Origin of the sequence: Microbacterium sp. 22296 (genome assembly GCF_052045385.1) — a bacterium.
Classification (GTDB): Bacteria; Actinomycetota; Actinomycetes; order Actinomycetales; family Microbacteriaceae; genus Microbacterium.
In genome coordinates, this window is record NZ_JBQEOS010000002.1 from 528,463 (window position 1) to 577,250 (window position 48,788).

Sequence of the window (48,788 nt, forward strand, 5' to 3'; positions counted from 1 at the left end):
ACCCGAGGGCGATGCCCCGGAGCCGGCCGACGACGTCAGCGCGGGAGCAGGCGTCACGCCTACTCCCACTCGATCGTCCCCGGCGGCTTCGACGTCACGTCGAGCACGACGCGGTTCACGTCGCGCACTTCGTTGGTGATGCGGTTGGAGATCTTCGACAGCACGTCGTAGGGCAGGCGCGTCCAGTCGGCGGTCATCGCGTCTTCACTCGAGACGGGGCGCAGCACGATGGGGTGCCCGTAGGTGCGACCGTCGCCTTGCACACCGACGGAGCGCACGTCGGCGAGCAGCACGACGGGGCATTGCCAGATCTCGTCGTCGAGACCGGCCTTGGTCAGCTCGGCGCGGGCGATGGCGTCGGCCTCACGCAGGATCTCGAGACGGTCAGCGGTGACCTCGCCCACGATGCGGATGCCGAGGCCGGGCCCCGGAAAGGGCTGGCGACCGACGATCGCCTCGGGCAGACCGAGTTCGCGGCCGATCGCGCGCACCTCGTCTTTGAAGAGGGTGCGCAGCGGCTCGACGAGCTCGAACTGCAGGTCTTCGGGGAGTCCGCCCACGTTGTGGTGGCTCTTGATGTTGGCGGTACCCGTGCCGCCGCCGGACTCGACGACGTCGGGGTAGAGCGTGCCCTGCACCAGGAAGCGCACCTGCTCGCCCTCGGCCTTGGCTTCGGCGACGAGGTCGGCCTGCACCTGCTCGAACGCGCGGATGAACTCGCGCCCGATGATCTTCCGCTTCTGCTCGGGGTCGCTGACACCGGCGAGGGCGTTCAGGAACGTCTCGCGCGCGTCGACGGTGATGAGCTTCACACCGGTGGAGGCGACGTAGTCGTTCTCGACCTGCTCGCGCTCGCCCTTGCGGAGGAGGCCGTGGTCGACGAAGACGGCGATGAGCTGGTCGCCGACGGCCTCGTGCACGAGCGCGGTCGAGACGGCGGAGTCGACGCCGCCCGACAGCGCAGAGATGACCCGGCTGGTGCCGACCTGCTGGCGGATGCGCTCGACCTGCTCGGCGATGACGTTGCCGCTGTTCCAGTCGGCGGGGAGCCCCGCGGCTTTGTGGAGGAAGTTCTCGATCACGTGCTGACCGTGGTCGGAGTGCTTCACTTCCGGATGCCACTGCACGCCGTACATGCGACGTGCGTCGCTCGCGAAGGCGGCGACGGGCGTGTGCGCGGTGCGGGCGAGGACCTCGAAGCCCTCGGGGGCGCGCGACACCTGGTCGCCGTGGCTCATCCATACGTTCTGGTCGACGGGCTGGCCCTGCAGCAGCGTGCCCTCGGTCACGATCGTGGCATCGGTGGCGCCGTATTCGCGCAGGCCCGTGTTGGCGACCTCGCCGCCGAGCGCCTTCGCCATGACCTGGAAGCCGTAGCAGATGCCCAGGGTCGGCACGTCGAGGTCGAAGACGCCGCTGTCGAGGCTGGGGGCGCCGTCTTCGTACACCGACGACGGGCCGCCTGAGAGGATGATGCCGACGGGGTTCTTCGCCGCGATCTCTTCGGCCGTCGCCGTGTGCGGCACGATCTCGCTGTAGACCCCCGCCTCGCGGACGCGGCGGGCGATGAGCTGCGCGTACTGGGCGCCGAAGTCGACGACGAGGACGGGACGCTGGGACGTTTCGGTCTGTTCGGTCACCGGTTGCCTTCCGGGGTGGGAACGGGAGCGTCGGCCTGGGCGGCTTCGCGCTCGGCGAGGTAGGCGCGCACGCTCCGGGCGGTGCGCACCTCGAGGATGAAGGAGAGGAAGGGCACCACGCCGCCGAGCGCGAGGAACACGAAACGGCGGAACGGCCACCGCATGAGACTCCACACGCGGAAGCACGAGAAGAGGTAGACCACGTAGAACCAGCCGTGGGCGACGAGGATCGCGAGCGAGACGTTGACGCCGTCGCCGGTCGACAGGATCTCGCAGCCGCTGCCGCCGGGGACGAACAGCGAGAACCACTGGCAGTCGGGGCCGGGCACGGCATCCGCGAACCACAGGAAGCCACCGGAACCGCCGAGGAACAGCTCCACGTGAATGGGCGTGTACTTCAGGATCATCTCGGCGACCAGCAGCAGCAGGCCGACACCGGTGATGATCGAGCAGATCTGGTAGAACTTCAGGGCTCCGCGGATCGCCGGGAACGAGGCGAGCTTGGGGGCGCGGGGCATGGATGCCAGTCTACTCGCGGGATGCCGCGGCCCCCGCCGCGAGGGCCTCCGCCTGCTCGTCCTCGAGGTCTTCGACCTCTTTCTCCCAGGCGTCGCGGGCGAGGCGGTACCAGAGATAGAGGGCGAACCCGGCGAAGACGGCCCACTCGGCGGCGTAGAAGATGTTCAGCCAGTTGACCCGCGAGCGCTCGTCGGGGGCCGGTGACGAGATGTCGACGAGCGGACCGATGGCGGTCTGCGACGCGATGTACTGCCGGTAGACGCTCACGTCGGTGATGTCGTGCCACCGGCCGAGCAGCATGGCGGGAGACATGCGCGTGAGCGTGGAGGGGTCGGCACCAGACGGCGGCACGGCTGGCCCCTCGTCGGAGATCAGGCGTCCGGTGACCTCGACCACGGCTGTCGGGTCGGCCGCGACCTGTTGCTCGAGCTCGGCGACCGCGGCGTTCGCCTGGTCGAGGCTCGGAGTCCACCCGGTCGCGACGGCGACCGAGGTGCGTTCTTCGACACCCGCGACGCGGAGCTGGCCCGTGACCCAGTACCCCTCGACGTCGTCGTTGAAGCGCGAGGAGACAACGATGAAGTCGGATGCCACCCACGTTCCCGTCACCGCGACCCGCTGACCCACGAGGGGTTCGGGCAGGTAGTCACCCGGCTTCACGACGTCGGCGAGAGGACGGACGACCTCGGTCATGCCCGGTTCGGGCGGCGACGTGTCGACCGCGCGACCCAGCTGCCACTGCCCCAGCCACGCGAGCACACCCGCCACGATGAGCGAGAACGCCAGCAGGGCGATCCAGCGGGGACGCAGCATCACTTCCCGCAGGGTGGGCGGGAAGATCTGCGGCGGCGCCGGTTCTGTCGCGGGGGCGGATGTCATGCGGTGCCGGTCAGTGACCGTAGGGGGCGACGACGACCTCGACGCGCTGGAACTCCTTGAGGTCGGAGTAGCCGGTGGTGGCCATCGACTTCTTCAGGGCCCCGATGAGGTTGGCGGTGCCGTCGGCGACGGGCGCCGGGCCGTAGAGGATCTGTTCGAGGGGACCGACGCGGTCCACGGCGACACGGCGGCCGCGCGGCAGCTTCGCATGGTGCGCTTCGGGGCCCCAGTGGAAGCCGCGTCCGGGCGCATCGGTCGCGCGAGCGAGCGCGACCCCGAGCATGACGGCATCCGCTCCCATGGCGAGGGCCTTCACGATGTCGCCCGAGGTGCCGACGCCGCCGTCGGCGATGACGTGCACGTACCGGCCGCCCGACTCGTCGAGGTAGTCGCGGCGGGCTCCGGCGACGTCGGCGACGGCGGTGGCCATCGGGGCGTGGAGGCCCAGGGTGGCGCGCGTGGTCGAGGCCGCTCCCCCGCCGAAGCCGACGAGCACGCCCGCGGCCCCGGTGCGCATGAGGTGCAGGGCCGCCGTGTAGGTGGCGGCGCCGCCGACGATGACGGGCACATCGAGGTCGTAGATGAACTTCTTGAGGTTCAACGGCTCGGCGACCTTCGACACGTGCTCCGCCGACACGGTGGTGCCCCGGATGACGAAGAGGTCGACGCCGGCGGCGACGACGGTCTCGTAGAGATCCTGCGTGCGCTGCGGGGTCAGGGCTCCCGCGACGGGGACACCCGCGTCGCGGACTTCGGCGAGGCGGTCACGGACGAGCTCGGGCTTGATGGGCTCGGAGTAGAGCTCCTGCATGCGACGCGTGGCATCGGCATCCGGCAGGGTCGCGATCTCGGCCAGCAGCGGCTCGGGGTCGTCGTAGCGCGTCCACAGGCCCTCGAGGTCGAGCACTCCGAGGCCACCGAGGCGGCCGAGCTCGATCGCGGTGCGGGGGCTGACGACGGAGTCCATCGGGGCACCCAGGACGGGGATCTCGAACGAGAACGCGTCGATGGTCCAGGCGGTCGAGACGTCTTCGGGGTTGCGCGTGCGCCGCGACGGCACGACGGCGATGTCGTCGAAGGTGTAAGCGCGGCGGGCGCGCTTGGCGCGGCCGAGGTCGATCTCCATGGTCACCCCTCCAGCCTACCCGCGCCCTCCGACATCACCGGCGGCGGGGGCGGACGGCGCCTCCGCCGGGTCGTTGCCACCGCGCAGCGCCCGCGTGACCAGACCGTCGAAGGCGAAGAGCAGGAACGCGATCGAGCCGAGGAGAGGGCTGAGGGCCAGGACCACCGCGCTGATGAGGACCGCACTCAGACCCGCGCGCCCCATCCGACGGGCGTCCGAGCGGGTCAGGTCGGGAATCGCTCCCGAGCGGACCGCCCACACCCACTGCACCCACCCGAGCAGGATCGCGAGGAAGAAGTTCACCGGCAGCAGCACCCTCCCGAGCAGCAGCTCGGAGAAGGTCGTGTTGAGCGACGAGGTGAACGGCACGAGCACGACGAAGAGCAGGCGGAAGCTGTTGATCCACATCCCGAGGCTGTCGACGCGGGCGATGTACTCGAACTGCCGCACGTGCGTGACCCACATGAGGCACAGGATGAGGAAGCTGATGACGAAGGAGAAGACGGGGTGCGCGAGCTTGACGAGCGCATCCGCCAGCTCACCGTTGTTCTCGGGCGATCCCAACGACTGGTCGGTCAGCCCCAGCACCAGCAGCGTCGCCGCGATCGCGAAGACACCGTCGGTGAACGCCTCGGTACGCCGCGCGGAGACCGAGGCCCCGGGGTGACTCCTCCGCCGGATCATGCGCCCAGCGTAGCCGCCGGATGACGACGACGAGGGGCCGGGCAGCACCCTGCCCGGCCCCTCGCGAAACGATGAGTTACTTCTTGTAGTTCGGCGCCTCGACGACGATCTGCACGTCGTGGGGGTGCGACTCCTTCAAGCCCGCCGAGGTGATGCGCACGAAGCGGCCCTTGGTCTTCAGCTCCTCGACGGTGCGAGCGCCCACATAGAACATCGACTGACGGAGGCCGCCGATGAGCTGGTAGGCCACCGCGGCGACGGGGCCGCGATAGGGCACCTGACCCTCGATGCCCTCGGGGATGAGCTTGTCGTCGCTGGGCACATCGGCCTGGAAGTAGCGGTCCTTCGAGTAGGAGGTCTTCTTGCCACGGGTCTGCAGCGCCCCGAGCGATCCCATGCCGCGGTACTGCTTGAACTGCTTGCCGCCTTGGAAGACGATCTCGCCCGGCGACTCATCGGTGCCGGCGAGGAGGGATCCGAGCATCACCGTGTCCGCACCGGCGACGAGGGCCTTGGCGATGTCGCCCGAGTACTGCAGTCCGCCATCGGCGATCACGGGCACGCCGGCGGGGATCGCGGCCTGCGCGGCCTCGTAGATCGCGGTGACCTGGGGCACACCGACACCGGCGACGACCCGGGTGGTGCAGATGGAGCCCGGACCGACGCCGACCTTCACGGCATCCACTCCCGCGTCGATGAGGGCCTGGGCGCCCTCGCGGGTGGCGACGTTGCCGCCGATGACGTCGATGTGCGCGAAGGACGCGTCGGCCTTGAGGCGTGTGACGATGTCGATCACGCCCGCCGACTGCCCGTTGGCGGTGTCGACGACGAGAACGTCGACGCCCGCGTCGCGCAGAGCCTCGGCGCGCTGCCACGCGTCACCGAAGAAGCCGATCGCCGCCCCCACACGCAGGCGACCCTGGTCGTCCTTGGTGGCGAGGGGGTACTTCTCGCTCTTGTCGAAGTCCTTGATCGTGATGAGACCGGCGAGCTTGCCCTCGTCATCGACGAGAGGCAGCTTCTCGACGCGATGCTTGGCGAACGTCGCGATGACGTCGTTGGCGTGGATGCCGACGTGCCCGGTGATCAGGCCGTCCTTCGTCATGACGTCTTTGACCTTCGTCGTCTGGCGCTCGAAGCCCGAGACGAAGCGCATGTCGCGGTTGGTGATGATGCCGACGAGCACGCCGTCGGGGTCGACCACGGGCAGACCCGAGATGCGGTACTGCGCGCACATGGCGTCGACCTCGGCCACCGTGGCATCCGGGTTCGTCGTGATGGGGTTCGAGACCATGCCCGACTCGCTGCGCTTGACCTGGTCGACGATGCCGGCCTGGTCCTCGATGGAGAGGTTGCGGTGCACGATCCCGATGCCGCCCTGACGGGCGATCGCGATGGCCATGCGCGCCTCGGTGACGGTGTCCATCGCACTGGAGAGCAGGGGGGTCGCCACCGTGATGCGGCGGGTCAGACGCGACGACGTGTCGGCCTCGCTCGGGATGACGTCGGTGTGGCCCGGCAGCAGCAACACGTCGTCGTAGGTCAGTCCGATGAAACCGAAGGGGTCGTGCTGCTCCATGGATCCTCCTGCGCGCGCGGCGCCTGTCTGAAAGGGGACGTCGTCGGCCGGAGCGCGGTTCGCGTGCTCCGCCTGCGATTCTAAGCGTCGGGAGGCTCCGAATCATTCCCGAGGACGCTGGCCGCCGCGCGCACCCGCCATGACACGGTTCGCTAACGACCCGGTCGGCGAAACACCCGCGACACATTACGCTCGTAGCGTCGACCGTCGAAGCTGACGGGACGACTTCGTCAGCGCTGCCGAACTGGAGATTCCGTGGGTCACCCCTCCCCCACCGCGATACGATCGCGAACTTTGTCCCGCATGGCCGTGATCGTCTCGCTCTTCGCGAGCGCGATGGCCGTCCTGAGTCTGTTCTTCGCGTCACCCGCGATCGCTCAGGCCACGCAGGCGCCCACCCCCGCCGCTTCGGCGGGCACCGGTGACGTGTCGACCCAATTCTCGATCGGCGGCATCATCCGCGCGGGCGAGGATCCGGTCGAGGGCGTCGAGGTGCTCGTCTCCGGTTCGGGCTTCTCCGAGACCGGGACGACGGGCGCCGATGGGCGCTGGTCGGTCGCCGTCCCCGGACCGGGCGCGTACACGGCCGAGCTGCAGGTGGACACGCTGCCCGAAGGCGTCGCCCCGCGCGATCCCGACAACGTCACCCGCGACGTCACGATCGGCACGACCAACACGGTGAACGTCCTGTTCCCGACGGGCGAGGGGACGGCGGCCAGCGGAACCATCTGGGACACGCTGTTCTCGCGCTTCTTCTACGGCCTCAACTTCGGTCTGCTGCTGGCGCTGGCGGCGATCGGCATCTCGCTGATCTTCGGAACGACCGGTGTGAACAACTTCGCCCACGGCGAGATGCTCACGTTCGGCGCGATCATCTTCTACATCTTCACGGCGATGGGCTGGAACCTGCTGCTGGCGATCCTGCTGACGGTCGTGCTGTCGGCCGCGCTCGGGTGGACCCAGGATGCCGTGCTGTTCAAACCCCTGCGCAGACGCGGGGTGGGCTTGGTCCAAGTGCTGATCGTCACGATCGGCCTGTCGATCGTGCTGCGCTACCTGTACCTGTACTTCTTCGACGGCGGGACGCGCAACATCGCGACCGGCATCACCGACAACGTCACCATCGGCCCCGTCACGGTGACGCTCACCTCGATCATCAGCATGGGCATCAGCATCGTGATGCTCGGCCTCGTCGGGTACTTCCTCACCCGCACGCGCATCGGCAAGGCGACGCGCGCGGTCAGCGACAACGCCTCGCTCGCCGCCGCGTCCGGCATCAACGTCGACCGGGTGATCCGTATCGTCTGGGTGCTCGCCGGTGCCCTCACGGGCCTCTCGGGCGTTCTGTACGGCCTCTACCGCGGCGTCACCTGGGACATGGGCTTCGCCATCCTTCTGCTGCTGTTCGCCGCGGTCACGCTGGGTGGACTCGGAAGCGCGTTCGGCGCACTCGTGGGTTCGCTCATCATCGGCATCATCACGGAGCTGTCGACCATCGTCATCCCACCCGACCTGCGGTACGCGGTGGCCCTGATCGTGCTCATCGGCGTGCTGCTGTTCCGGCCGCAAGGTGTGCTCGGTCGTAAAGAGCGGATCGGTTGAGGAAAGACGACATGGACTGGTTTTCGATCTTCAACAACGCCGCGGGCGAGCTCATCAGCCCGACCACCGCGGCCTACGCCCTCGCCGCCATCGGACTCAGCGTGCACTTCGGTTACGCCGGGCTGCTCAACTTCGGTCAGGCGGGCTTCATGGCCGTCGGCGCCTACGCCTTCGCCATCGCAACGCTCTCGCTCTCGGCACCGGTGTGGCTGGCCATCCTCATCGCCATCGGCGCGTCCATGCTCTTCGCCTTCCTGCTCGGCATCCCGACCCTGCGTCTGCGCGCCGACTACCTCGCGATCGTCACGATCGCGGCGGCCGAGATCGTGCGCTACGTCGTGTCGACGGTGGGCTTGACCGACATCACCGGCGGCTCGCAGGGCCTGAACGGCTACAACCGCGAGTTCCAGGCGCTCAACCCCCTGCCCGCCGGCACCTACGGCATCGGGCCGTGGACCTACTCGGCGAACGACTGGTGGGTCCGCGTGTTCGGCTGGGGCCTCGTCATCATCGCGACGATCCTCGTCTACCTGCTGATGCGCAGCCCCTGGGGCCGCGTGGTCAAGGGCATCCGCGAGGACGAGGACGCCGTGCGCAGCCTCGGCAAGAACGTCTACTCCTACAAGATGCAGGCCCTCGTGCTCGGCGGCGTCATGGGCGGCCTCGCGGGTGTGGTGTTCATCCTCCCCCGCGCGGTGCAGCCCGGTAACTACGGAACGGCGCTGACGTTCTTCATCTGGACGGCGCTCCTGCTCGGCGGCGCCGCGACCCTGCTCGGCCCCATCGTCGGATCGATGCTGTTCTGGGTGCTCCTGTCGCTGTCGAACGGCATCATCGTGGGGCTACGCGACGTCGGCATCCTGGGCTTCATGTCCAGCACGCAGACGGGCCAGGTGCGCTTCATCCTCGTCGGCATCGGACTCATGCTCCTGGTGATCTTCCGACCGCAGGGCATCTTCGGCAATAAGAAGGAGCTGTCGTTCAATGTCTGACACGACCCTCACCCACCCGCTCGTCAAGGGCGATGTCCGGCCCGGCTGCGCCAAGGTCGACCCGATCGTCGTCGCCGACGGCGTCACCCGGCAGTTCGGCGGACTCAAGGCCGTCGATGTCGAGCACCTCGAGATCCCGCGTGGACAGATCACCGCTCTGATCGGCCCGAACGGTGCCGGTAAGACGACGTTGTTCAATCTGCTGACCGGCTTCGACAAGCCGAACACGGGTCGCTGGAGCTTCGAGGGGTCGAACCTGGCCGGTGTGCCCGCCTTCAAGGTCTCGCGCAAGGGAATGGTGCGTACCTTCCAGCTCACCAAGTCGCTGGGGCGCCTTTCCGTGCTGCAGAACATGCTCCTCGGCGCCCGCGGGCAGAAGGGCGAGAACATCTTCCGCGCCCTGATCCCCTCGACCTGGCGATCGCAGGAGAAGGCGAACATCGATCGGGCCGACGACCTGCTGCGCCGGTTCAAACTGGATGCCAAGCGCGAGGACTTCGCCGCGTCGCTGTCGGGCGGCCAGCGCAAGCTCCTCGAGATGGCGCGCGCGCTCATGAGCGACCCGAAGCTCGTCATGCTCGACGAGCCCATGGCCGGTGTGAACCCCGCCCTGACGCAGAGCCTGCTCGGACACATCCTCGACCTGAAGAAGGAGGGGATGAGCGTGCTGTTCGTCGAGCACGACATGCACATGGTCCGCCACATCTCCGATTGGGTCGTCGTCATGGCCGAGGGGCGCGTCGTCGCCGAGGGCCCGCCCGACACCGTCATGAGCGACCAGGCCGTCATCGACGCGTACCTGGGCGCCCACCACGACACCGATCTCGGCGACATGACCACGTCGCAGGTCGAGACCATCCAGTCCGAGGCCGCCGCCGAGGCGGAAGCGGAGCTCATCGCCGACGAGAAGGACGGCAAGCTCTGATGGCCGACACCGCCACCACCACGCGCACCGCGGTACTGCGCACCGACGACCTCGTCGCCGGTTACCTGCCGGGCGTGAACATCCTCAACGGGTGCACCGTCGACGCCTATCAGGGTGATCTGATCGGCATCATCGGCCCCAACGGCGCGGGCAAGTCGACGCTGCTGAAGGCCATCTTCGGTCAGGTGAAGATCCGCAGCGGCGCCGTGCTGCTCAACGGCGAGGACATCACCTCGCTCAAGGCCGACAAGCTCGTCGGCAAGGGCGTCGGCATGGTTCCGCAGAACAACAACGTGTTCCCGAGCCTGTCGATCGAGGAGAACCTGCAGATGGGTCTCTTCCAGCGACCCAAGGTGTTCGCCGAGCGCTTCGAGTTCGTCAGCGGACTGTTCCCCGAGCTGGCCAAGCGGCGCCGCCAGCGCGCCGGGTCGCTCTCGGGCGGAGAGCGTCAGATGGTCGCCATGGGCCGTGCGCTCATGATGGACCCCTCGGTGCTGTTGCTCGACGAACCCTCGGCCGGACTCTCGCCCGTTCGACAGGACGAGACGTTCCTGCGCGTGGCCGAGATCAACCGCGCGGGCGTGACCATCATCATGGTCGAACAGAACGCACGGCGGTGCCTGCAGATCTGCCACCGCGCCTACGTGCTCGACCAGGGGAAGGACGCGTACACGGGAACCGGCCGGGAGCTTCTCACCGATCCGCGCGTCATCGAGCTGTACCTCGGCACACTGGCCGCCGACGAGGACGCCAAGCGCGACCACAAGGAGCCTGACGCCTGATCCGGCACCGGATGGTCGCGAGTGCGGCGCTCACGCTGTTGAGCGCCGCACTCGTGGCATGTTCAGCCACGACGTCACCCGCTCCGTCGCTCGACGTCGCTCTCGTGCGACAGCGCGGCGATATCGCCGTGGACAGGGTGCAACTGCGCGTGACCAACACCTCGACCTCCTCGGCGACCGTCACGGCGGCTTCCCTCTTCTCCCCCGTGCTCGAGGTTCCGGCGGACTGGGATGCCGAACGACCGACGACCCTCGCCCCGGGACGCACCGTCGATCTTCCGGTGTTGCTGCCCGCCGTTCGCTGCGTCGACGAAGCCGCCGCCGCCGGGACTGTCACCATCGACGGCACGCCGACCACGGTGTCCGTCGTCGATGCTCTCCACGTGCTCGCGCGCCTGAGCGCCACGGCGTGCGACCAGGACGACCTGGAATCCGTCGTCCGGGTGACGGCATCGGGCGCCGAGTCCGGCCCGGACGGATCGATCGTCTTGCACCTCGCCGTCGAGCCGGCTCGCACCGGTGAGGGGTCAGCGGAACTCGTCGCCCTGCGGGGAACCGTGCTGCTGCGGTTCGCGTCCGGGAGCGAGGCGCCGCTGAACGTGACGGTCGCCGCAGGCGACGCGCCGTCCCGCATCGACGTGACCGTGGTACCCCAGCGCTGCGACGCCCACGCCATCGCCGAAGACAAAGTGGGGACGCTCTTCGACCTCGTCGCCCGCGTGGACGAGCGCGAGGTGGTGATCCCGCTGGACAGGTCGAAGGACGTCGCCGATGCCCTGCTGGTGCTCACCGCTCGCGCCTGCGGATTGATCTCGGCGGGCTGAGCCCGGCGGGCTGACCTCCGGCGGATCCACCCCGGTGGTCCGACCCCGGCGCGCTGACCCCGGTGGTCTGACCCGGGGTCTGGACCCCGTGCTCGGCGCCGAAGGGCCGTCTCCACACGAAAGGGCCCGGATCCTGAGATCCGGGCCCTTCGCGTGGTGGTCAGGTCACTCGTTGAGCGAGCCGAACTCCGTGTTGAGCAGGGTGTACTTGTTGTCGGCACCGTACTGGTAGATGCCGATGTACGCCTCGGTCGGGTCACCGTTCTCGTCGAACGTGATCGGGCCGGAGACACCGTCGTAGTCGATGTCGGTGCCCGCGTTGATCAGCTCGAGGCAGTCGGCGAAGGTCGTGCACTTCTCGCCGCCCTCGGAGACGGACTGCAGGTTGTCGCGGATCGCGGTGCCCGAGTCGTCCTTGGCCTGCGCCGCGGCGAGAGCTGCGACGATGACGGCGTCGTAGGACTCCGGTGCGTAGCTGAAGTCGGTCAGCGCGGGGTCGACCTCTTTCAGACGCGACTGGAACGTCGTGTCGGCCGGGTTGCCGGGCAGCGTTCCCTTGGCGCCCTGGAGGGTACCGGCGGGGAACTCGTACGAGTTCGACAGGTTGCCGTCGACGAAGTAGACCTTCGACGCGGCGTAGCCCTGCGTGCTCACGAGCTGCGGGATGATCGACGACGTCTCTTCGAACGCGATGACCGCGACGGCGTCGGGCTGAGCCGCGAGCAGCTCATCGACCTGCGACGTGAAGACCGTGTCCCCCGGGTTGTAGGGGACCGCGACGGAGACCTCGCCACCGGCGGCCTCGATGGCCGTCGTCGCGTTGTCCTTCAGGCCGATGCCGTAGGGGTCGTTGATGTAGATGATGCCGATGTTGGCGGCACCGTCACCGGTCATGAGGTTGCCCAGCACGCGGCCCTGCAGCACGTCGGAGGGCGCGGTGCGCCAGTAGTACCCGTCGTCGGCGTAGGTCGTGAAGTCGGGCGAGGTGTTGGCGGGCGAGATCTGGACCACGCCCGCGTTGACCAGCTGGTCGATGAAGGTGAAGGACACACCCGACGAAGCGGCACCGATGACGACGTCGGCACCGGCGTCGACGAGCTCGGTCGCCGACTGCGTGGCGATGTCGGTGGTCGTGTCACCCGAGTCGCGCTCGGTGAGTTCGACCGAGAACGGGAACGCGTCGCCAGTGGCCTCGATGTCCTTCACGGCGAGCTTGACACCGGCGACCTCGGGCGGGCCGAGGAAGGCGAGGTTACCCGTGGCGGGAAGGATCGTGCCGACGTGGAAGGCACCGTCGGCCGTCGATACGGCACCGCCGCCACCGCCGGAGGACTCGCTGGGTGCGGCGGCGTCGCCGCCACCACCACCGGCACAACCGGCGAGGACGAGCGCGCTGGCGCCGACCAGGGCGAGACCGCCGAGGAGTCGGGCGCTGCGCGTGCGCGGGAAGACGTTCATAGTGCTCCTTGCTGTGGATGAACGCGGGGAAGACCCATGGGGTCACCTGATTCCCCCAACCTAATCGGATGCAGGTTTTCCGCATGTTGCCGTTCGTTAACGATGTGCGTCCCCGCGGTCACGGGCGCGTAACGGTCGCCGACTTCGCACCGGGAACGGACGGATTCAGCCGGTAAACGCAGAAATCGCGGGGCTCACACCGGTTCGGCGACATCGGCCAGGGCCGGGCGATGACGCCGCGAGGCCACGATCGAATCGGCGCTCAAGAGGATCAGGGCCAGCCAGACGAGCGCGAAGCCGATCCAGCGCTCGAGGGTCATCGGCTCGTGGAGCACCCACACCCCGATGACGAACTGGATGACGGGCGCCACGAACTGCAGGAGCCCGATCACCGTCAGCGGCACCCGCCGGGCGCCCGACGCGAACAGCAGCAGGGGAACGGCCGTCACGACACCGGCCGACAGCAGGAGCACCGTGTGAAGCGCCCCCACCGAGCCCAGCGTGATCCCCGAGATGTTCGCGACGAACACCAACTGGATCGCGGCGACGGGCAGGAGCCACAGCGACTCGAGGGTCAGACCGCTCACGGCATCGACCGACGGGCCGATCTGCTTCTTCACCAGACCGTAGAAGCCGAACGAGAACGCCAGCGTCAGGGCGATCCATGGGAAGGAGCCGTAGCCGACGACGATGACGAGGACCGCGACGACGGCGATGCCCACCGCGATCCACGGAAGGACGCGCAGGCGCTCGCGCAGCACGATCACCCCGAGCAGGACCGTGACGATCGGGTTCGTGAAGTAGCCGAGGCTCGTCTCGATGACATGGTCGGTCAGCGCTCCGATCAGATACGTCTGCCAGTTGACGTAGATGAGCACACCCGCGAGGGCGGTGAGCGCCATCAGTCGGGGCTGCCGCACGATCGCCAGGAAGGGGCGCCACGCGCGCAACACGGTGAGCAGCAGCAGGCAGAACGCGAACGCCAGGACGATGCGCCACGCCACGACCTCGAAGGGGTCTGTCGGCTTGAGCTGCAGGAAATAGATCGGTAGGACGCCCCACAACAGATAGGCGCTCAGCGCATACAGCGCGCCGCGGGTGCTCCCGCCGGCGGGTGCGAGAGGAGCGGGGGTCACTTCCTCAGCCTATGCGCGCCGCGGAGGCGGAGGCCGCCGAGTAGCCCCGCTTCCCTGCCGTCCCCGCAGGCGAGCGCCGCGCCGCGCAGGCCGACCGCACGACGAAAGCCCCGGATGCCGTGGCATCCGGGGCCTTCGTCAGAGTCACGCGATCAGCGGACGACGACCGCCAGGACGTCGCGAGCCGAGAGCACCAGGTACTCGTCGGCGCCGAACTTGACCTCGGTGCCGCCGTACTTGCTGTACAGCACGCGGTCGCCGACGGCGACGTCGAGGGGGACACGGTTGCCGTTGTCGTCGATGCGGCCGGGGCCGACGGCGACGACCTCGCCCTCCTGCGGCTTCTCTTTGGCGGTGTCGGGGATGACGAGACCACTCGCGGTGGTCTGCTCAGCCTCGACCTGCTTGATGACGATCCGGTCCTCGAGCGGCTTGATGGAAACCGACACGGTCTACCTCTTTCTCGTTACAGAAGACTTGTCAGCACTCACGCGGGGAGAGTGCTAACCAGAGTCTAGAGAAGGGTTGGCACTCGTGCAATGCGAGTGCCAACGTGTCTCCCATCGCGGCCGCCAGGACGCGAGACGACCGGCTCGGCCTCGACGCGCAGACGGCCGCCAACGTGCGTCGGAGCGGCGCGAAGTATTGCATCTTTACGCCCTGAGTCATACCCATCTCACCTGCCCTTTCATCCTGTTTACGGGTGTGCAACACTTCTGGCACAGCGCCGACGCATACAGGGGGTATTCGTCGGTGGAACACGAACGGGTTCGTTGTCGAACTCTAAGAGTCGGGGGATTCGGTGGTGCCACGCGGCACTGCCGTGCGCCCCCGGGGGGTCGAAACACATGGCTACGCCGTACTTCTTGGCGATCGATGTCGGGACGAGCAGGACTGCGGCTGCGACTGCGCGCTCCGCGCCCGATGGTGCACTGCTGGCGGCATCGCTGCCACTGGGGCGCAACGCCGACAGCACCTCGACGACCGTCTTCGTCTCGGACAGCGGACTGCTGTTCGGGGACGCGGCGGAGCGGCGAGGTACCGCCCAGCCGGAGCGCCTGGTCCGCGAGTTCAAACGTCGCATCGGCGACGACGTGCCCATCGTCGCCGGCGACCGCCGCTTCTCACCGCAGGACCTCTACGCCCTCGTCGTGGGCTGGGTGATCGGCACCGCGGTCGAGCGCGAGGGACAGCACCCCGCCGGCATCGCCGTCTCGGTTCCCGTCACCTGGGGCGATTACCGCACACAGCTCGTGCGCGATGCCATCGGCCGCCTCGGCTGGAGCGATGTGCAGGTCATCACGGAACCGGAGGCCGCGGCCCGCCACTACGAAGCGACCCACCCCCTCGACAGCGGCCGTGCGCTCGCGGTCTACGACTTCGGCGGCGGCACCTTCGACACCGTCATCCTCCAGAAGATGCCCGACGGCAACGTGGACTTCGTCGGCAGCCCCATCGGCATCCCCGACCTGGGCGGCGCCGACTTCGACGACATCGTGCTGCGCCACACCGTGCGCGCCGCCGGCATCCCGGCATCCGCTCTCGCGGGCGTCGAGTCCGACGCGGGACTGCGCATGGCGCTGGCATCGCTCCGACGCGAGTGCGTGGAGGCCAAGGAATCGCTGTCGTTCGACGGCGAGGCCGTCGTGCCGGTACTCATCGGTGACGGACACGGGGCCGTCCGGCTGACCCGCGCCGAGTTCGAGGACATGATCGAGCCCGAGATCGAGCGCACCGTCGAGGTGCTCGAGATCGCACTGGAGCAGTCCGGGCTGAGCGCAGACGACCTCGACGCGATCCTGCTCACGGGAGGAACCTCCCGCATCCCGCGCGTGGCGCAGCTGCTCTCGGAGCGCTTCGACCGTCCGATCGCCATCGACGCCGACCCCAAGGCGATCATCGCCCTCGGCGCCGCCCGCACCGCCGCGGGCGGTGGCCTGGATGCGCACCGCCTCCTCGCCCTCGACGACGCTCCGGTCGACGACGACGACGACCGCGACGACGACGACGCGAGCCCCGAGTCCGTCTTCACCGCTCAGCGGAGCGAGAAGCGCGCGCCGTGGTTCCGACGGGTTCCCGCCACGGCGTACGTCGCCGCGGGTGTCGCCGCGCTCACGGTGAGCGTCGGCGTGGTCAGCGTGCCCGCCCTGGGCGTCGGCATCCTGGCACGTACCGGCATGGTCGTCACCTCGCAGCCCATGGCCGCCGACCTCGACGTGCGCGTGTTCGACGCGCTCGACCTGCCCTCCGCTCCCCCGGCGAGCATCGCCGCTCCTCAGGTGGCGCCCGTCGCGGAGCAGCCCTCTGCTCCGCAGGAGGCCGCAGCCCCCGAGGAGCCCCGCTCCGCGAACCGGAGCGAGGAACGTCAGCGCACCCCCCAGCGCCTGACCCCCCAGGCCGCTGAGCAGCGCAGCCCCTCCGCGGCACCCTCCTCGCAGCAGCAGGCCTCGGGCAGCGGCGGCGGAGGCGGAAACGCCGCCCCGGCCACCCAGCCGTCATCGTCGAACCCGTCGGACCCCTCGACCGGTACGCCCTCGACCGGCACCCCGTCAACCGACCCGACCACCACCGCCCCCTCTCCCTCCGACCCGGCCCCGACCACCTCGCCGACCGATACGCCGGGCACCGAGACGCCGGGTACCGAGACGCCGGTCACCGACCCGCCGCCGGTCACCGAGGAGCCGGCCCCGTCGCCGTCGACGGAGAACCCGCCGCCGACCGAGACCTCGCCGCCGTCGGAGCAGCCGGTCGAGTCGAGTTCTCCGGCACCCGAGACGCCGCCCGCCTCCGCCGAGCCCACGCCCTGACGCGCGGCGACGGAAGATCACCGCCGATGTCGATCTCGAACACGTCCTCCGATGCTGCCCACGGCGACCTCGAGTCGCTGTTGCTGCCGCGCGTCGCACGCGCCCTCCTCGACGCCTCCGTGGCGGCCGTCGAGCCCGCGCCGCTCGCGGTCGTGGGAACGGCCGGCTCCGGGAAATCCCGCGTTCTACGCCACCTCTTCGCGGCGTTGAGTGCGGCCGGCGCCTCACCCGTCGCCCTCACGCACCTCTCCGATCTGCCTCCCGCGGAGAACGCCGTCGTCATGGTCGACGACGCGCACCTGCTCGACGATGACACGCTGTCCGCGCTGGCGGAGCGGCTGCGGACGGGGACCGCGACGGTACTGCTCGCCACCCGTCCCAACCCCGACTCCCCCGCTCTTCGGGCGTTGATCGACGACATCGAACGCCACCAGCCGCCGATGCTCCTCGGACACGTCACGATGTCCGACCTCACCGCGCACCTGGGAGCCGAGGCGACCGACGGCTCGCGGGACTGCCTCTCGCGCCTGCTGGAGGCCACCGGAGGACTCGCCTGGCTGACCGCCGAGGCGCTCGTGCTGCACGGCGACGCGATCTGCGACGGCCGGTGCGACCACGACGAGATCGCACGATCTCTGGACGACCTCGTGTCGCACCGCATCGACTCCCTCGACCCGTCGCTGCGTCTCGCCGTCGAAGCGCTGTGCCTCGACGAGCGCTCCGCGCTGGATGCCGGTGCCGGCCCCGCATGCGCCGCCGGCTACGACGCCGGCCTGCTGCAGCGCGGCGGACGCACGGTGCCGCTCGTGCGCGACGCCGTGCGCGCACGACTGACCGCCGACCGCCTGCTCGAGCTGTACTCCGCACGACTCGTCCGCGACGCCGCCTCCGTGCAGGCGCTGCTCGGCGGCACGACGGACGAGCGAGTGGCATCCGCCCTGCTCGCCGACGGCGACCGCGAACTGTCGCGCGATCCGGCGAAGGCGGCCGAGCTCTACGAGGCCGCCGATCGCGCGGGAGCCCCCTCGGCCGCGCTGGCCTTGCGTCGCGCGCGGGCCGCCTGGGCACTGGGCGACGTGGATGCCGCCGGGACCTTCGTCGACCGGCTCCTCGCCGGCGTCGACGCCCCCGGCGATGCCGCCCTCGACATGGCCGCCGCCGTCTGGGCGATGCGCGGCGACATGGACCTGGGAGAGCAGGTGTTCCGCGGAGGCGTTCCGACGACGTCGGAGAGCCGGGCGAAGTGGGCGATCGCCGCCGCGGGCGCCGGTCGCACCGATCCTGCCGCAACGGAAGTCCCCGCAGCCGTCCGCACCATCCCGACAGCCCACGGCGTCTCGCTCGAACTGCTCTCCCGGGGCCTGCGGGCCTCGCTCGACACCGGCGAGCACGACGGTCTGCAGGATCTCGTGCGTGCCAGCGAGATGTACACCGCGTCGGGAAGCGACTCCCCCCTGCCCGAGCTGCCGGCCGTGATCGCCGCGCTCGTCGCCCTGCACCTGGGCGAGGCGCCCGTGGCCGAGCGGGTGCTGGATGCCGCGATCGCCGGCGCCCAGGGCGGAGCATGGGCCGCCCCCCGACTGCGGCTCTGGCGCGCCTGGGTCGCTCTGCAGCGCGAGCACGCGGCGGAGGCCGAGAAATCCCTGCGCGCGGCGACCGGCGGACGTCCGCTCGGTGCGCGTGATCGCCTGCTGGCCGATGCGGTCGAGCTCGGGCTCGTTCGCCGCAACGGCCAGCCCTCCGAGCTCCCGCCGGTCTGGCAGCGCGCGCAGGAGTCGCTGCTGCGCGTGCAGTTCGACCTGTTCACCCTCGTCCCCCTCGGCGAGTTCGCCGTCTCGGCGGCGCGCGTGGGCGAGTTCAGCGCCGTGCGCTCGTCGCTCGAGCGGGCCGAGCAGCTGCTGACCGATCTGGGACGACCGGCCCTGTGGGAGACGAGCCTGCAGTGGTCGGGACTGCACGCCAGCATCCTGCTGGGCAGCCCCGAGCAACTCACGGTGCACGCGCGAGCCCTGCGCACCGCAGCCGAGCACTCGCCCCTGGCCGCGCGCCTGGCGCGTGCCGGACGCGTGTGGACCGACGTCCTGACCGGCGTCGTCGACGTGGATGCTATCGAGGAGTCCGCCGCCGGCCTCGCCGCGAGCGGGTTCGCGTGGGACGGCGCACGCCTGGCGAGTCACGGTGCGAGCAAGTCGACCGATCGACGCATCATCGCGCGCCTGCTCGCGTGCGCCCGTCAGCTGCACCCGCGCGAGCGCGTGGAGACGCCCGCGGCCCCGGCGACGGACACGGGCCCGATTCCGACGCCCGCGCGCACGGCCGAGGGTTCCGGCATCCTGAGCGAACGCGAGCGAGAGGTCGCGGCGCTGGTGCTCCAGGGCAAGACGTACGCCGAGATCGGCGAAACCATCTTCATCTCGCCGCGCACGGCCGAGCACCACATCGCCCGGATCCGCAGACGCCTCGGCGCCACCTCGCGCTCCGACCTGATGAGCCGTCTGCGGATGGCTCTCGACGACGCACCGCACGCCACGGAGACGGCCGCGGAGGCGGCCGGCAACCGCGCCCAGTCGGCCAGGGTGCTCGCGTCCGTCAAACCCCTATGACCCACTCCGCGCTTTGGGGATTCCCCCCGACGCGCACAGACACCCCTTCGACCTAACGTCGATCCCAAGGAACAACCGTGAGGAGACCCCAATGAGCGTCACGCTGGCGACCATGGCAGATGCGCTGATCGAATTCATCCTGAGCCTCCTACGCGATCCGGAGGCCGCAGCCGAGTTCGAGGAAGACCCGGAAGGCGCGATGGCGGCACGGGGGTTGAACAACGTCTCGTACGCGGACGTGTGCTCGGTCGCCCCGGTCATCGCCGAGAAGCCCCACGTGATCGTGAACCCCCAGCCCGCGCCGGTTCCGGTGGGCCCCAAGCCGGAGTGGAACCCGGTGGTGAAGGAGATCAAGTCGATCACCACTCAGCTGTCGTACACCCACATCGACGACCGTGACACGATCGTCGACCAGTCGGTGAACCAGAACATCTGGGCCAACGGCGACGTCAACCAGACCTTCGGCAACGAAGCCGTCGTCGCCTCGGGTGACGACGCGATCGCCGCCGGCAACGACGTCGACCAGGACACCACCCTCGACAACTCCACCGACATCAACGCCGGCAACGACGTCAACATCGGCAACGAGGAGACGAACACCGACATCGACGGCTCGTACAACGACACCGACGAGACCACCGAGACGACCGACAACTCCACCGACGTCGACCTGACCGATTCGGCCAACGACTCCTCGACGGACGTCGTGGTCGACGATTCGTTCAACGACACCACCGACACCACGGTCGAGACCTCGGTCGACGAGGACACCACCGTCGTGTTCGACTCGGGCAACGACGTCGTCATCGAAGACACCTCGGATGACACCCTCTGACACGCCCTCGGAACGGCGGGTGGGCTCTCACGAGCTCACCCGCCGTTCCGGCGCGCCCGCCCCTCAGGCGCAGGTGCGCCGTTCCCCGGCACCGCCGGCGTACGAACCGCCCCCCAAAGCCACCAAGCCCGAGCGTCCCGCGCTGCACGACAAGGCCGCGGCTCCCGTCATGGTCAAGATGCCGCCGCCCGCCGCGGTGCGTCTCGCGCAGATCAGCTGGGTGCTCAGCCTGGTGGTCGGCGCCATCACGGTGGGGTACCTCTTCATCATCCGCCAGACGATCGATCCCGACATCGAGGCCATCGTGCGCGGGGTCGACTCCTCACGGCCCGCCGAAACGGTCAGCACCGCCGCGGACATCGTCTTCTGGTGCGTGTTCGGCGCGCTGGTGACGGTGCTGCTGGTCCAGATCACCTCGCTGGTGTCGTTCAACAACCGCCGTGACAACGCGCGATGGTGGATGCTCGGAACCCTGATGCTCCTGGCCGTGACGGTCCTGGCGGCGCGGCAGTTCGTGGCCGTCGGCGATCGGGGCGTGCCGCTGGACCGGCTGCTGCTGATCCAGCTCGGCCTGTCCGCCCTCGGCCTGCTGTTCTCGGTGATCCCGGCCGCTCTGCGCTGGACCCGGCGCAAGCACGACATCCGGCGCGGCAGCCCCGGCAACAGCCCCTCCGCGGAATTCTGACGAAGCGGCATCCGATCCTCCACGGACGGATGCCGCTTCTGTTTTCCGTCAGGCGGATCCGCGCGAGAGCACCGCGTCCGACGCGTCGACACCGCCGTCGGCGTCGCCCGCCGTGACGGGTCCGAGCAGATCGGATGCCGCGCCCTCGACGCTTCGGACCACGCCGCGGCACAGGTCGGCGGTGTGCCGGTCGGTCAGGGGCGACTCGGCCAAGGAGTGCCAGCGCGCGAGCAGGCCGTCGATGCGCTCGCGCTGCGCCGGAGGCGCCGCATCGTCGCCGAGACCCAACCGACGCACGGGGGCGAGCCCCGAGCCGCCGACGATCCGCTCCGCCTCGGCGAGCGTGTCCGCGTCGAGTTCCGGCGGAGCCGTTCGCAGCTCCGCCAGCAGCGACAGCTCGCGCAGATCGTGGCTCTGGGCGGTGAGGCGCTCGATGGATGCCAGCAGGCCGGCGGTGTGCGGGCGCGGGCGCTCGCGCACGAGGCGTTCGACGCTGTGCAGGATGCCGCGCGCCTTCAGCGCGAACGCGCGACCGCGGAACTGATCCTCGACGAAGCGCTGCACCTCGACCAGGCCGCTCTGCTGCACGAGCCGGTCGGACAGCGCGGACGACGTCGTCGCCCCGCCGCGGATGAGGGCCGCCGCCAGCCGCACCCCGAACAGGCCGAAGCGATGCAGCAGGCCGCGGCGGATCTCGACGCTCAGAGCGGTGTCGTCGGTGGCTCGGGTGAACCGGTCGACGGTCAGCAGCAGCTTGTCACGCGCCACGCGGTCCATGAGCGCGATGTGGCGCAGGGCGATGAACTCGCTCTCGCGGAGCGTGCGACCGCCCTCGGCAAGAAGGCCGGCCACCGGCACCACGTCGAGCGCGAGGGCCCGCAACTCCCCGTCCCGGCGGTACCGGTCGGCGATCTTCGCCGCGGAGAGCAGCGAGTCGATGCGACCCGAGCCGATCTCGTCGGCGCGGGAGAGGGCGGCCAGCGCGTTGACGGTCTGGGACTCGCCCGCAGCCGTGTCGCGGAAGGCCTCGAGGAACTTGAGGTCTTCGGCGTGCACGTGCCGGAGGAGGTAGATGATGGCATCCGCCGCCGTGGGGGTGTCCTTCGGGATGAAGAAGTCGGTCGAGCGCGCCGAGTTCTCCACGGTCAGCGAGGCGATGCCCGGGGTGTCGATGAGCACCGTGGATCGCAGGCTCTCGCTCGGCCACGCCACGTCGATCCAGGAGACCTCTTCGGCCGTGAATCCGCCCATGTCGAGCACGAGCCGACCCTCATGCCGGCGCACCGGACGCGAGATCCGACGGCCGTCGTGCAGGCGAAGGTCCACGCGGGCGGTCGATCCGTAGCGATACCAGGTGATCGTGCGGGTGCACTCCCCCGCATCGGTCGGGGCGATCCGCTCGCCGATGAGGGCGTTCAGCAACGTCGACTTGCCCGCCTTGACGATGCCGGCGACGGCCAGGCGCAGCGGCTCGCGCAGCCGCGCGCGGAACGACTCCAGCACCTCGACCGCGGCCGCGTCGTCGGCGTACGCGTGCAGGGCGTCGTCGACGATCCGGGCGACCTCGGGCAGCCCGGCGCTCACCGCCCGACCGCCGCGCGGGCGGGACGTGCCGCCTCGAGCTCGGCCGTGGGGATGTGTCCGCGCAGGGTCTCGATGTCCCGCAGCTGCGCCTGCAACGTCGTGATCCGCTTGTCGCGATCGGCGGTGTAGGAGGCCGCGGCCTGCTTGGCCACCAGCACCGAGTCGCTGAGCGAGCGGTGCAGTTCTTCGGCGATCGAGCCGAAGTGGTCGCGGGCGGTGCGCTGGACGATGCGCAGACGGTCCTTCAGCTGCTTGCCCACCTGGAAGACCGTGTCTTCGATGTGGCGACGCAGGAGGTTCTTCGCCTCGTTCTGGCGACGCAGCAGCCGTGACGACATGTCCTCACGGAACGCACGGCGACCCACCAGGACACCAGCGAGCAGAGAGAGCGGGTTGATGAGCGAGAGGCCGACGATGCTGGTCGCAAGGCCCACCATCAGCACGCCGCCGTAGGAGCCGCGCACACCGATGTAGATCTTCTCGGCGGCGCCCATCTTGCCGTCGTCGAGGTGCTGCAGCTCCTCGACCGGGTCGAGGAGGCCGTCGGTGCCGGCCACGTCGATCAGCGGGATGGACTCCTCGCCCATGCGGAACTCGTCGGCCACCTGCTCCGCCAACCACTGCGACCGCTCGTTGGTCCAGACGAACGTCTCGGAGACCGCGGCGTTCACGCGCTGGTCGACCCACTCCGCGATCTGGTCCCAGATGGGGCCGGGATCGCCCTCGTCGATGGCGGCCTCGCCCTCGCGCTGCACCTTTCGCAGACGATCGCGCAAGTCGTGCTCGGTGTCGGAGATCAGGTCGGCGATGCCGTCGGAGAGCGTGACCTGCCAGCGGGAGGTGCGGCTGCGGAAGTCGTCGGCCTTGGCCTTGGCGTCCTCGAGCCGGGCGATCATGCCCGGGGTGTCCTCTGGGTGCAGCAGGGCGTTGAGCTCCGTCTTCACGGCCAGCGAGAGCTGGTCCGACACGGTCAGCAGGTCGTGCACGGCGGCGCGACGGTTCAAGTCCTCCGCCTTGCCCAGCACGTCGCGCCGCAGGTGCGCCACGAGCTCGGGGAAGCCCGACTCGTCGTTGAGTTCGCGGTCCTGCTGCTCGGCGGCCAGCAACCGCAGGTCGCTCGAGACGGCGAAGACGGGAACGTCGTCGATGTCGACGCCCAGCTCGTTGAGGTGCTTCTCGTCGACGCGCTGGATCTCCCGCCACTCGGGGTACAGGTCGGTCTTCGACAGCACGGCCGCGACGTTCGGGGAGATGCGCATCGCGTGGCGCAGGAACTGGATCTCGGGCTCGGTGTACTCCTGCGACGCGTCGGATACCAGCAGCACGGCGTGCGCGGTGGTGAGAGCGGCGAGGGTGGCGAGGGAGCGGGTCGATTCGAGCCCGCCGACACCGGGCGAGTCGACGATGCGCAGACCCCCCTTGAGGATCTCGCGCGGCAGCAGCACCTCGGCGCCGACCACGTCGCCGTCCTGCTCGTCGTCGGCGCGGGAGGTGACGTAATCGGCGAGTCGCTCGAAGGGGATATCGACGCGACGGACCTCGTGCGACTCTCCGCTCTCGCGTTTCACGAGCACGGTGGCGGACGGCTCCTCGGCGTATCCCACGGAGGTCGGCACGCTGGTGGCGATGTCGTCGTCGACGGCGCAGGCGGGGGCGTTGATGAGGGCGTTGACCAGCTTGCTCTTGCCCTGCTTGAACTGCCCGACGATGACCACGCGCACGTGCGGGTCCTGCAGCCGGGCGCGGGTGTTCGTCAGCTTCTCGACCAGGTCCTCGCGCCCGAGGACTCCGGAGTACTTGCGCGCCCGTTCGACGAGGGAGGCCAGTTCTGATACCGGCGCCGGTTTCCTCCTCCCGCCGGCTTCGGCACCGTTCGGCGCGGGAGACGTGGTGGGCTGGGCCGGTGCAGACACGCGGGGGAACCTCTCGGTCGGGCCGACGCCTCTTCGACGTCGAAGGATCTGGGGACGACGATAGCCCCGGGCGGGAGAACCCGCCCAGGGCTACCGTTCAGACGCTTCCGTGGCTACGGATGGCGACTCAGGCGTCGAGGTCGACGTCGGGGACCTGCACGTCCACGACCTCGGAGTTACCCGAACCCCAGATGACGTCGGCGTTGATCGTCCAGTCCTGCGACTCGGTGGAGCTGAAGTCGTCGTTGAACGAGTCGGTCAGGTCGACATTGACGGACTCGTCGTTGTACGAGTTGTCGACCGTCCAGTCCTGCGAGTTGTCGGTGAGCTCGACCGAGATGTCGGTCGTGTTGCCCACGTTGTCCCACGTGGTGATCTCGGTGGTGTTGTTGAGGTTGATGTCACCCTCGGCGTCGAAGTTCGTCGACGCGTCCAGCGAACGCGAGATCGAGACGTCGCCACCGGCGGCCACGGCACCTTCACCCGAAGCGGTGACGGCGCTGTTGCTGAAGTCCTGGCCGATACCGCCACCGAGGACGTTCTGGTTGACCGACTGGTCGACGATGGTCGACTGGCTGTAGATCGAGGCGTTGCCGCCACCGGCGCCCGCGCCGCCCCAGCCCGAGAAGCCCGTGTTGTACTCGCGGACACCCGCGTTGGTCGAGTTGTCCTCCACCGAGTTGTCGGTGTTGTACGAGTCCACCGCGATCTCGTAGGAGTTGCCCGAGTTGTTGGTGGAGTTGTCCGTGTTGCCGGAGTTGTCCCACGAGTTGTCGAGGTTGTTGGAGTCGACGTTGCCGGAGTCCACGAACGACCAGTCCTGCGTCGACTCGTCGGTCGACGAGTTGTCGACGTTGCCGACGGTGTCGAGGTCGACGGCCAGGTTCTGGCTGTTGTTCGTGTTGGTCGTGCTGTTGCTGTTGCCGACGTTCGACCAGGCCGTGTTGCCCGAGTCGTCCACGTCACCGATGTTCCACACCATGATGTTGATTCCTTACTTTACGAAGAGGGTCAGGCCAGGGGCAGGTTGAGGTCGGCGGTGTTGAAGCTGTCCACGACCGCCGTGATGTCGACGTCGATCGCGGTGTCGCTCTCGAACACCTCGGAGGTGTTGAACGAGCCGTCGGCCGAGTAGTTCTCCGAGAAGTCGTTGAACGAGTCGGAGACGTCGATGACGGTGGAGTTGTCGGTGTACGAGTAGTCGAGGTTGTACTCGTTCATCGAGTCCGTGATCGTGGTGATCGTGGTCTCGTTGCCGATGTTGATGTCGCCGCCGGCGCTGAAGTTGCTCGACTCGTCGACCGAGTAGTCCCAGTCGACGTTGCCGCCGGCTGCGATCGAGCCTTCACCCGAAGCGGTGACCGAGGAGTTGTCGAACGACTGGTCGACGTCGCCGTCCACCGCGAGGTTCTGGTTGACCGACTGGTCGACGATCGTGGAGCTGCTCCAGATCTCGGTGTGGCCGCTGCCACCTGCCGCGCCGGACTCGGCCGCCGACGCGCCGCCCCAGGCGCCGAAGCCCGTGTTGTACTCGCGGACACCCGCGTTGACGGAGTTGTCGGTGTGGGAGTTGTCGGTGTTGTACGAGCCGTCGGCCCACTCGAGGCTGTTGCCCGAGTCGTTGGTGGAGTTGTCGGTGTTCAGCGAGTCGGTCCACTCGTTGGACTCGTTGTACGAGCCCTCGTTGAACGAGCCGTCGAGGTCGACGGTGGTCTCGCTGGCGTCGGTGGTCGAGTTGTCGGTGTTGAACGAGTCCGTCGCGCTGAGGTCGGCGTTCTCCGAGTTGTCTTCGTTGACGACGCTCGTGTCGTTGAGCGAGTCCGCGACGGCCGTGTTGAGCGAGTTGTTGATGTCGCCGGTGGTAGGCATTTCTTCCATCCCATTCTCGGGCCGCGGCCCGCAGTACTGTTCGTTCTTCGAGAGTAAGAACGGGCCGCTGATCCGGCATCGGGGGCCTCCCCGGTATCGGGTACGGGGGACCCCGGGGTTTCGGGGGACGGGGAGGGGGACCGCCGGGGGGTGCCGATCGGGGCCGATGGCTTCGACCGGCTCCGCCACACCGCGCGAACACGGGGCACGCCGCCCGCACGGGCCCGCTCCCGCGAGAAGGGACGGCCCGAGTCCGCGCCCGCCCTCTGCGGGCCACGGCTCCGAATCCGCCGGAAGCCGAACCCCGCCGGGGCCGCCCGGCCCTCGCGGATCGGCGCGCCTAGGCTGGTCCGGTGGACACCGCCGAGCTCACCGCCCTGCTCACCCCCGAGGGCCTCCGCCTGCTCGACGACATCGGACCCCTCGCCTCCACGGATGACGCCGCGCGCGCCGTCTCCCGTCTCCGGGCGGCCGGCCACTCCCCCGACCTCGTCTCCGCCGTGGTGGGGCAGGCCCGCCTCCGGGTGCGGGCGGCGGCGAAGTTCGGCCCGTTCGCCGATCGGATGCTGTTCACCCGCGCCGGGCTCGAGCAGGCGACGCGCCTGTCGATCGCCGCCCGTCACGCGGGGCGGTTCCGCGACGCCGGGATGACGAGCGTCGCCGACCTGGGCTGTGGGATCGGCGGCGACGCCCTCGGCCTGGCGGGTCTCGGCATCCGGGTCCACGCCGTCGACGCCGACGAGGTGACCGCCGCGATCGCGGCGTACAACCTCGCCCCCTTCGGCGAGGCAGCGACCGTGGCCCACGCGCGCGCGGAAGAGGTAGACCTGTCGGAGACGGATGCCGTGTGGCTCGATCCCGCACGACGTACCGCCGGCCACGCGGAGACGCGGCAGGTGACGTCGGCGGAGTGGTCGCCGTCGCTCGAGTGGGTCTTCGATCTTCTGAGCCGCACCCCGGGCGGGGTGAAGCTCGGCCCGGGCTTCGACCGCGCCCAGATCCCCGACGACGTCGAAGCGCAGTGGATCAGCGCGGACGGCTCCACGATCGAGCTGGTGCTGTGGGCGGGGGCCCTCGCGCGCGACCGGGTGCGGCGGGCGGCGCTCGTGGTGCGCGGCGGTGACGCCTGGGAGCTCACGGCCCCCGCCGACAGCCCCGACGTCGATGCACGCGACCTCGGCGCATTCGTGCACGAGCCCGACGGGGCGGTGATCCGTGCCCGACTCATCGGCGAGGTCGCCCGCGCCCTCGACGCGGGGATGGTGTCGGAGGGGATCGCGTACCTGACCTCCGATGCGGCACTCACGAGCCCGTTCGTCTCGACGTTCCGCGTGCGCGAGCACCTCCCGGCAGACGCGAAGAAGCTCGCTCAGGCCCTGCGTGCGCGCGGCATCGGGACGCTGGAGATCAAGAAGCGCGGCGTCGACATCGACCCCGCCGTGCTGCGCAAGAAGCTCTCGCTGCGCGGCGACGAATCGGCGACGCTCATCGTGACGCGCATCGGGTCCAAGCGCCTCGCGCTGCTCGCCGACCGCGTGTGAGAACGCGCCTCATCCCGCCCGCCGACCACGGGCGGGGCCCCGCGCTGACCGCCGACCACGGGCGGGGCCCGGGGCCACCCGCCGACCGCGTGTGAGAACGCGCCCCCTTCCGCCCAGTGACCGCGGGCACGACCTCATCCCGCCCGCCGACCGCGGACCAGAGCGCGTCTCACCCGACTCCGCAGCCGGCGACGCTCCCCGCTCAGACGACGGCGAGCTGCGAGAAGCCCCAGACCAGCCAGCCGACGCTGAAGACGAGCGAGAGCACCGCGAGGCACAACGCCCAGACGGCAGCCCGGCGACCGTCGGTCGGCCGTCGGAGGGACAGCGCCGCGAGGATGACGCCGGTCGATCCCAGCGGCACGAGCCACCCCGTGAACAGGGACCCCATCAGCGCGAGGGTCGCCACCGCGAGCGCCCAGGGGGCCAGTGACGGCGGCGTGGGCGGTACCGGGGGGACATAGGGGATGAGGTGGTCACCGAACGCGGCCATCTCGAGCTGGGCCGTCGGCAGGCGTTCGGGGTCGTCCTCGAACGGCGGGATCGACGCGCCGGGCGCCTCCGTCGCGGGTGCCGGGGCGCTCGGCACCGACGCACCCGCGCCGGAGCCGGCGATCGCCCGTGGGGCGGAGGCGGTCCCCGAGACCGCTGAAGCGGAGTGCTCGAAACTCGGGCCCGCCGGCGTCTCGTCTCCGGATGCCGGGGTGTCCTTGCGCGCGCGCCGCGTCGGCGGCGGCACCTCGGTCACGATGCCGTTCCGTCGCGCGGCGACGACGGCTCGGCGGGCGACGGGGCCGCGGCATCCGGATCCTCGGCGACCTGGATCTCGGTCACCGGCAGCGTCGAGTCCGCACCGAATGCGAGGGTCGAGGGCCGCCGACCCGAAGCGATGAGCTCGGCGGCGAGCGCGGCGATCATCGCACCGTTGTCGGTGCACAGGCGAAGGGGCGGGATGCGGACGGCGACACCGGCGGCGGCCGCACGCTCGAGGGCGACGTCGCGCAGACGCCTGTTGGCGATGACGCCTCCGCCGAGGAGCAGGCGGGGAACACCGTGGCGCGCGCACGCGTCGAGGGCCTTGGTGACGAGCACGTCGACCACGGCCTCGCGGAAGGAGGCCGCGACGTCGGCCACCGGCACGGGCTGCCCCGCGGCCTCGTGCTGCTCGACCCAGCGGGCGACGGCCGTCTTCAGCCCCGAGAACGAGAAGTCGTAGCGGTGGGATGCCATGTCGGAGGCGCGTGACATGCCGCGGGGGAAGCGAATCGCGGTGGGATCGCCCGTCGCGGCGGCGCGATCGATCTCGGGTCCGCCGGGGTAGGGCAGCTTCAGCAGCCGCGCCACCTTGTCGAAGGCTTCTCCGGCGGCATCGTCCATCGTCTCGCCCAGCAGTTCGACATCGCTCGTGAGGTCGCGTACGAGCAGCAGCGAGGTGTGTCCGCCGCTGACCAGCAGCGCGACCGTGGGGTATTCGAGCTCGCCGGCCTCGGCGTCGAGGATGTCGGCCGCGATGTGCCCGACCAGATGGTTGACGGCGTAGAGCGGCTTGTCGAGCGCGACGGCCAACCCCTTCGCCGCCCCGACCCCGACCATCAGGGCGCCGGAGAGTCCGGGGCCGCTGGTCACGGCGACCGCGTCGAGATCCTCCAGGGTCACCCCGGCCTCGGCGAGGGCGGCGTCGATGGAGGGCTGCAGGGCCTCGAGGTGCGCGCGGGCGGCGACCTCGGGAACCACACCGCCGTACCGGGCGTGTTCATCCATACTCGAGGCGATGGTGTTACTGAGCAGGTGCCGACCGCGGACGATGCCGATGCCGGTCTCGTCGCAGCTGGTCTCGATGCCGAGCACGAGGGGCGCGTTCATCAGCACCACCCCTTTCCGGTCGTCGTGGCGGTGGCGCGGGTAGCCGCCCACCCCCGGAGGTCGAGCTGCATGACGATCGCGTCGACGTCGTCGGGCTGGTAGTACCGCGGCCGACGACCCACCTCGACGAAGCCTTCCGAGGCGTACAGAGCCTGCGCGACGGGGTTGTCCGCCCGCACCTCGAGGAACACGTGGTGAACGTCGCGGCGCAGGGCCTCGCCGAGCAGCTCACCCAACAACGCCCGGCCCCGACCGCGTCCTCGCGCGGACGCGGCGATGGCGATGGTCTGCACGTCGGCGTCCCTCGCCCCCCGCACGGCGCGCAACCCCGCGTAGCCGACCAGGCGGCCTCCCTCTTCGACGACGACGTACCATCCGTGCGGCGAGGCGAGCTCCTCGCGCATCATGGCCGCGCTCCACGCGTCGCTCGGGAACGAGGCGTTCTCGAGCGCCATGATCGCTTCGAGGTCGGAGACCGTGGCGGTGCGCGCGGCCATCAGCTCACCCGTTTCGGCGCGTGGGCTACGACCACGTCGGGGCTGCGCAGGTACAGCGGCTCGGTGCCCGCGAGGGTGCGGCCGGCGTCGAGGGCGCGCGCCGCGGCGAGCGCGACCATCGCGGCCGAGACCCTCGTGGCCTCCATTCGCACGGCTCCGAGGTCGGCGAGCCGATCGTCGATCTCATCGCGGGGGCTGAGCGTGGCATCCGTGGTGCGCACCGGGAGTCCGTCGTCGTCGATCCCGTCGTAGACGCTGTACGCGAACTCGCGACGGCGGGCGTCGGTCACGACGGCGAAGCGGGGGGTGTCGACGCCGGTCAGGGCGTCGGCGAGCAGCACGCCGAGTGCGACGGCGTCGTGGCTGGGCACGGGGATCACCGGTACGCCGCGTCCGAGCGCGTAGACCCGCGCGGTCGCGATACCGACGCGGAGCCCCGTGAAGGGCCCCGGTCCCATGCCGATCGCGACGTGCGTCGGCGCGGGGACGGCCTCTGTCGCCCGCCGCAGCAGGTCGCCGATGACCTCGGCGTGGCCGAGGGGGTTCGCGCTGTGCTCGTCGGCGAGCACCTCCCCGTCGCGGGCGATCGCAGCGACCGCGGTGCCGAGCGAGGTGTCGATGCCGATGATCACGGTTCCAGGGTATCCGGCCCCTCCGACACCGCTGCCGTGGTGGCATCCGTTCGCGCCGTCCGTTCCGAAGAAGGACCATGGATGCCATCGAGCTCGGCCTCCGCCGCGTGGTCGTCCCCACCGGCGCGGGGCCCATCGTCGTCCACGTGGGTCGCGGCTCGGGCAGTCCCGTCGCCACGATCCTGCTGCACGGGGCGGCCGGGTCGTGGACGACGTGGATACCGATGCTCTCGGCGTCCGCGGGCCGCCTCACCGACGTGATCGCAGTGGACCTCCCGGGATGGGGCGAGACGCCCGGCCCCGTTCCCGACCCGGCGGAACTGGCCGTCGCGATCGCGGCCGTGGCGCGCGCCGTCGGCTACCCGAGGTGGCGGGTGGTCGGGCACTCGCTCGGCGGCGTGATCGCACTCGACGTCGCCGCCCGCTTCCCCCGCGAGACCGTCGCCGTCGGTGTCGTGTCGCCCAGCGGCGCCGGCGCCCGGGCGGTGACACGCCGTCCCCTCGCGGGTGCGCTGCGCCTCCCGTGGCTGTCCGGCATGGTGGCGGCGATGAGGGTGCTGCGCGCGCTCGGACCCGTCGCCGGTCCGTTGTTGCGCGGATTGGGTCGCACGGGGGTGCTCCGCGTTCTCGCGCGACCACTGTTCCGGCATCCCGAGCGGGTCGGGCGCTTCTTCACCGATGCCCTCGCGTCGGAGATCCGCCCGACGGCGTTCCTCGCCGCGGCGAGGATATCGCGGACGCACGACGACGGCGTGTGGCGGCGCATCGTCTGCCCCGTGCGGTCGGTGCGCGGCCGGCACGACGTGTTCGTCGCCGCGAGCGACCCCCGCGCCTGGCGGCGGATGCTGAGCGACTACGACGACGTCGTGCTCGACGACAGCGGGCACTTCGCCCACGTGGAGCAGCCCGTCGAGACGCTGCGGGCGCTCCGCGAGGTCTGGGCGCTCGACCGGGCGCCGGGGCGATCCGCCCGGGCGAGGCCGCAGTCGACGCGGACCGGAACGCGCTGACCGCGACGCCGCCGGGTCAGTACCGACGGGTCAGCACCGATCGGTTCCAGCCGGCGCGAGACGGTCACCGTCCGCAGCGTGTCACGGCCGACGCGAGATGGTCACCGTCCGCGGCGCATCGACGTCGAGCTCGACGGTGTGCACGGCGATCTCGCCGCACGCGTTGTCGACACCGCGGCCGCCGAGGTGCCGGTCGATCTCGATCTCCCACCACGTGTCCGACAGGTGTTCGGCGATGCCTCGCCCCCACTCCACGATCACGGCCGAGTGCGCCACGTCGATGTCGAGGTCGTCGAGCTCGACCGCCGCTCCCAACCGGTAGGCGTCGACATGGACCAACGGCGTGCCGCCCACCAGCGAGGGGTGCGTGCGGGCGATGACGAATGTGGGGCTCTGAACGGGACCACGGATGCCGAGTCCCTCACCGATCCCGCGCGTCAGGGTGGTCTTGCCGGCGCCGAGGGCCCCGGTCAGCACGACGACGTCACCGGGCGCCAGGGCGCGGCCGATCTCGCGGCCCAGCTCGTGCATGTCGGAGGGCTCGGCGATCTCGCGCGTGCCCATCAGCTCTTCGGGGACGCTCACGCCTCGACCTCCCGCCGGGGGACGCGAGCGCCCACGCGCGTGACGATCTCGTAGTCGATGGTGTCGGCGGCATCGGCCCAGTCACGCGCCGACGGAACCCCGAGGGTCGGATCGCCGAACAGCACGACCTCGTCGCCCAGGGCGACCGGGTGGTCGCCGACGTCGACCACGAACTGGTCCATCGCGATGCGACCGGCGACGGTGAATCGGCGCCCGCCGATCGACACCGGCCCGCGACCGGACGCCTGACGGGGAACGCCGTCGGCGTACCCCAGCGGCACGAGCACGAGAGTCGTGTCGCGCTCGGTGCGGTAGTCGTAGCCGTACGACACCCCGGTGCCGGCGGGAACGCGCCGCACCGCCGCCACCGCGCCGCGCAGCGTCATGGCCGGGCGCAGACCGAGGTCGGCGGCCGTGCGATCGGCCACGGGCGAGACGCCGTACAGTCCGATGCCGATGCGCACGCACCCCAGCCGCGCCTCGGGAAGGGTGAGCGCCGCGTTGGTGGCCGCGATGTGCCGGAGCGGCGGGTTCAGGCCCGCGGCCGCAGCGAGCGCCACGCCCTCTTCGAAGCGGGCGAGCGCCGCGCGATCGTCGTCGAGGCTGGTGTTGGACAGGTGCGAGAAGACCCCGATCACGCGAAGGCGGCCGATGCGCTCGAGTCGCGCCGCCTCGGAGAACACCGTCCGCCACTGGTCGGGGGCAATGCCGTTGCGCGACAGTCCCGTCTCGATCTTCAGGTGGACGCTCGCGGGTCGTCCCCCCGCGAACGCCTCCCCGGCGCGCTGCAGCTGGTCGAGGTCGGAGATCCCGAGCTCGACGTCGTGCCGCACGGCCTCGGTGAACGACGCTCCCGGCGCGTGCAGCCAGGCGAACAGGGGGGCGCGCAGGCCCGCCCGTCGCAGCGCCAGCGCCTCGTCGATGTCGGAGACGCCGATCCTCGTCGCTCCGCCCTCGAGCGCCGCGAGGGCGGCGCGAAGCGCACCGTGGCCGTAGCCGTCGGCCTTCACCACCGCGATGATCTGCGAGCCCGTCAACGTGCGCAGGTGCCGCACGTTCTCGGTGATCGCGTCGACGTCGATGAGCGCTTCACGCAGCACTCCCCGCGGCAGTCTCATGCGGTGTCCTCTCGGGCGATGGGGGTGACGGATGCCGGGCCCTCGGCCGCCGCGTCGGGCAGGCGGGTCGCGGCGGCCTCCCCCGCCGGTGCGATCCCACCCGACACCGCCTCGGCGACGACGTAGGCGGTCGCGAGTCCCGCATCGTGCGACATCGACAGGTGCAGGGCGGTGATCCCCCGGCGGGCGACCGTCGCGGCGGTCTCGCCGGTCAGCGCGAAGACGGGGCGCCCCGACGGTTCGGAGGCGACCTCGATGTCGGTCCAGTGCACCCCGTCGGATCCGCCGAGAGCCTTGATCAACGCCTCTTTCGCGGCGTACCGCGCGGCCAGCGAGCGGGGCTTGAGCACGCGCTCGGCCGGAGCGAACAGGCGCGGCAGCAACCGCGGCGTGCGCGCCAGGGTCGCGCTGAAGCGCGGGACGTCGACGACGTCGACGCCGATTCCGACGATCATGCGACCTCTCCTCCTAGCATCCTCTCCATTCTGCCGGTGCCCGCCGAATTCCGCCCTCAGCCCCCGCGACGGGACGCGGTCTCCGGGCCTGCCGAGCCACCGCCTGAGCGCAATGCAGGAAATCTGCGCGTCATCCGCCGCCAAAGCGCCCCGACGAGCACCCTCGCGCGCAAATCTCCTGCATTGTGTCGCCCCGCCCCGAAACCCCGGCCCCGACATTCGGCCCCGACATTCGGCCCCGGGCCCACGGTCGTCAACCGCCGCCCCAGAGCCCGCCCCTCGGCGTTCCGTGCCGGAACCCCATGCCCAGCCCACGCAGCCCCACCGCCGACGCTCACCTCTCTATCCCCCAGCCCGCATCAACCGGTCCAGCTCAGGTCCCCCCCAGAACGCCGAAGGGCCGGATGCCCTGGCATCCGGCCCTTCGAAAACGACGAGTTACTCCACCGTCACCGACTTCGCGAGGTTCCGCGGCTGGTCGACGTCGAGGCCCTTGGCCTCGGCCAGGCCCATCGCGAAGATGTGCAGCGGCACGACGGCCAGCAGCGGCTCGAACAGGGGGGCGGCCAGCGGGATGCGCAGCACTTCGTCGGCCGCGGGGAGCACGGCCACGTCGCCCTCCTCGGCGATCGCGATCACGCGGGCACCGCGCGCGCGGATCTCTTCGATGTTGGAGACGACCTTCTTGTGCATCTCGCCCGAGCCGCGCGGAGACGGCACGACGACGAACACGGGCTGGCCCGGCTCGATGAGGGCGATGGGACCGTGCTTGAGCTCGCCGGCGGCGAAGCCCTCGGCGTGGATGTACGCCAGTTCCTTCAGCTTGAGCGCACCCTCGAGGGCGATCGGGTATCCGACGTTGCGGCCGAGGAAGAGGACCGAGCGCGTGTCGGCCATCCAGTGGGCCAGCTGCTCGATGCGGGCCTGCTCGCTCTCGAGCACGCGGGCGATCTTGCCGGGCACGGCCTCGAGCTCGGCGACGGCCTCGACCGCGGCGACGGGATCGACCGCCCCGCGGATCCGACCCACGTGCAGCGCGAGCAGGTACAGCGCGGTGATCTGCGCGACGAACGCCTTCGTGGATGCCACGGCGACCTCGGGACCGGCGTGCGTGTAGACGATCGCATCCGATTCGCGCGGGATCGTCGCTCCCTGCGTGTTGCAGATCGACAGCGTCTTCGCCCCGCGCGAGCGGGCGTACTTCACCGCCATGAGCGTATCCATGGTCTCACCCGACTGGCTGATCGAGACGACGAGCGTACGGGCGGAGAGCACCGGGTCGCGGTAGCGGAACTCGTGGGCGAGCTCGACGTCGACGGGCACGCGCGTCCACGTCTCGAGTGCGTACTTGCCGACCATCCCGGCGTAGGCGGCGGTACCGCAGGCGATGACGAGGATGCGGTCGATGTCGGCGAGGAAGTCGTCGAGTCCCTCCAGCTCGGGGATCTCGACCCGGCCCTCGTGAATGCGGCCGCGGAGGGTGTTGGCGACGGCCTCGGGCTCTTCCGAGACCTCTTTCGCCATGAACGAGGACCAGCCGCCCTTCTCGGCCGCCGACGCGTCCCACGTGACCTCGAACGCCTCGACCTCGACCGGTGCGCCCGAGAAGTCGGTCACCTCGACGCCCTCGGGGGTGATGGCGACGATCTCGTCCTGCCCGATCGCGAGGGCGTTGCGGGTGTGCTCGACGAAGGCGGCGACGTCGGAGCCGAGGAAGTTCTCGCCCTCGCCGAGGCCGATGACCAGCGGGGAGTTGCGGCGGGCGCCCACGACGAGACCGGGGTGATCCTGGTGCATGGCGAGGAGCGTGTAGGCGCCCTCGAGACGCGAGACGACCGCGCGGAACGCCTGCACGAGATCCTTGGTGCGGGCGTATTCGCGGCCGATCATGACGGCGGCGACCTCGGTGTCGGTCTCGCTGCGGAACGCGAAGCCCTCGCCGACCATCTCGCTCTTGAGCTCGGCGAAGTTCTCGATGATGCCGTTGTGGATGACGGCGAGCTTGTCGTCGTCGGCGAGGTGCGGGTGCGCGTTGGCATCCGTCGGTCCGCCGTGCGTCGCCCAGCGCGTGTGCCCGATACCGGTGGTGCCGTTCGGCATGGGCGAGGCCACGAGGTCGTCGCGGAGCACCGCGAGCTTTCCCGCGCGCTTGCGCATGTCGAGGGTGCCCTCAGCGTCGATGACCGCGATACCGGCGGAGTCGTAGCCCCGGTACTCCAGCCGAGACAGTCCGGCGAGAAGGATGTCCTGGCTCTGACGAGGACCCACGTAACCGATGATTCCGCACATGAGCCCCCATCCTACGGGGCGACGCCGAGCGCCCCCTGCGGCCGCGGCCGCCGGGTCGGGGCGGGTCTACAGCTTTCGCAGCAGGACCGACTCGACCTTGTGGTCCGCGCCCTTCTGCAGCACGAGCCCCGCGCGGTGCCGCGTGGGCAGGACGTTCTCTTCGAGGTTGGGGAGGTTGATCTCGCGCCAATAGCCGAGGGCGCGCTCGACGGCTTCCTCGTCGCTGATGTCGGCGAACACGCGGAAGAAGGACGTGGGGTTCGTGAACGCGTTGTCGCGCAGCGCGAGGAACCGCTCGACGTACCACTTCTCGATGTGGGCGGCGTCGGCGTCGACGTAGATCGAGAAGTCGAACAGGTCGCTGACGGCGACCTCGTTCGGCGAGGGCGGTGGCTGGAGCACGTTCAACCCTTCGACGATGACGACGTCGGGTCGGTGCACGGTGACGTGGGCGTCGGGCATGATGTCGTACCGCACGTGCGAGTAGAAAGGTGCGCGGGCCTCGTCGGCGCCCGACTTCACCTCGCTGAGGAACTGGACCAGTGCCCGCCGGTCGTAGGACTCCGGGAAGCCTTTCCGGTCCATGAGTCCGCGGCGTTCGAGCTCGGCATTCGGGTAGAGGAACCCGTCCGTGGTGACCAGCTCCACCCGGGGGGTGTCGGGCCAGCGGCTCATGAGCTCGCGCAGCAGGCGGGCGATGGTGGATTTGCCGACCGCCACGGAGCCCGCGACGCCGATGACGAACGGGGTGGTGGCATCCGGTTCGCCGAGGAATTCGCTCGTGTCGGCGCCCAGTCGCCGCGTGGCGCGCGCGTAGAGACTCAGCAGGCGGCTCAGGGGCAGGTACACCTCGGCGACCTCCCGCGGGTCGAGGCGGTCGCCGATCCCGCGCAGCTGCACGATCTCGTTCTCGGTGAGCGGCTGCGGGAGTCCCCCGGCCAAGCGCGACCAGTCGTCGCGGTCGATCTGACGGTAGGGGCTCAGCGACGGCGCGGGAGCGTCGGTCTCGGCGGCGGACACTCGCCCATGCTACCGGCGTGGTCGCGCTCCCCCGCTTACCCCGGCGTGGCCGCCCCGCCGGCGCGGGTCGGCGGGGGTCCGCCGTGCCGGGCGGCGGGGGCCGGCGCCACTACGCTCGGACCGTGCGCCTGGGAGTCCTCGACATCGGTTCCAACACCGTCCACCTGCTCGTCGCCAACGCCCGTGCGGGGGGTCGGCCGACGGCGACCACCTCGCACCGCTCGGTGCTGCGTCTCATGCGCTACCTGCAGCCCGACGGCTCCATCTCGCCCGAGGGCGTGTCGGGACTGGTGGATGCCGTGGCCGCGGCCTGCGCCCACGCGCGCGCCGAGGGGGTCGACGAGCTCCTCGCCACCGCGACCTCGGCCGTGCGCGACGCCACCAACGGCGAGGCGGTCATCGCGCAGATCGAGGACGTCCTGGGTCAACCGCTGCAGGTCCTCGGCGGCGAGACGGAGGCGCGCTTCACCTACCTGGCGGTCCGGCGATGGTTCGGCTGGTCGGCGGGACAGATCCTGCTGTTCGACATCGGCGGCGGCTCGCTCGAGATCGCCGGCGGGGCGGACGAACTGCCCGATCTCGCCGAGTCGGTGCCGCTGGGCGCGGGCCGATCCACGGTGCAGTTCCTGCCGCACGACCCGCCCAGCGCCGACGAGATCGACGCTCTGCGGCAGCACGCCATGACCGTCCTGGCCCCGGTCGCCGAGCGCTTCGCGGCGCTCCCCCGGCCCGATCACGTGGTGGGGTCGTCGAAGGCGATCCGCTCGCTCGCCAAGCTCGCGGGCTACCCGGTCCCGGGCTGGTCGGGCATCGACCGCATGGTGCTGCCCCGCCGGGAGCTGAAGGACTGGATCCCCCGGTTGGCCCGCATCCCCGCCGACGCGCGCGAGGCGCTGCCCGGTATCACCGCCGACCGCACGTTCCAGATCGTCGCCGCGGCCGTCGTCGTGGAACGGGCGATGAAGGCGCTCGAGGTCGAGGAGCTCGAGGTCTCCCCCTGGGCGCTGCGCGAAGGCGTCCTCCTGCGCTACATCGAGTCGCTCGAGTACTGATCCCGCGCCCCGTCGCGGTCCGGCGACGTCCTCGCACGAACCCGAGGCCCACCCACGTTCGAGGCTCGCCCACCGACCCGTGCCGGTCCGCCGAGCCGAGGTTCCTGAGCCCGTCGAAGGAATCGGACACCCGCCCGCGCCCACCGACGACGAAGGCCCAGGCACCCCGCACGGGATCCCTGGGCCTGTCGAACCGGCGGGAGCTAGAGGGCCAGGCGCTCCCGCACGACCTCGGACAGCCGATCCGCGTGGGCGCGAGCGACCTCTTCGGACGCGGCTTCGACCATCACGCGCACGAGCGGCTCGGTGCCCGACGCGCGCAGCAGCACCCGGCCCGAGTCGCCCAGCTCGGCGACCGAGACGGCCACCGCCGCCTGCACCTCTTCGTCGGTCACGCCATCGCGGTCGACGCCGCGCACGTTGACGAGCACCTGCGGGTACACCGTCATGAGCGATGCGAGCTCGGCGAGGGTCTTGCCCTGCCGGGCCATCTCGGCCACGATGTGCAGTCCCGTCAACAGACCGTCCCCGGTCGTGGCGAACTCGCTCATGATGACGTGGCCCGACTGCTCGCCACCGAGGGAGTAGCCCCCCTCGTTCATGGCTTCGAGCACGTAGCGGTCGCCGACGCCTGTCTGCAGCACGCGGATGCCGTGATCGGCCATCGCGCGGTGCAGGCCGAGGTTGCTCATGACCGTGGCGACGAGGGTGTCGTCGACGAGCGCGCCGCGCTCCTTCATCGCCACCGCGAGGATCGCCATGATCTGATCGCCGTCGACGACATTGCCCTGCGCATCGACCGCGAGGCACCGATCGGCGTCGCCGTCGTGGGCGATGCCGACATCCGCTCCGAGGCGGACGACGGCCTCGGCGAGCACGTCGAGGTGCGTCGAGCCCACCCCGTCGTTGATGTTGAGGCCGTCGGGCTCGGCGCCGATGACGGTGACGGTCGCGCCGGCGTCCTTGAAGGTCTCGGGCGACACGCCTGCAGCAGCGCCGTGCGCGCAGTCGAGCACGACGTGGATGCCGTCGAGCCGGTGCGGCAGTGAGCCCAGCAGGTGCAGGACGTAGCGGTCTTCCGCGTCGGCGAACCGACGGATTCGACCGACGCCGGCCCCGGTGGGCTGAAGTCGCTCACCCTCGAGCGCCTGTTCGATGCGCTGCTCGACCTCGTCGGGGAGCTTGGTGCCGCCGCGGGCGAAGATCTTGATCCCGTTGTCGGGAGCGGGGTTGTGCGACGCCGAGACCATCACACCGAAGTCGGCGTCGTGGTCGGCGATGAGGAACGCGGTGGCGGGGGTGGGGATGACCCCGGCGTCGAGCACGTCGACGCCCGACGAGGCGAGTCCTGCAGAGACCGCGGCCGCGAGGAACTCCCCCGAGACCCGCGGGTCGCGCGCGACCACGGCGGTGAGCCGACGGCCCTCCGCCTTGCGCGCCTCCGCGGAACGGCCCTGGCCCAGGACGACAGCAGTCGCCTGGGCCAGGTGCAACGCGAGTTCGGCGGTGAGGAGGCCGTTGGCCAGCCCCCGCACCCCGTCCGTGCCGAAAAGAGGCATCCGGAGGTTCGAACTCAGCGCTTGGAGTACTGAGGCGCCTTGCGGGCCTTCTTGAGACCGGCCTTCTTGCGCTCCTTGACGCGAGCGTCGCGCGAGAGGAAGCCGGCCTTCTTCAGGGTGGGTCGGTTGTTCTCGGCGTCGATCTCGTTGAGCGAGCGGGCGATGCCGAGGCGCAGGGCCCCCGCCTGACCCGAGGGGCCGCCGCCGGAGATGCGCGCAATCACGTCGTACGAGCCCGCGAGCTCGAGCACGGTGAACGGGTCGTTGATCAGCTGCTGGTGCAGCTTGTTCGGGAAGTAGTCCTCGATCGTGCGGCCGTTGACCGTGATCGTGCCCGAGCCGGGGATGAGGCGCACGCGGGCGATGGCCTGCTTGCGACGGCCGACGGCTGCGCCGGGGACCGAGAGCACGGGGCGCTCGGCGGCGACGGTCGACTGCTCGGCCGGCGTCTCGGTGCTGTAGTTGCTGGGGTCGATGTTCGACACTGTTTCGTCCTTATCCGGCGGCGCTTACTGGGCGACCTGGTCGAAGGTGTATGCCGTGGGCTGCTGAGCACCGTGGGGGTGCTCGGCGCCGCGGTACACCTTGAGCTTCTTGAGCTGCGCCGCGCCGAGGCTGTTCTTGGGCAGCATGCCGCGGATGGCCTTCTCGACCGCGCGGACGGGGTTCTTGTCGAGGAGTTCCTCGTACGTGACCGACTTGAGGCCGCCCGGGTAACCCGAGTGGCGGTAGGCCTTCTTCTTCTGGAGCTTCTGACCCGTGAGCGCCACCTTTTCGGCGTTGATCACGATGACGAAGTCGCCGGAGTCGATGTGGTTGGCGAAGGTCGCCTTGTGCTTGCCGCGGAGGAGGACCGCCGCGTGCGAGGCGAGACGGCCGAGGACGACGTCGGTGGCGTCGATAACGACCCACTCGCGCGTGACCTCAGCGGCCTTGGGGGTGAAAGTGCGCGTCACAGTAGTGCTGCTTTCTTATTCGAACGGAGGAGTTCGTGAATCCCGCTCCGGTGGTCCGTTGCTCCGTCGAGGACGAGGCAACCAGGGCCGGTGGAGGGCTCACGTTCGGGCAACCCGCTCGCAGAGAGGCGGGCACCAACGAGCAAGACTACGGCATCCGGATGCCACGGCCAAATGCCGCAGCCGTCAGGCGAGGAGCGTGCCCACGGCGAGCAGTGCGAAGCCGGACGCGTTGAAGACGACGTGCACGGCCATCGCCGGCCAGATACGCCCCGTCCCGATCGTGAGCGACCCCGCGACGACGCCGAGCAGGGTGAGCGACACGAGGTCCGACGGATCGCGGGGCGCCGTGAGTTCATGAGCGACGACGAACAGCGCCGTCGACAGGGCGACCGCGGCGATCCGCGGCGACATCACCGACGCTGCGCCGGAGTACCGCGAACGCGCTGACCAGGACGACCCCGCGGAACAGCAGCTCCTCCACGGCCGGGGTGATCAGCGAACCCGCGACCGCGTCGACGATGAACGCGGGCGGCAGCCCGCCGTCGGTCGTGAAGGTCGTGGGCCAGGGTGCGGCGCCGTCGCCGACACCGGCCGCAGCGCCCTGGACGAGTCGGAGGACGATGCCGAAGACGACGCCGTAGACGATGTCGATCGTCCGGATCCGCAGCAGACCCCGCGGACGCGATCGGACGAAGGCGAGGGCGATCGGCACCGCCATCGACGTCCAGATGATCCCCTGCGCGGCGTCGGCGGACGTCTCGACGGGGAACACCGCGGTCGCGAGGTGCACCCCGAGTACTCCGATCCCGACCGCGCAGATCGCCCACCCGAGCATCTCGACGTTCCACCGGACGACAGTCGAGCCGCCCTCCCCCCACCGGCGACGATGGCGACGGCCCCGGCGGTGGGCAGCGGCCGCGTCGAGGGAGGACATGCGGGCAGGTTAGGACGCCTGCGCGCCGCAGCGGGGCGTCCGGCCGCACCCGAGGGCAGGGTTCACCCCGAGCTTCACCCAGGCATGACCCTGACATGACGATGCCCCGCCGCCCGAGGGCGGCGGGGCATGTCCCGTGCAAACGCATCTCGCGCGGACGCGGACGAGCGTGCGGACGCGTGCGCTGCGGATCAGCGCTGGAGGAAGTCGATGACCACCCGGTTGAACTCGTCGGCGTGGCTAACGTTCACGCCGTGGGGCGCGCCGGCGACGACGTGCAACTCGCTGCCCGCGATCGCCTCGTGGGTACGCTTGCCCGAGCCCTCGAAGGGAACGGTGCCGTCGCTGTCGCCGTGAATGACGAGGGTGGGGACCGTCACGTGCGGCAGATCGCCGCGGAAATCGGTGGTGGCGAATGCCTCCATCGACTTCAGCGCCGCGTGGTGGTCGGCCTGGTTGGCCAGGCGCTCGGCCTCGGCGCGGTCGGCCTCCGAGACGGCGAGGGTGCCGTCGACCGAGAAGAAATCGGTCGTGAACTGGTGGTAGAAGGCCTTCTCATCGTCCTTCAGCCCCTGCTTCATGCCGTCGGCGGTCTCGTCGTCGAGCGGGCCTTCGGGGTTGTCGTCGGTCTTGGCCAGGTACGGGGGCACGGCAGCCGCGAAGACGACGCTGTGGACGCGGTCGGCGCCGTGGCGCGTGAGGTAGCGGGCGACCTCGCCGCCACCCATCGAGAAGCCGACGAGGGTGACGTCGCGCAGGTCGAGGGTCTCGATCACGGCCTGCAGGTCGTCGGAGAACGTGTCGTAGTCGTAGCCCGAGCGCGGCTTGTCGCTGCGACCGAAGCCGCGACGGTCGTAGGTGACGACGCGGTACCCGGCCGCCTCGATCGCGGGGACCTGGTGCGCCCACGACTCGCCCGAGAGGGGCCAGCCGTGGATGAGGACGACGGGACGGCCGGTGCCGCCGGTGTCGTCGACGTGGAGGTCGATGTCGGTCAGGAGTCCGTGGTGTGCGGTGATTTCGCTCATGGGTGAGATGGTTCGACCCGCACCTGAACACGCGCCCCTGCTTGACGCATCCGCCTCGTCTTGGTATTGCCCGCGCTACACACACCGCGAGCGCGGACGCAACGGCACAGGGCCTCCCGTTCGGCGTGGTTAGCCTTCCGGCATGGCTCCGACCCGCATCCCCGGAATCTTCCTGCTCCTCGTCGCCGGCGCGGTGACCCTCAGCGCCTGCGCCCCCGCATCGGGGGGCGGCGCACCCGGAACATCGGGCGTATCCGAAAGCGGGGCGTCGGGTACGACCGCGATCGACGACGACGGCAGGACCGCCGTGAGGGCGATCACCGTCGCCGAAGCGAGCGCCGGCGGCCGCGCCTTCGAACTCGAACGCGGCGACGACGACACCTGGGAGTTGCACGTCGCCGTGGGCGACCGCGAGGTCGAGGTGCGCGTGTCGTCCGACGGGACGAGCGTGCAGTCTTCGCAGGACGATGACGGCGTCGACGACGACGAGCGTGCTGCGCTGGACGCCGCCGTCACCACGCTCGCCGACGCCGTGCGGATCGCCACCGCGCAGAACCCGGGCGGCGAGCGCCTCGACGAGGTCCAGCTCGACGAAGACGATGGTACCTGGGCCTGGACGGTCGAGGTGCGCGACGGGACGACGGTGCGCGTCGCCGCCGCCGACGGGGCCGTCCTCTGACCCGCCTCGAACCAGAGGCGCGCGCCGGACGCAACCCTTTCGTCCGACGGCGCGTGGAGTCTCGAGCGTCACTACACTCGCGCCATGAGCCACGCCTGCGACTCCGTCGGTCATAGTCCGAGCGCCCGGGTGACCCCGGGCGCAGTCTTCCCCCGATCGGGGGTGACCCACCGATGAACGACCTCGCCCTCAACATCGTGCTGGTCGTGGTGTTCGTGCTCATCGGCGGCGTCTTCGCCGCGACCGAGATGGCACTGGTGACCCTGCGAGAGAGTCAGGTGAACGCCCTCGCCGCGCGCGGCAAGCGCGGTCAGAAGGTCGCCGATCTGGCGCGCAACCCCAACACGTTCCTGTCGGCGGTGCAGATCGGTGTGACGGTGGCGGGATTCGCCTCGGCCGCGTACGGCGCGTCATCCATCGCGCCCTCGGTCACTCCGCTGTTCGAGAACCTCGGTCTCGAGCCCGTCATGGCGGCGACGGTATCCACCATCGCCCTCACCCTCGTGATCGCCTACCTGTCGCTCGTCCTGGGCGAACTCGTGCCGAAGCGCCTGGCCATCCAGCGCAATGCGGCCTTCGCGTACGCCGTCGCCCCGGTGCTGAACGGGTTCGCCACGCTGATGCGGCCGGTGATCTGGTTGCTGTCGCTGTCGACCAACGTCCTCGTGCGACTGCTCGGCGGAGACCCGAACAAGACCGGCGAGGAGCTCACCGAGGAGGAGCTCCGCGACATCGTGTCCAGTCACGAGGGACTCCCGGCCGACGAGCGGCGCATCCTCGACGACGTGCTGTCGTTGCGCGGCCGGCACGTGAGCGAGGTCATGCGCCCGCGGCCCGAGGTGGTGACCCTGGATGCGGGGGGCACCATCGCCGAGGCCCGCGAGACGGTGCGGGACCTGCCCTATTCGCGGTATCCGGTCGCGGAGCAGTCCATCGACGATGTCGTGGGATTCGTCCACGTGCGCGACCTCTCCGACGACACCGAGCGTCCGCTCAGCGCCGTCATGCGGGAGATCCGCTACATCCCCTCGACCGCCCGGGTCCTGCCGACGCTCACGGCGATGCGGGCCGACGGGAGCCACATCGCGGTGGTGGTCGATGAGTACGGCGGCACCGACGGCATCGTCACGCTCGAGGACCTGGTCGAAGAGGTGGTCGGCGAGATCTTCGACGAGTACGACACCGACGCCGAACAGCCCCTCGCCGAGGGCGAGCATGGCGTCGTCGAAGGTCGCCTGAACCTGCAGGACTTCGAGGAGGCGACGGGGGTGACCCTGCCGCGCGGCGCGGCCGACACGGTGGGCGGGTTCGTCGTGGAGCGGCTGGGTCGCCTCGCCCGGGCCGGCGACACCGTCGAGGTCGAGGGCGCGACTCTGCAGGTGCGCTCCGTGGAGCGCAGACGTGTCGCGGAGTTGCTGGTCACCCGTCATCCCCTCGACGAATCCGACGGCGGACGCGCGGCGCAGGGCTGACACGCGCCGACGGCCGGGGCGACCGGGCGGCGTGGGATTTCAGGCGTTGGCGTGTCGGACCGGCGCGGTGTCACCGAGCGCGAACTGGCGCCCGTTGATGGCGAGCAGGTCCGCGTCCGCGGCGACGGGCGGACCCGGGGGCGGCGCGGCATCCGCGTCACGGCTGCTGATCATGCGACCCATGTTCACGGGCGGCGCGGCGCCGTGGCAGGGCTTGACATTCTTCGATCGGCGGCCGCGTCCGCAACAAGGTTGCGCACAACTAGATTGCGTGCAATGCTTTGGACATGCCCGCCGTCGACGACCTCGTGTGTTTCGCGCTGTACGCCGCAAACCGCACCACGACCCAGGCTTACCGCGTGCTGCTCGAACCGTTCGATCTCACCTATCCGCAGTACATCGCCCTCGTGACCTTGTGGGCGGACGGCGAGCAGACGGTGAAGAGCCTCGGCGAGGCCCTGCAGCTGGACTCGGGAACCCTGTCGCCGATGCTCGCGCGCATGGAGGCCGCCGGCTACGTCGCGCGCACCCGCGGCTCGCGCGACGAGCGAGTCGTCACCGTCACCCTCACCGAGCGNCGCGGCGCCGCGCTCCGTGACGAACTCGCCCACGTCCCACGATGCATCGCCGTCGGCGCCGGTTTCACCGACGCAGACGATGCGCGAGCGCTCATCGAGGAGTTGCGCCGTCTCACCGACGCGATGAGAGATCTCCGCGATCACCCGGACGCGGTGCTCGCCTCCGTCGGCGCTCCCCGCCCCTCGGCGTGAGCACCCCTCCCCCCACCACCCCTCGAAAGGACACCCCCATGGAAGCCCTCTACACCGCCGAAGCCGTCTCGACGGGCCACGGCCGCACCGGCCACGTCACCGCCGGCAGCTACATCGACCTCGAGGTCGCTCCCCCCAAGGAGATGGGCGGCTCGGGTCACGGCACCAACCCCGAGCAGCTCTTCGCCGCCGGCTACGCCGCCTGCTTCCACGGTGCCCTGCACGCCGTGGCCCGCGGACGCAAGGTCACGCTCGAGGACTCCTCGGTCGGCGGACGCGTGCAGATCGGGTCGAACGGCCAGGGAGGCTACCAGCTCGCCGTGCTGCTCGAGGTGGTCCTCCCGGGTATCGACGCCGAGCTCGCCCAGCAGCTCGCCGACGAGGCCCACCAGGTCTGCCCCTACTCCAACGCCACGCGGGGCAACATCGAGGTCACCGTCACGGTCTCCGACGACTGACCTCCCTTTGACACCGGGGCGGGGCGCTGAGCCCACGAATCGCGTCCCGTCCCGGTCCGCACCATCGCGACGCCGTTCGCTCCGCGGGCGGCGTCGCTTCGTCCCCCGGCGGTCAGCCCAGTTGCAGCTCGCTCTCGACCTTCCCGTACGAACGACGCAGCCACTGCCCGAATCCGGGCTGCGACAGGCAGGCGGCGGCGCTCTCGCACGTGACGACGGAGTCCTCCGCGGCATAGGTCTGGTACACGTCGACTTTCGCGGCGAGCGCATCGCCGTCGATGTTGACCGGCTGATGCTGCGACGGATACCCGATGTAGTAGGTGATGGCATCCGCCGGCACCTCCGCGGCAGGTGCCACAGCTCGCACCAGTGAACCCACGCAGGAATGATCAGGGTGGTCTCCGCGGGCGAACACGCTCTCGTGCGGGATGTTCGTCGTGACGTGATCGGGGCGTCCGGCGTGGATCAGTTCGGCGACGGTGTCGGCCAGGCGGGTCGCGTCGAGAGCCGGACCGTCGTCGATCGGTCGGAGCACCGGCACCGTGCCGTTGATGAGCTGCGTCAGGCCCGCGTCACCCGTACTGGGAAAGCCTTTGGCGCTGAGGTTGCCGTCGGGCAGCCGCAGCACGGTGATGGACAGACGCGCGTCGTCGACGGGAACGAACCGGGTCGCTCGGGCTCCGCTCAGAAGGGTGATCTCCCGCGTGTCCCACGCCGCCGTGCTCCCGCGCATGAGGTCGTAGGCCGCGCGGATGCCGGCCTCCCGCTGCCGCGCGTAGGCGAGTCCGCGCCCTGCGTCGCCGGCCGTGACGAAGATCGTGCGCAAGCTCGCCCCAGAGGCGATGACGCTCGCGAGGTGGGGGTTGGCGAAGATGATGTCGTCGTCGGCGTGCGCCCACACGGCGACGGTGGTGTCCTCTCCCGGTTCCTCGAACGCGGGCGACGTCTCACGCGGCAGCGCCCCCGGCGCCGGGACGATCGGGGCGAGCTTCACCCACGCGCCCTCCGGGCCGGCGGACCGGCGCATGTCGCGGTACACCAGCGCCCCCCCGCCCAGTGCGGCCAGGCCCCCCACGGCGATCCCCCCGAAGACCAGGGCGCGACGACCGATGACACGACGGCGCCGTTCTGCGCCCTCCGCATCGGTACCGTCGCCCCGCGAAGGCTCGTCGATGTCACTCACGGCGACTCCGTCCTGTGATGCGCCCCCCGGCGACGGACTTCCAACATGTCGCGCCCGTGGGCGCCCTTCGACGCTATCGCGCCCGAGACTGCTTCCCGGACGCGCCGCCGCGCGCTGCGGGGTCGGGCCGCATCGATCATCCAACGGGTGCGGCGGCCGGCGCAGCGGTCCGCACCCCACGCATGGGTGTTCCTCAGCGGGCACCTAAGGTCAGTCGTGACACTCGCCGTATGCAGACCTCCTCACCGCCGCGGTCACTGACGCCCGTAGCCCTCCGCGTCCGCGCGGTGCTCAACGAGTGGGACCCCATCGGCGTCCACCTCATCGGTCACGGCTGGCCCGATGACGAGTACGACGACCTGATCCTGCCCGTCCTTGACGCCCTCGACGTCCATCCCTCTGTCGATCATCTGGCGGCCGAGCTCCGCCAGGTCGTCGAGCACGATTACGGGCTCCCGACACCCCCGGGATCTCACGACGCCGCACGTTCGCTCCTCGCGCTCGTCGACTGAGCGATCGCGATAGTCGGCCGAGGCGGACGGGGCAAGCCCTGCGTGCGCTCCCCCGACCGTCCTAGGGTGCGATACATGGTCGATCTCACCCGCCCGCAGACTCCCGATCCGTACCCGCTGCTTCCCGCCGTCGCCGCCTTCGACGTGACGAGCGACGACGTCGTCGACGGTCAACCGCTCGACGACGCGCAGGTGGCCGACAAGGGCGACACCTCGCCGCACCTGCGCTGGTCGAACGTCCCCGACGGCACGAAGTCGTTCACGGTGACGTGCTTCGATCCCGACGCCCCGACCCCGAGCGGCTTCTGGCACTGGGTGCTGGTCGACCTTCCCGCCGACACGAGGGAGCTGCCCACCGGTGCCGCCGCGGCACCGCTCCCCGAGGGAGCTTTCCACGTGCGCAACGACGGCGGCCGGGCCGGTTTCCTCGGCGCCGCCCCGCCGCAGGGCGACCAGCCCCACCGCTACTTCTTCGTCGTGCACGCGGTCGGCGAGGACACCCTCGGCATCGATGCGGACGCCACCCCCGCCGCGGCGTCGTTCGCGCTCGCCTTCACGACCCTGGGTCGAGCCATCGTGCATGGCACGTACCGGCACTGAGAAGCCGTCGTGACACAGCGCACGGTCGGCTTCGACGAGGAGCAGACCGTCGCCGGCGTCGAGGGGCGCGTCGCCGCGAGGTGTCCGGCGGCGACCCCCGACGTCGCAAACGGCCCGTTCGCGTCGTCGC

General features: G+C 70.3%; 47 protein-coding genes and 1 pseudogene. 18 read left to right on the top strand and 30 right to left on the bottom strand.

Features of this window, described 5'->3' with window-relative positions:
- Nucleotides 1–59 precede the first annotated feature (59 nt).
- The 6 genes from guaA to guaB all read right to left on the bottom strand — a co-directional run bounded on the left by guaA (nt 60) and on the right by guaB (nt 6,427).
- Nucleotides 60–1,640 carry a glutamine-hydrolyzing GMP synthase gene (guaA, locus tag ACTJJP_RS06020; protein WP_440774110.1) on the bottom strand — a complete coding sequence of 527 codons (1,581 nt, stop codon included), beginning with the start codon at nt 1,638–1,640 and terminating at the stop codon, nt 60–62.
- A complete protein-coding gene (locus ACTJJP_RS06025; protein ID WP_285138160.1) occupies nt 1,637–2,158 on the bottom strand; it encodes a DUF3817 domain-containing protein in 522 nt (173 codons plus the stop codon). The genes guaA and ACTJJP_RS06025 overlap by 4 nt, the downstream gene beginning before the upstream one ends.
- Before the next feature lie 10 nt (nt 2,159–2,168).
- Nucleotides 2,169–3,038: an SURF1 family protein gene (locus ACTJJP_RS06030; RefSeq protein ID WP_440774111.1), complete on the bottom strand. Its 870-nt coding sequence runs from the start codon at nt 3,036–3,038 to the stop codon at nt 2,169–2,171.
- Between the two features lie 10 nt (nt 3,039–3,048).
- Nucleotides 3,049–4,164: a GuaB3 family IMP dehydrogenase-related protein gene (locus ACTJJP_RS06035; RefSeq protein WP_440774165.1), complete on the bottom strand. Its 1,116-nt coding sequence runs from the start codon at nt 4,162–4,164 to the stop codon at nt 3,049–3,051.
- Nucleotides 4,165–4,179: 15 nt separating this feature from the next.
- Entirely contained in the window at nt 4,180–4,848 is a 669-nt protein-coding gene (locus ACTJJP_RS06040) for a TMEM175 family protein (RefSeq protein ID WP_440774112.1), read from the bottom strand.
- 76 nt (nt 4,849–4,924) lie between these two features.
- A complete protein-coding gene (gene guaB / locus ACTJJP_RS06045) occupies nt 4,925–6,427 on the bottom strand; it encodes an IMP dehydrogenase (RefSeq protein WP_440774113.1) in 1,503 nt (500 codons plus the stop codon).
- A 303-nt stretch (nt 6,428–6,730) separates the two neighbouring features.
- On the opposite strand from guaB, the gene ACTJJP_RS06050 reads away from it, so the two are divergent.
- Genes ACTJJP_RS06050 through ACTJJP_RS06070 form a run of 5 tightly spaced genes read left to right on the top strand, consistent with a single transcriptional unit; the run spans nt 6,731 to nt 11,552 of the window.
- A complete protein-coding gene (locus ACTJJP_RS06050; protein ID WP_440774166.1) occupies nt 6,731–8,029 on the top strand; it encodes a branched-chain amino acid ABC transporter permease in 1,299 nt (432 codons plus the stop codon).
- An 11-nt stretch (nt 8,030–8,040) separates the two neighbouring features.
- On the top strand, nt 8,041–9,021 hold the full coding sequence (locus ACTJJP_RS06055) for a branched-chain amino acid ABC transporter permease (RefSeq protein WP_440774114.1): 981 nt from the start codon (nt 8,041–8,043) through the stop codon (nt 9,019–9,021).
- Nucleotides 9,014–9,946 carry an ABC transporter ATP-binding protein gene (locus ACTJJP_RS06060; protein WP_440774115.1) on the top strand — a complete coding sequence of 311 codons (933 nt, stop codon included), beginning with the start codon at nt 9,014–9,016 and terminating at the stop codon, nt 9,944–9,946. The genes ACTJJP_RS06055 and ACTJJP_RS06060 overlap by 8 nt, the downstream gene beginning before the upstream one ends.
- Nucleotides 9,946–10,728, top strand: coding sequence for an ABC transporter ATP-binding protein (locus ACTJJP_RS06065; protein ID WP_440774116.1), 783 nt, complete (start codon nt 9,946–9,948; stop codon nt 10,726–10,728). Before ACTJJP_RS06060 ends, ACTJJP_RS06065 begins: the two co-directional genes overlap by 1 nt.
- Nucleotides 10,729–10,739: 11 nt before the next feature.
- A complete protein-coding gene (locus tag ACTJJP_RS06070; RefSeq protein WP_440774117.1) occupies nt 10,740–11,552 on the top strand; it encodes a hypothetical protein in 813 nt (270 codons plus the stop codon).
- 165 nt (nt 11,553–11,717) lie between these two features.
- Here ACTJJP_RS06070 and ACTJJP_RS06075 read toward each other — a convergent pair whose 3' ends face one another.
- From ACTJJP_RS06075 to groES, 3 genes are all read right to left on the bottom strand, one after another.
- Nucleotides 11,718–13,010: an ABC transporter substrate-binding protein gene (locus ACTJJP_RS06075; protein ID WP_440774118.1), complete on the bottom strand. Its 1,293-nt coding sequence runs from the start codon at nt 13,008–13,010 to the stop codon at nt 11,718–11,720.
- Nucleotides 13,011–13,204: 194 nt separating this feature from the next.
- Nucleotides 13,205–14,146 carry an EamA family transporter RarD gene (gene rarD, locus ACTJJP_RS06080; RefSeq protein WP_440774119.1) on the bottom strand — a complete coding sequence of 314 codons (942 nt, stop codon included), beginning with the start codon at nt 14,144–14,146 and terminating at the stop codon, nt 13,205–13,207.
- A gap of 152 nt (nt 14,147–14,298) precedes the next feature.
- Entirely contained in the window at nt 14,299–14,595 is a 297-nt protein-coding gene (gene groES, locus ACTJJP_RS06085) for a co-chaperone GroES (RefSeq protein WP_039394204.1), read from the bottom strand.
- Between the two features lie 399 nt (nt 14,596–14,994).
- Here groES and ACTJJP_RS06090 point away from each other — a divergent pair, with 399 nt between their 5' ends.
- The 4 genes from ACTJJP_RS06090 to ACTJJP_RS06105 all read left to right on the top strand — a co-directional run bounded on the left by ACTJJP_RS06090 (nt 14,995) and on the right by ACTJJP_RS06105 (nt 21,076).
- Nucleotides 14,995–16,953 (top strand): Hsp70 family protein, encoded by a 1,959-nt coding sequence (locus ACTJJP_RS06090; RefSeq protein WP_440774120.1) that lies wholly within the window; start codon nt 14,995–14,997, stop codon nt 16,951–16,953.
- 26 nt (nt 16,954–16,979) lie between these two features.
- A complete protein-coding gene (locus ACTJJP_RS06095) occupies nt 16,980–19,556 on the top strand; it encodes a LuxR C-terminal-related transcriptional regulator (RefSeq protein ID WP_440774121.1) in 2,577 nt (858 codons plus the stop codon).
- Nucleotides 19,557–19,647: 91 nt separating this feature from the next.
- Complete coding sequence (locus ACTJJP_RS06100) at nt 19,648–20,391, top strand: IniB N-terminal domain-containing protein (RefSeq protein ID WP_440774122.1); 744 nt, start codon at nt 19,648–19,650, stop codon at nt 20,389–20,391.
- On the top strand, nt 20,378–21,076 hold the full coding sequence (locus tag ACTJJP_RS06105) for a hypothetical protein (RefSeq protein ID WP_440774123.1): 699 nt from the start codon (nt 20,378–20,380) through the stop codon (nt 21,074–21,076). The genes ACTJJP_RS06100 and ACTJJP_RS06105 overlap by 14 nt, the downstream gene beginning before the upstream one ends.
- A 48-nt stretch (nt 21,077–21,124) precedes the next feature.
- On the opposite strand, the gene ACTJJP_RS06110 is transcribed toward ACTJJP_RS06105, so the two are convergent.
- The 4 genes from ACTJJP_RS06110 to ACTJJP_RS06125 all read right to left on the bottom strand — a co-directional run bounded on the left by ACTJJP_RS06110 (nt 21,125) and on the right by ACTJJP_RS06125 (nt 26,451).
- A complete protein-coding gene (locus ACTJJP_RS06110; RefSeq protein ID WP_440774124.1) occupies nt 21,125–22,660 on the bottom strand; it encodes a dynamin family protein in 1,536 nt (511 codons plus the stop codon).
- On the bottom strand, nt 22,657–24,573 hold the full coding sequence (locus tag ACTJJP_RS06115) for a dynamin family protein (protein WP_440774125.1): 1,917 nt from the start codon (nt 24,571–24,573) through the stop codon (nt 22,657–22,659). Before ACTJJP_RS06115 ends, ACTJJP_RS06110 begins: the two co-directional genes overlap by 4 nt.
- A 127-nt stretch (nt 24,574–24,700) precedes the next feature.
- Nucleotides 24,701–25,555 carry a hypothetical protein gene (locus tag ACTJJP_RS06120; RefSeq protein ID WP_440774126.1) on the bottom strand — a complete coding sequence of 285 codons (855 nt, stop codon included), beginning with the start codon at nt 25,553–25,555 and terminating at the stop codon, nt 24,701–24,703.
- A 29-nt stretch (nt 25,556–25,584) separates the two neighbouring features.
- Entirely contained in the window at nt 25,585–26,451 is an 867-nt protein-coding gene (locus ACTJJP_RS06125; protein WP_440774127.1) for a hypothetical protein, read from the bottom strand.
- A gap of 344 nt (nt 26,452–26,795) precedes the next feature.
- Between ACTJJP_RS06125 and ACTJJP_RS06130 the strand changes: the two genes are divergently transcribed.
- Nucleotides 26,796–27,983 carry a THUMP-like domain-containing protein gene (locus ACTJJP_RS06130; RefSeq protein ID WP_440774128.1) on the top strand — a complete coding sequence of 396 codons (1,188 nt, stop codon included), beginning with the start codon at nt 26,796–26,798 and terminating at the stop codon, nt 27,981–27,983.
- 202 nt (nt 27,984–28,185) lie between these two features.
- Here ACTJJP_RS06130 and ACTJJP_RS06135 read toward each other — a convergent pair whose 3' ends face one another.
- Genes ACTJJP_RS06135 through tsaB form a run of 4 tightly spaced genes read right to left on the bottom strand, consistent with a single transcriptional unit; the run spans nt 28,186 to nt 30,975 of the window.
- Nucleotides 28,186–28,731 carry a hypothetical protein gene (locus ACTJJP_RS06135; protein ID WP_440774129.1) on the bottom strand — a complete coding sequence of 182 codons (546 nt, stop codon included), beginning with the start codon at nt 28,729–28,731 and terminating at the stop codon, nt 28,186–28,188.
- Entirely contained in the window at nt 28,728–29,846 is a 1,119-nt protein-coding gene (gene tsaD, locus ACTJJP_RS06140) for a tRNA (adenosine(37)-N6)-threonylcarbamoyltransferase complex transferase subunit TsaD (RefSeq protein ID WP_440774130.1), read from the bottom strand. Before tsaD ends, ACTJJP_RS06135 begins: the two co-directional genes overlap by 4 nt.
- Nucleotides 29,846–30,343: a ribosomal protein S18-alanine N-acetyltransferase gene (rimI, locus tag ACTJJP_RS06145; protein ID WP_440774131.1), complete on the bottom strand. Its 498-nt coding sequence runs from the start codon at nt 30,341–30,343 to the stop codon at nt 29,846–29,848. Before rimI ends, tsaD begins: the two co-directional genes overlap by 1 nt.
- Entirely contained in the window at nt 30,343–30,975 is a 633-nt protein-coding gene (tsaB, locus tag ACTJJP_RS06150) for a tRNA (adenosine(37)-N6)-threonylcarbamoyltransferase complex dimerization subunit type 1 TsaB (RefSeq protein WP_440774132.1), read from the bottom strand. The genes rimI and tsaB overlap by 1 nt, the downstream gene beginning before the upstream one ends.
- Before the next feature lie 77 nt (nt 30,976–31,052).
- On the opposite strand from tsaB, the gene ACTJJP_RS06155 reads away from it, so the two are divergent.
- The gene (locus ACTJJP_RS06155; RefSeq protein ID WP_440774133.1) at nt 31,053–31,985 is read left to right on the top strand and encodes an alpha/beta fold hydrolase; all 933 of its coding nucleotides are present in this window, start codon (nt 31,053–31,055) and stop codon (nt 31,983–31,985) included.
- Nucleotides 31,986–32,066: 81 nt separating this feature from the next.
- Here ACTJJP_RS06155 and tsaE read toward each other — a convergent pair whose 3' ends face one another.
- From tsaE to coaA, 5 genes and pseudogenes are all read right to left on the bottom strand, one after another.
- Nucleotides 32,067–32,570: a tRNA (adenosine(37)-N6)-threonylcarbamoyltransferase complex ATPase subunit type 1 TsaE gene (tsaE, locus tag ACTJJP_RS06160; protein WP_440774134.1), complete on the bottom strand. Its 504-nt coding sequence runs from the start codon at nt 32,568–32,570 to the stop codon at nt 32,067–32,069.
- Nucleotides 32,567–33,688 carry an alanine racemase gene (alr, locus tag ACTJJP_RS06165; RefSeq protein WP_440774135.1) on the bottom strand — a complete coding sequence of 374 codons (1,122 nt, stop codon included), beginning with the start codon at nt 33,686–33,688 and terminating at the stop codon, nt 32,567–32,569. Before alr ends, tsaE begins: the two co-directional genes overlap by 4 nt.
- A gap of 107 nt (nt 33,689–33,795) precedes the next feature.
- Nucleotides 33,796–34,143 (bottom strand): annotated as a pseudogene (locus ACTJJP_RS06170) (holo-ACP synthase); the annotation flags it as partial.
- A 438-nt stretch (nt 34,144–34,581) separates the two neighbouring features.
- On the bottom strand, nt 34,582–36,432 hold the full coding sequence (glmS, locus tag ACTJJP_RS06175; RefSeq protein WP_440774136.1) for a glutamine--fructose-6-phosphate transaminase (isomerizing): 1,851 nt from the start codon (nt 36,430–36,432) through the stop codon (nt 34,582–34,584).
- A 66-nt stretch (nt 36,433–36,498) separates the two neighbouring features.
- A complete protein-coding gene (gene coaA / locus ACTJJP_RS06180; RefSeq protein ID WP_440774137.1) occupies nt 36,499–37,452 on the bottom strand; it encodes a type I pantothenate kinase in 954 nt (317 codons plus the stop codon).
- A gap of 122 nt (nt 37,453–37,574) precedes the next feature.
- Between coaA and ACTJJP_RS06185 the strand changes: the two genes are divergently transcribed.
- Complete coding sequence (locus ACTJJP_RS06185) at nt 37,575–38,504, top strand: Ppx/GppA phosphatase family protein (protein ID WP_440774138.1); 930 nt, start codon at nt 37,575–37,577, stop codon at nt 38,502–38,504.
- Nucleotides 38,505–38,707: 203 nt separating this feature from the next.
- On the opposite strand, the gene glmM is transcribed toward ACTJJP_RS06185, so the two are convergent.
- The 6 genes from glmM to ACTJJP_RS06215 all read right to left on the bottom strand — a co-directional run bounded on the left by glmM (nt 38,708) and on the right by ACTJJP_RS06215 (nt 42,984).
- A complete protein-coding gene (gene glmM, locus ACTJJP_RS06190) occupies nt 38,708–40,063 on the bottom strand; it encodes a phosphoglucosamine mutase (RefSeq protein WP_440774139.1) in 1,356 nt (451 codons plus the stop codon).
- Between the two features lie 14 nt (nt 40,064–40,077).
- The gene (gene rpsI / locus ACTJJP_RS06195) at nt 40,078–40,548 is read right to left on the bottom strand and encodes a 30S ribosomal protein S9 (RefSeq protein WP_285138128.1); all 471 of its coding nucleotides are present in this window, start codon (nt 40,546–40,548) and stop codon (nt 40,078–40,080) included.
- A gap of 24 nt (nt 40,549–40,572) precedes the next feature.
- Entirely contained in the window at nt 40,573–41,019 is a 447-nt protein-coding gene (gene rplM / locus ACTJJP_RS06200; RefSeq protein ID WP_183418467.1) for a 50S ribosomal protein L13, read from the bottom strand.
- A 186-nt stretch (nt 41,020–41,205) separates the two neighbouring features.
- Nucleotides 41,206–41,433 carry a CPBP family glutamic-type intramembrane protease gene (locus ACTJJP_RS06205; protein ID WP_440774140.1) on the bottom strand — a complete coding sequence of 76 codons (228 nt, stop codon included), beginning with the start codon at nt 41,431–41,433 and terminating at the stop codon, nt 41,206–41,208.
- Nucleotides 41,375–41,956, bottom strand: a complete 582-nt coding sequence (locus tag ACTJJP_RS06210) for a hypothetical protein (RefSeq protein ID WP_440774141.1) — start codon at nt 41,954–41,956, stop codon at nt 41,375–41,377. Before ACTJJP_RS06210 ends, ACTJJP_RS06205 begins: the two co-directional genes overlap by 59 nt.
- Before the next feature lie 191 nt (nt 41,957–42,147).
- Complete coding sequence (locus tag ACTJJP_RS06215; protein ID WP_440774142.1) at nt 42,148–42,984, bottom strand: alpha/beta fold hydrolase; 837 nt, start codon at nt 42,982–42,984, stop codon at nt 42,148–42,150.
- Between the two features lie 142 nt (nt 42,985–43,126).
- On the opposite strand from ACTJJP_RS06215, the gene ACTJJP_RS06220 reads away from it, so the two are divergent.
- Entirely contained in the window at nt 43,127–43,663 is a 537-nt protein-coding gene (locus ACTJJP_RS06220) for a PepSY domain-containing protein (RefSeq protein WP_440774143.1), read from the top strand.
- A gap of 173 nt (nt 43,664–43,836) precedes the next feature.
- Nucleotides 43,837–45,135 (top strand): hemolysin family protein, encoded by a 1,299-nt coding sequence (locus ACTJJP_RS06225; RefSeq protein WP_440774144.1) that lies wholly within the window; start codon nt 43,837–43,839, stop codon nt 45,133–45,135.
- Between the two features lie 39 nt (nt 45,136–45,174).
- On the opposite strand, the gene ACTJJP_RS06230 is transcribed toward ACTJJP_RS06225, so the two are convergent.
- On the bottom strand, nt 45,175–45,309 hold the full coding sequence (locus ACTJJP_RS06230) for a hypothetical protein (protein WP_440774145.1): 135 nt from the start codon (nt 45,307–45,309) through the stop codon (nt 45,175–45,177).
- Between the two features lie 113 nt (nt 45,310–45,422).
- On the opposite strand from ACTJJP_RS06230, the gene ACTJJP_RS06235 reads away from it, so the two are divergent.
- Together ACTJJP_RS06235 and ACTJJP_RS06240 are read left to right on the top strand one after the other, a co-directional pair.
- Nucleotides 45,423–45,905, top strand: coding sequence for a MarR family winged helix-turn-helix transcriptional regulator (locus ACTJJP_RS06235; protein WP_440774146.1), 483 nt, complete (start codon nt 45,423–45,425; stop codon nt 45,903–45,905).
- A 38-nt stretch (nt 45,906–45,943) separates the two neighbouring features.
- Nucleotides 45,944–46,363 carry an organic hydroperoxide resistance protein gene (locus ACTJJP_RS06240; protein ID WP_440774147.1) on the top strand — a complete coding sequence of 140 codons (420 nt, stop codon included), beginning with the start codon at nt 45,944–45,946 and terminating at the stop codon, nt 46,361–46,363.
- A 112-nt stretch (nt 46,364–46,475) separates the two neighbouring features.
- Here ACTJJP_RS06240 and ACTJJP_RS06245 read toward each other — a convergent pair whose 3' ends face one another.
- Nucleotides 46,476–47,546, bottom strand: a complete 1,071-nt coding sequence (locus tag ACTJJP_RS06245; RefSeq protein ID WP_440774148.1) for a PIG-L family deacetylase — start codon at nt 47,544–47,546, stop codon at nt 46,476–46,478.
- 230 nt (nt 47,547–47,776) lie between these two features.
- On the opposite strand from ACTJJP_RS06245, the gene ACTJJP_RS06250 reads away from it, so the two are divergent.
- Nucleotides 47,777–48,058 (top strand): hypothetical protein, encoded by a 282-nt coding sequence (locus ACTJJP_RS06250; protein WP_440774149.1) that lies wholly within the window; start codon nt 47,777–47,779, stop codon nt 48,056–48,058.
- Nucleotides 48,059–48,133: 75 nt separating this feature from the next.
- A complete protein-coding gene (locus ACTJJP_RS06255) occupies nt 48,134–48,658 on the top strand; it encodes a YbhB/YbcL family Raf kinase inhibitor-like protein (RefSeq protein WP_440774150.1) in 525 nt (174 codons plus the stop codon).
- The last annotated feature ends 130 nt before the right edge of the window (nt 48,659–48,788 follow it).

Coding starts and splice junctions, on each gene's coding strand:
- ACTJJP_RS06125 (WP_440774127.1), bottom strand. CDS start 26,451: ATGGAAGAAATGCCTACCACCGGCGACATCAACAACTCGCTCAACACG.
- ACTJJP_RS06065 (WP_440774116.1), top strand. CDS start 9,946: ATGGCCGACACCGCCACCACCACGCGCACCGCGGTACTGCGCACCGAC.
- ACTJJP_RS06070 (WP_440774117.1), top strand. CDS start 10,740: ATGGTCGCGAGTGCGGCGCTCACGCTGTTGAGCGCCGCACTCGTGGCA.
- rimI (WP_440774131.1), bottom strand. CDS start 30,343: ATGGCCGCGCGCACCGCCACGGTCTCCGACCTCGAAGCGATCATGGCG.
- ACTJJP_RS06075 (WP_440774118.1), bottom strand. CDS start 13,010: ATGAACGTCTTCCCGCGCACGCGCAGCGCCCGACTCCTCGGCGGTCTC.
- alr (WP_440774135.1), bottom strand. CDS start 33,688: ATGAGACTGCCGCGGGGAGTGCTGCGTGAAGCGCTCATCGACGTCGAC.
- ACTJJP_RS06035 (WP_440774165.1), bottom strand. CDS start 4,164: ATGGAGATCGACCTCGGCCGCGCCAAGCGCGCCCGCCGCGCTTACACC.
- ACTJJP_RS06155 (WP_440774133.1), top strand. CDS start 31,053: ATGGATGCCATCGAGCTCGGCCTCCGCCGCGTGGTCGTCCCCACCGGC.
- ACTJJP_RS06060 (WP_440774115.1), top strand. CDS start 9,014: ATGTCTGACACGACCCTCACCCACCCGCTCGTCAAGGGCGATGTCCGG.
- ACTJJP_RS06030 (WP_440774111.1), bottom strand. CDS start 3,038: ATGACATCCGCCCCCGCGACAGAACCGGCGCCGCCGCAGATCTTCCCG.
- guaB (WP_440774113.1), bottom strand. CDS start 6,427: ATGGAGCAGCACGACCCCTTCGGTTTCATCGGACTGACCTACGACGAC.
- ACTJJP_RS06095 (WP_440774121.1), top strand. CDS start 16,980: ATGTCGATCTCGAACACGTCCTCCGATGCTGCCCACGGCGACCTCGAG.
- ACTJJP_RS06040 (WP_440774112.1), bottom strand. CDS start 4,848: ATGATCCGGCGGAGGAGTCACCCCGGGGCCTCGGTCTCCGCGCGGCGT.
- ACTJJP_RS06220 (WP_440774143.1), top strand. CDS start 43,127: ATGGCTCCGACCCGCATCCCCGGAATCTTCCTGCTCCTCGTCGCCGGC.
- ACTJJP_RS06105 (WP_440774123.1), top strand. CDS start 20,378: ATGACACCCTCTGACACGCCCTCGGAACGGCGGGTGGGCTCTCACGAG.
- ACTJJP_RS06205 (WP_440774140.1), bottom strand. CDS start 41,433: ATGTCGCCGCGGATCGCCGCGGTCGCCCTGTCGACGGCGCTGTTCGTC.
- ACTJJP_RS06215 (WP_440774142.1), bottom strand. CDS start 42,984: ATGAGCGAAATCACCGCACACCACGGACTCCTGACCGACATCGACCTC.
- ACTJJP_RS06230 (WP_440774145.1), bottom strand. CDS start 45,309: ATGATCAGCAGCCGTGACGCGGATGCCGCGCCGCCCCCGGGTCCGCCC.
- ACTJJP_RS06210 (WP_440774141.1), bottom strand. CDS start 41,956: ATGTCCTCCCTCGACGCGGCCGCTGCCCACCGCCGGGGCCGTCGCCAT.
- tsaD (WP_440774130.1), bottom strand. CDS start 29,846: ATGAACGCGCCCCTCGTGCTCGGCATCGAGACCAGCTGCGACGAGACC.
- glmS (WP_440774136.1), bottom strand. CDS start 36,432: ATGTGCGGAATCATCGGTTACGTGGGTCCTCGTCAGAGCCAGGACATC.
- ACTJJP_RS06240 (WP_440774147.1), top strand. CDS start 45,944: ATGGAAGCCCTCTACACCGCCGAAGCCGTCTCGACGGGCCACGGCCGC.
- ACTJJP_RS06025 (WP_285138160.1), bottom strand. CDS start 2,158: ATGCCCCGCGCCCCCAAGCTCGCCTCGTTCCCGGCGATCCGCGGAGCC.
- ACTJJP_RS06120 (WP_440774126.1), bottom strand. CDS start 25,555: ATGGTGTGGAACATCGGTGACGTGGACGACTCGGGCAACACGGCCTGG.
- ACTJJP_RS06100 (WP_440774122.1), top strand. CDS start 19,648: ATGAGCGTCACGCTGGCGACCATGGCAGATGCGCTGATCGAATTCATC.
- ACTJJP_RS06090 (WP_440774120.1), top strand. CDS start 14,995: ATGGCTACGCCGTACTTCTTGGCGATCGATGTCGGGACGAGCAGGACT.
- ACTJJP_RS06255 (WP_440774150.1), top strand. CDS start 48,134: ATGGTCGATCTCACCCGCCCGCAGACTCCCGATCCGTACCCGCTGCTT.
- ACTJJP_RS06225 (WP_440774144.1), top strand. CDS start 43,837: ATGAACGACCTCGCCCTCAACATCGTGCTGGTCGTGGTGTTCGTGCTC.
- ACTJJP_RS06250 (WP_440774149.1), top strand. CDS start 47,777: ATGCAGACCTCCTCACCGCCGCGGTCACTGACGCCCGTAGCCCTCCGC.
- glmM (WP_440774139.1), bottom strand. CDS start 40,063: ATGCCTCTTTTCGGCACGGACGGGGTGCGGGGGCTGGCCAACGGCCTC.
- ACTJJP_RS06050 (WP_440774166.1), top strand. CDS start 6,731: ATGGCCGTGATCGTCTCGCTCTTCGCGAGCGCGATGGCCGTCCTGAGT.
- ACTJJP_RS06055 (WP_440774114.1), top strand. CDS start 8,041: ATGGACTGGTTTTCGATCTTCAACAACGCCGCGGGCGAGCTCATCAGC.